Source organism: Streptomyces sp. NBC_01294, from assembly GCF_035917235.1.
GTDB classification, from domain to species: Bacteria; Actinomycetota; Actinomycetes; order Streptomycetales; family Streptomycetaceae; genus Streptomyces; species Streptomyces caledonius.
This window is the reverse complement of the sequence record NZ_CP108424.1, coordinates 1-57671: the sequence shown is the minus strand read 5'-3', so window position 1 is coordinate 57671 and position 57671 is coordinate 1. Positions and strand designations below refer to the sequence as shown.

Below are 57671 nucleotides of genomic sequence, written 5' to 3'. Positions count from 1 at the left end.
GCTACATCGCGAAGTTCACCCGCGGCCTGTGCCTGGACGGCGAGGCGGGCGGTGAGCGCTGGTGGCCACAGGCCGACAAGCCGTGGGTGGGTGCCGTCGATTCCTTCGCGATCGGCGGCGGCATGCAGATCCTGCCCACCCTCGACCGGGTGGTGGCCGCCGACGACTCGTGGTTCAGCCTGCCCGCCATGGAGGAGGGGCTCGTCCCCGGCGTCGCCAATCTGCGACTCACCGCACTGACCGGCAGCCGGCCCGCCCGCCGGATCGTCCTGTGGGGCCACCGGCTGCGCGCCGGTGACCCGGACGCGGCACTGCTCGTCGACGAGACCGCCCCGGCCGACGCCATGGACGCCGCCGTCGAGCGGGCCGCCCAGCACCTCGACAACCCCGCCGTCGCCGCCAACCGCCGCATGATGACCCTCGGCGAGGAGCCGCTGGACCTCTTCCGCCGCTACATGGCCGCCTACGCCCTCGAACAGTCCTACCGGCTGTACAGCCCGGACCTCATGGCCAACCTGGAGCGGACCTGGATCAGCCGCCGCGCCCGCAGCGGGGGTGGCCGGCGGTGACCGTACTCGAAGCACCCACCGCCGCTCCGGCCACGGCCGCCGCCGAGGTGCCGCCCGACCGGCAGCTGCTCATGTACCGGGCCATGGTGGTCGGCCGCGCCTTCAACCGGCAGGCCACCGCCTTCAGCCGGCAGGGGCGGCTCGCCGTCTACCCTTCCTCCCGCGGCCAAGAAGCCTGCCAAGTGGGCTCGGCGCTCGCCGTCCGCCCCACCGACTGGCTGTTCCCCACCTACCGGGAGAGCGTCGCACTGCTCACCCGCGGGATCGACCCGGTGCAGGTGCTCACCCTTTTCCGGGGCGACCAGCACTGCGGATACGACCCGGTGGCCGAGCACACCGCCCCCCAGTGCACCCCGCTGGCGACCCAGTGCCTGCACGCCGCCGGGCTGGCCGACGCCGCCCGAATGGCCGGCGACCCGATCGTGGCGCTCGCCTACATCGGCGACGGCGCCACCAGCGAGGGCGACTTCCACGAGGCGCTCAACTACGCCGCCGTCCGCCGCGCGCCCGTCGTCTTCCTGGTCCAGAACAACCAGTACGCGATCAGCGTCCCGCTCGCCAAGCAGACCGCGGCCCGCACCCTGGCCGACAAGGCCGCCGGCTACGGCATGCCCGGCGTGCGGATCGACGGCAACGACGTTCTCCAGGTGTACCAGGCCGTCCACGACGCCGCCGAACGGGCCCGGGCTGGCCACGGACCGACCCTGATCGAGGCGGTCACCTACCGGATCGACGCGCACACCAACGCCGACGACGACACCCGCTACCGCCCCGCCGGGGAGGCCGACGCCTGGGCCGCCCAGGACCCGGTCGACCGCCTCGAACGGGACCTGCTGGCCGCCGGGGTGCTCGACCGCGTCGCCGCAGACGGGATTGCCGCGGCCGCCGACGCCTTTGCCACCGAACTGAGCGCTCGCTTCTCGGAGCCGCCGACGGGGGACCCGATGCAGATGTTCCGGCACGTTTACCACCACCTCCCGCCCCACCTGCGCGAGCAGTCGGAGCGGCTGGCAGCCGAACTGGCCGCGGACGAACAGGGGGACTGATGTCCGAGATCACCATGGCCAAGGCGCTCAACACCGCCCTGCGCGACGCCCTGCGCGACGACCCCAAGACCATCCTGTTCGGCGAGGACATCGGCGCCCTCGGCGGCGTCTTCCGGATCACCGACGGCCTGGCCGCCGAATTCGGCGACGATCGCTGCTTCGACACCCCGCTCGCCGAATCGGCCATCTTGGGCACCGCCGTCGGCATGGCGATGTACGGCTACCGCCCGATCGTCGAGATGCAGTTCGACGCCTTCGCCTACCCCGCCTTCGAACAGCTCGTCAGCCACGTCGCCAAACTGCGCAACCGCACCCGCGGCGCCATCGGCCTCCCCCTGACCATCCGCATCCCGTACGGCGGCGGCATCGGCGGCGTCGAGCACCACAGCGACTCCTCCGAGATCTACTACATGGCCACCCCCGGACTGACGGTCGTCACCCCGGCGAACGCGGCCGACGCGTACTCGCTGCTGCGTCGTTCCATAGCCTCCCCCGACCCCGTGGTCTTCCTCGAACCCAAGCGGCTGTACTGGCACAAGGAGGCCATCGGACTGCCGGTGGACACCGGCCCGCTCGGCTCGGCGGTCATCAGACGGCACGGCACCCATGCCACCCTCATCGCCTACGGCCCCGCGGTCACCACCGCGCTGGAAGCCGCCGAGGCCGCAGCCGAACACGGCTGGGACCTCGAAGTCATCGACCTGCGGACTCTGATGCCGCTCGACGACGCGACGGTCTGCGCCAGCGTGCGCCGCACCGGACGCGCCGTCGTCGTCCACGAGGCACACGGCTTCGCCGGCCCGGGCGCCGAGATCGCCGCCCGGATCACCGAACGCTGCTTCTACCACCTGGAAGCACCCGTGCGCCGCGTCACCGGATTCGACGTGCCGTACCCGCCGCCGCTGCTGGAGCGCCACTACCTGCCCGGCGTGGACCGGATCCTGGACGCGGTGGCGTCCCTGGAATGGGAGGCGGTCCCGGCATGAGCACCGAGCCCACCGCCACCTGGTTCCGCTGCCTGCGCCCCCGGCCGGCCGCCCGGATCCGGCTGCTGTGCTTCCCGCACGGCGGCGGCTCTTCCGCCGCCTTCCGCCAGTGGCACGCCCTCCTGCCCGACGACGTGGAACTGCACGCGGTCGAGTACCCCGGGCACGCCGACCGCCTCCTCGAACCACTCGCCGACGACCTCGCCCGGCTCGCCGATCGCGCCTGCGAGGCTGCACTGCCCCTGCTGGACCGGCCGTTCGCCCTCTACGGACACAGCCTCGGCGCCCTCGCCGCGTTCGAGACCGCCCGCCGGCTGGAGGCCCGCGGACATACCGCGGTCCGGCTGACCGCCTCCGGGATGCCCGCACCGCACATGGTGCGCCCCGGCACCGTCCACCTCGGCGACGACCGCGCCGTACTGGCAGAACTCGACCGCCTCGGCGGAGTACCGCCCGAAGTACTCGAACACCCGGACCTGCGCGAGCTCGTGCTGCGCACGGCCCGTGCCGACTACCGCTTGGCCGAGACCTACCGGACCGCGCCCGGCGCGGTCCTCCGGGCCCCGGTGACGACCCACCGTGGCCTGGAGGATCCCGAGCTGACCGAGGCCGAAGCGGCGGGCTGGCGGCTCGCGACCACCGCCGGAACCATCCACCGGACCTTTCCCGGCGACCACTTTCACCCTGCCGCCGACCCGTACCCGGTCGTCGCCGACGTCCTGACCTGGCTGACCGGCACCGGTGAGGCCGAGGGCGGCAGGGACGCAGGGAACCGCGCGACCGGCCACAACAGGCCCGCAGGCGACCGCCGGCCCCTGGCGGCACAGTGAAGTCCGGTGCGGTACCGCGCCCTGCAGGGCGCGGTACCGCACCGAACAGCCTCCACCAGCCGGCGGTTCCACAACAGGACAACCAGCGGAGCGCTCACGCACCGCAGCCGTGTCAACGGCGTCAGCGCGCTGACAGCGCCGCACCCGACCCTGTTCGCACGGCCCGGCCGGCCCGGAGCCCGGTCCACCGATCCGTCGACCCATCCGAGGAGCATCATGACCAACCCGTTCGAGGACGCCGAGGCCACCTATCTCGTACTCGTCAACCACGAGGGCCAGTACTCGCTGTGGCCGTCGTTCGCCGAGGTTCCGGCTGGTTGGACGGTCGCCGTCCAGGCCACCGGACGCCAGGACGCGCTCGACCGGATCGCCGGACTCTGGACCGACATGCGGCCCAAGAGCCTGGTCGACGCCATGAACGGCGCCTCCGCGTGAATGCCGCCCCCGGCCCGGCAGCCGGACTCCTCGACCCCCCGCGTCCGTCGGCGCCGGCGTCGGCGCCGGCCGGGGGAGTCATGAGCACCGCCGACCTCCACGAGTCGGTGACCGATCCCGCACTGACCTCGATGACCCTGCTCAACGAGATCACCGGCCGGTACCCGCAGGCGGTGTCGTTCGCGGCGGGCCGCCCCTTCGAGGGCAGCTACCAGGTGGCCGCGCTCCACCGCTACCTGGAGACCTACACCCGCCACCTGGCAGGGCAGGGCCTCGACCCCGACCAGGTGACCCGCGCCCTGTTCCAGTACGGCCACACCAAGGGCATCATCAACGACCTGATCGCCCGCCACCTCGCGGTCGACGAGCAGCTGACGGTGGATCCGGCCTCGATCGTGGTCACCACCGGCTGCCAAGAGGCGATGGTCCTGGTGCTGCGCGCGCTGCGGCGCGACCCGCAGGACGTCGTGTTCGCCGCCGCCCCGACGTACGTCGGCTTCACCGGTGCCGCCCGGCTGGTCGAGATGCCGGTGCGGCAGGTCCGGGAGGGCTCAGGCGGCCTCGACCCCGACGACCTGGAGGACCAGATCCGCCGGGCTCGCGCCGCCGGCCTCAAGCCGCGCGCCTGCTACGTGATCCCCGACTTCGCCAACCCCGGCGGCGCCGCCATGCCGGTCGCCGACCGGGAGCGCCTGCTGCGGATCGCCGAGCGCGAGGACATCCTCCTGCTGGAGGACAACCCGTACTCGATGTTCCACGACGGAGTACCGCGCCGACCCACCCTCAAGTCGCTGGACCGTGGCGCCCGGGTCGTCTACTTCGGCTCGTTCGCCAAGACCGCCTTCCCCGGCGCCCGGATCGGCTACGTCATCGCCGACCAGCCCGTCCGGGAGGGCGGCGTCCTCGCCGACCAGCTGGCCAAACTCAAGAGCATGCTGACGCTCAACACCTCCTCCGTCGCGCAGGCCGCCATCGGCGGATTGCTGCTGGAACACGGGTGCAGCATGGAACGGGCCAGCGCACCCGCGGCGAACGTCTACCGGCGCAACCGGCACGCCCTGCTCGACGGCCTCGCACGGCGGTTCGGCGACCCGGCGCACGGCGTCCGCTGGAACACCCCGGCCGGCGGGTTGTTCGCCGTGGTCACCGTCCCCTTCCGTGCGGACGACGCAGCCCTCGACGACTCCGCGCGCCGCTTCGGCGTGCTGTGGACGCCGATGCACCACTTCTACGCCGGCACCGGTGGCACCGAGCAGCTGCGGCTGTCGTTCAGCGTGTTGACACCGGCCGAGATCGACAGCGGCCTCGACCGGCTCGCCGCGTTCATCGCCGACCGGACCCACTGATCCATCCCCTAGGGCCCGCCCCGCACCCCCGTCGGGGCGGGCCCTTCTCCACGCCCTCGCCGATGCACTCCGCCGCCTCCGTGCCGCGCCGGCCCCTGTCAGCACTGTCAGCGCCGTGAGGACGGCCCCCGGCAGACTCGTGACCGCACGTCACAGCGGTGACCCGGCAAGCCCGGAGTACGACGCTGCCCCCGAGGAAGCGGCAGCCGCGCTGCGGAGGTGTGCGTACAGCCGGTGGAGGCGAACCGCCCGCCGTCCCACGCCCCTGATTTCGATCCAGGAGAGACCTCAGATGACCCATGACCCCTCCGCAGGCGTGCTGACCGGGACGCGGGCGGCGGACGGCACCCGCCGGACCTCCCTGACCGAGGAGCAACTCGGCCTGCTGCTCCAGCACCGCGCCGATCCCGCCGCATCCCCGTACAACGTGCCGCTGGCACTCGACCTGCGCGGCCCCCTTGACTCCGCCGCACTGGAACGGGCACTCGGCACCCTGACGACCCGCCATCCCATGCTCTCCGCCCGCGTCGTGGACGACGCCGACGGCCTGCCCGAGCTGGAGACCCTGCCCGGCCGCACTCCGCGTCTGGAGCGCAGCACCGTCGCCCCCACCTCCGACGGTGCCGAAGCCGCCGCGCTGCTGGCCATCGCACGCCACGAACTGGACCTGGAACGGGACGGCGTCCTGCGGGCCCTGCTGCTGCGCCACGGCGCCGAGCACCACACCCTGCTGCTCGTCGTCCACCACCTCGTCGTGGACGGCGAGTCCACCGCGATCCTGCTCGCCGACCTCCTCACCGCCTACAGGGAGGGCGAGGTCCCCGGCGAAGCCCCGGCCGACTTCGCGGACTACGTCGCCGACCGCGCCCGGCGCGCCGACACGGACACCACCGCCCTGGAGGAGTACTGGCGCCACCGCCTGGACGGCGCCGACGTTGACGTCGACTTCCCGCTGGACGTCCCCGGCCGCGGCGACACGCCCACCGGCCGCAGCGTGCCCGTCGAGCTGAACGCCGACCTGTCCGCCGAGATCGGCCGCTTCTCCCGCACCCACCGGGCCGGCCCGGCCGCCGTGCTGCTCGCCGCCTACCTCAAGGCGCTCGGGACGTATGCGCGCCAGTCCGCCCCGACCGTGGCCGTCCCGCTGGGCGTCCGCAACGACCTGCGGTTCGAGCGCACCGTCGGCTACTTCGTCCGGACCCTGCTCGTCCGTTCCCCCGAGCAGGCCGGCCTGACCGCGGCCGGCTTCGTGGCCCGCGTGCAGACCGAACTCGCCCGCGCCGTCGACCACTCCCAGCTGCCGTTCCCCAAGATCGCCCGCCTCATTCCCGGCACCGACCCGGCCGACCCGCAGGTCTTCAACTGCACTTTTGTCCTGCACAGCTGGGCCGACTCCTCCGCAGCCGCCACTGAGGGCGTCGAACTGCCCGGCGGCCTGCGCGCCCGCTGGCGCCAGGACGTCCCCTCGCCCGGCCTCGGCCTGCTCACCCTCGAACTGTACGAGGGCGAGGGCCGGGTCCGCGGTCGCCTCAAGTACGACGCCTCCCGCATCGAGGCCGGCACCGCCGAGGCCTTCGCCGAGCATGTCACCACCCTCGCCCGGGAGATCGTCCGCGAGCCCGAGCGCCCGGTCACCGACCTGGAAGGCATCGGCCCGGCCGCCCGCGCCACCCTCGAACTGCTCAACGCCACCGACCACCCCATCCCTGACACCGACATCGACACCCTGCTGCGCCGCCGCACCGAGGAGCAGCCCGACCACGTCGCCGTCGAGTCCGGCGACCGCGCCTGGACCTACCGCGAGCTCGACGACCGCATCAACGCCTACGCGCAGGCCCTCACCGGCCGCGGGGTCGGCGCCGGCGACCGGGTCGGCACCATGCTGCCGCGCACCGACGAGGCCGTCGCCGCCATGCTCGCCGTACTCCGGATCGGCGCCGCGTACGTCCCGGTCGACCCGACCCACCCCGAGGCCCGCCGGCGCCACATCGTGGACAGCAGCGGTATGCGGACGGTACTGGTCACCGCCGACACCGAGCCGGCCTGCCCGCCCGGCCCCGTACCGGTCCGCCTGGACACGCTCACCACCAGCCCGTCCTCCGTGCCGCAAGGCGCCCCCACCGCCGACAGCGCCCTGCACGTCCTCTACACCTCCGGGTCCACCGGCCTACCCAAGGGTGTGCAGCTCAGCCACCGGGCGCTGGCCACCGACGTCCTCGCCGCGATCCGCCACTTCGGCATCGGCCCCGACGATGCCATGCTGCTGAAGGCGCCGTTCACCTTCGACGTAAGCGCCCACGAGATGCTGGTCGCGCTGGTCGCCGGCGCCCGGCTGGTCATCGCCCCACCGGACGCCGAACGCGACCCCGACCTGCTCGCCCAGACCCTCGACCGGCACCGGGTCACCCTGCTCCACCTGGTCCCCTCCCAGCTGCGGCTGCTGCTGGAGGCCGAGGACTTCCCCGCCAACCGGAGCCTGCGCACCGTGGTCAGCACCGGCGAGTCGCTGCCCAACGAACTGCGCCGCGCCTTCGAGGCGGTCCACCCCGCCCGCCTGCACAACGCGTACGGCCCGACCGAGACCTCGTACTCGACCGTCTTCTCCTGGCCGCGCGGCGACGCGGGCTCGTGGACCAGCCGCGGCGAGGTGCCGATCGGCGTGCCGTTCGACAACATCCGCTGCCACGTCCTCGACGACGGGCAGCGGCTGCTGCCGCCCGGCGCGCCGGGCGAGCTGTGGATCGGCGGGGGGACGGTGTCCGACGGCTACCTCGGCGATCCCGACCGGACCGCCGACCGCTACCGCACCCTCGACCTCGGCGACGGCCGCCCCGGACGGGTCTACCGCACCGGCGACCTCGTCAGGCTGCTCCCGGACGGATCCCTCACCCACCTCGGGCGGTTCGACGACCAGGTGAAGATCAACGGCAACCGGGTCGAACTTGGCGAGGTACGCGCCGCGCTGATGGCCGTCGACGGCGTCGAGGACGCTACCGTCCAGGTCGCCCGGCACGCCGCGGGCAGCCTGCAGATCACCGCGTACGTGGTGCCGCAGGGCCTGGACGCCGCAGCGGTGCGCCGGGACGTGAGCCGGGCACTGCCCTCGCACATGGTGCCGGTGCGGATCACGCCCGTGGCCCGGATCCCTCTGCTGGCCAACGGGAAGACCGACCGCCAGGAGCTGGCCCGGCTCGCCGCCACGGCCGAGCCGTCCGAAGCACAGGGCGCCGAAGCACAGGGCGCCGAAGCACAGACCGCCGAAGCACCGGCCGCCACCGCGTCGACCGCCTCCGTCGCTGCTGCGTCGACCTCCCCCACCGGTGCCGTTCCGACGGCATCCACCGGCGCCCTTACGGCATCCGCCCCCGCCGCGGTGGCGCGGCAGGCCGTCCTGCCCAAGCTCCGCGCCGTCTGGGCCGACCTGCTGGGAGCCACCGAGGACAGCAGCCAGTTCTTCGAGGACGGCGGTGACTCCATCCTCGCCATGCAGCTGGTCTCCCGGATGCGGCGCGAGGGCTACACCCTGACGATGCGCGAGATCTACAAGCACCCGGTGCTCGCCGATCTCGCCGCCCATCTCGACTCCGGCGTGCCGCAGGGCCCCACCGCGGCAGCCGCCGCGCCTGCGGCCGCCGGCCCGGCCGGCGGACGGCCGCTCGCCCCCGTCCAGTCGTGGTTCTTCCGCCACATCAGGACCGACCTCCACCAGTGGAACCAGTCCGTCCTGCTGGAGCTCAACCGCCCCCTCGACGCCTCCGTGCTGCGCCTCGCCCTGCAGGCCGTAGTGGCCGCCCACCCCGCGCTCAGCGCCCGCTTCGAGCACGACGGCGCCACCGGCGACGGCCGGATGGCCGACGCGGCCCCGTTCGCCGCCTACCTGCCCCGCGAGGTTTTGTGGGAGCGGGAGTTCGGCGGCGAGGACGAGCTCGATCGGGTACTCGAAGAAGCCGAGGAGAGTCTTCGCCCACTGGACGGCATCCACGTGCGGGCCGTCCTCGCCCGCGACCGGCGCGACGGCACCGATCTGCTGCTGATCGCCGTCCACCACCTGGTCGTCGACGGGGTGTCCTGGCGCATCCTCCTGGAGGACCTGGAGCACGCCCTCGACGCCCTCGCCGACGGCGCCCTGCCCGCTCTGCCCGCCGAGGCCTGGTCCTACGGCCAGTGGGTCGACGACCTGCCCGCCGTCGCCACCCGCCCGGGCGAGGCCGACCACTGGCTCGCCCTGGCCGAGCAGCGCAAGGCCGCCCGTACCCTGCTGCTGACCACCCCGGCCCCCGACGAGCAGCAGATCCGCCGCATCGAGTTCTCCCTCGACGCCGACTCCACCCAGCAGCTGATCGGCCCGCTGCCGCGCCGCCTCGGCCTGTCCGTGCACGAGACGATGACGGGCGCCTTCGCCCAAGCCCTCGCCCGGTGGCGCGGCACCTCCACGGTCACCTTCGACGTCGAGACCCACGGCCGTCACGGCCGCGACGACCTGTTCCGCACCGTCGGCTGGTTCACGGCCATCCACCCAGTGGTGATCAGTGCCGAACGCGCCCGGGATCCCGAGGAGTTCGTCACTGAGGCCGGCCGTGAGCTGGCCACCGTACCGCAGGGCGGCGTCGGCTTCGGCGCCTGCCGCGAGTACGAGCCCCGGCAGGCCGTGCGCGAAGCCCTGCGCACCATGCCGCCCGCCCTGGTCTGCTTCAACTACTACGGCCAGGCCGACCAGCTCAGCCCCGCCGGCCGGTTCCGGATGTCGGGCCGCCCGATCCCCCGGGAGCACTCGGCGCGCTGCGAGCGCGTCTACGGCATCGAGGTCTACGGCATCGTCCACGACGGCCGCCTGCGGATGGGACTGACCTGGGTCCCCAGCCCCGCCGACGGCGTCGACGAGGACGCCGTCGAGGCACTGGTCGCCCAGATGCGCTGGGTGCTCGCCACCCTCGCCGGCACCGATCCCGACGCCGTCCTCGCCGGCGAGATCACGGCCCCCGGCCACGCCGCCCGGCCCGCCCGCACCCGCCGCACGACCCCGGCCGGACCGCAGCGCGAGAGCGTCCCGGTCACCGCCCAACAGCACGGCCTGCTCCTCGACGCCCTGGCCCACCAGGGCACCGGCCGCTACGTCGAACAGCTCCACTGGCGCTGGCACGGGACCCTGGACACCGACCGCTTCACTGCGGCCTGGGAGGCGGTCTTCGCGCGCGAGGCCGTCCTGCGCACCGCCTTCGACTGGCAGGCCGAACCACGGCTCGTCCTGCACGACGAGGCCCGCCCCGAGGTCGTCCGCCTCGCGCACGGCAGTGACGACTGGGACGACCTGCTCGAACGCGACCGGCTGCGCGGCTTCGACCTACGCCGCCCCGGCCTGCTGCGCGCCACCCTGTTCGACGAAGCCGCCCCCGGCGACACGGAAACGGCATCCACCCGAGTCCTACTGACCTTCCACCACGTCCTGCTGGACGGCTGGAGCGTCTCCCTGCTGATCCAGCAGTTCTACCGCGCCTACCTGGCGGGCGGCACCCTGTCCGAAACCGGCACGCGCCGTCCCGACATCCGGGACTACTCGCGCTGGCTGCACGCCCAGGACACCGACCCGGCCCGCGACTACTGGTCCGCAGCCGTCCCCGCGGGACCGCTCGCGGTACGCCCCGCCCTGCCGGGCGAACCGACCGGGCAGCAGGGCTCCGGCCGCGCCCAGACCCGGCTGACGCCGGCCGAGGCCGACCGCCTGCGCCGCTGGGCGGCATCCCACGCCGCCACCGAGAGCAGCGCGCTCAACACCGCCTGGGCCCTGCTGCTCAGCCGCGCCTGCGGCAGCACCGGACCCGTCCGGGTCGGCTTCGGAGTGACCGTCTCCGGACGCGGCATCCCGCTCGACGGCGTCGAACGCCTCCCCGGCCTGCTGATGAACTCCCTGCCCATGACCATCGAGGTCGACCCCGCGGCGACCGTCCCCGGCCTCCTCGCCGGCCTGCGCGACCAGGCCCTGGACATGGCCTCGTACGAGTGGGTGTCCACCGGCCAGATCCACGAGTGGAGCGGCCGCGGAGCCGGCGAGAAACTCGTCGAGAGCCTCCTCGTCCTGGAGAACTACCCGCGCTCCCAGGACGGCCTGGAGGACGACCTCGCCGCCCAGGGCATCCGGGTCGAACTCCCCGACGCCGCCGGTTCGGAGACCGCCTTCCCCGTCGCCCTGCTCGCCTACCGCGACACGGACGGCAGCCTCGTGCTGGCCGCCGTCCACGACCGGTCCCGCCTGGCCGACGCCGAAGCCGCCACTCTGGTCGAGCTGTGCGCCCGGCTGCTGCGCGACCTCCCCGTGATCGGCGACGACCTCACCACCGTCGCCGATCTCTTGGAGACCCTCCCCGACGACGCCCTGCCCACGATGGCCGACCGACCCGAACGCGACCGCGCCGACGACGACGGCGCCTCCTGGCCCGAGGGCCCCGACACCCAACTCCTGCGCGACGCCTGGCAGGCCGTCCTCGGCGCCGGGGACGTCGCCCCCGGCGACCACTTCTTCGAGGCCGGCGGCCACTCGCTGCTCGCCATGAAACTGCTGCGCGAGATCGCCGAACGCACCGGCCGCACCCTGCGCCTGGACGACCTGCTCGCACACCCCACCGCCGGGGCCCTGGCCCGGCTGCTGGCCGACGGCCCGGGCACCGGCGATCGGGGCGTACTCGTACCGCTGCGCGAGGCCGCCGACCCGGACGCCGGAACCCTCTACCTGGTCCACCCCCCGGGCGGGCAGGTCGCCTGCTACGCCCAGCTCGCCCAGAGCTACCCGGGCCCCGAAGCGCTCATCGGCATCCGCGACCCGCGCGTCGACCAGGCCGAGCCGGAGCACCTGACGACCGAGCAACTCGCCGAAATCTACCTGGAGGCGCTGCTCCCGGTCCTGGAGAGCGGCCGGCGGGTCGTGCTCGGCGGCTTCTCCGGAGGCGGAGTCATCGCCTATGAGATCGCCCAGCGGATCACCGCCGACGGCTGGCAGCCGCCCCTCGTGGTGATGATCGACGCAGGCGCCCCCGACGGCGAGTTCACCGACACCGAGGCCGAGGGCTCGTTCGCCTCCCGACTGCGCGCAGTCGCCGAGAACCGCGCGGACACCGGGGCAGGCACCGACGCAGGCACCGAGACCGACACCGGGCCGCAACCCGCCGACGACCCGGCGCAGGGCAGCACCGACGAGCCCGCCGACGCCGACGCCTACCTCGCCGAACTCGCCCAGATCGCCGAATGGGTCCGCGGCGACGGCGGCGGCGACCCGGTCGCCCTGATGACCGACAGCGTCGAAGCCGTCCAGCGGTACCGACCCCTGCCGTACCAGGGGCCCGTCGCGGTCCTGCGGGCCGGCGACACCGGCTTCGGCCGCGGCACCGACTACGACGAGTCGGACCGCTTTCACGGCCGCCCGGGCCTCGGCTGGGAAGACCACTGCGAGGACCTCGCCATCCGGATCGTGCCCGGCAACCACGTGACCATGCTGACCGGCGACAACGTGCGCACCCTCGCCCGCATCCTGGCGTCCGCCGCCAGGACCTGACCGACCCCGGCCCCCAAGGAGCCCCTTCCCATGTCACGACCCCGCAGGCGAATCACCCTCGCCGGCATCATCGACGGCCCCGGCGGCCACGTTGCCGCCTGGCGCCACCCCGCCACCCAGGCCGACGCCCAACTCGACCTCGACTTCCACGTCCGCAACGCGCGAACCCTGGAACGCGGCCTGTTCGACGCCGTGTTCATCGCGGACATCGTCGCCGTGTGGGGTACCCACCTGGATTCCCTGTGCCACACCTCGCGCGCCGAGCACTTCGAGCCACTGACGCTGCTCGCCGCCTACGCGGCCGCCACCGAGCACATCGGCCTGGCCGCCACTGCCACCACCACCTACAACGAGCCGCACCACATCGCCCGCCGCTACGCCTCGCTCGACCACCTGAGCAGCGGCCGCGCTGCCTGGAACGTCGTGACCTCCGCGGCGCCGTGGGAATCCGTGAACTTCGGCCGCGCGGATCACCTGGAGCACGGCCGGCGCTACGAACGCGCCGAGGAGTTCATAGACGTCGTCAAGCAGCTGTGGGACGCGGGCGCCGACCTCCGCGAAGGCCTGCCGGGCACCCCCGTCCACCACCGCGGCGAACACTTCGACGTCATCGGGCCGCTCGACGTGGCCCGCCCCCCGCAGGGCCGGCCCGTCATCATCCAGGCAGGGTCCTCCCCGGTCGGCCGGGAGTTCGCGGCCCGCCACGCCGAAGTCATCTTCACCCGCCACAACCGGCTCGCCGACGCCCAGGACTTCTACACCGACCTCAAGGCCCGAGTCGCCGGCCACGGCCGCGACCCGCAGAAGGTCCTGGTCTGGCCGACCCTCGCCCCGATCATCGCCGGAACCGAGGCCGAGGCCCGCGCCATCCTCGCCGAACTCCAGGACTTGGTGCCCGACCACGTCGCCCTGCGCACCCTGCAGGACTTCCTCGGCTTCGACCTGACCGGCCACCCCGTTGACGGACCCGTCCCCGACATCCCGTACACCAACCAGTCCCAGAGCACCACCGAGCGTCTGATCGGCCTCGCCCGCCGCGAGAACCTGTCGATCCGCGGCCTCGCGCTGCGCCTGATGGGCGACGTGATCGCCGGTACGCCCGAGCAGATCGCCGACCACATGGAGTCGTGGTTCACGCAGGGCGGCGCGGACGGCTTCAACATCGACTTCCCGTACCTCCCCGGCTCGGCCGACGCCTTCGTCGACCACGTCGTCCCCGAACTCCAGCGCCGCGGCCTGTACCGGACCGCCTACGAGGGCACCACCCTGCGCGAAAACCTCGGTCTGGACCTCCCCGTACGCTCCCAGAAGGCAGGTGCCGCGTGACCCCCGCCCAGAACACCGCCCCCGCCCCGCTGCTTATCGCGTCCGTCGCCCCCCGCACCAGAGGCCCGCTGGACCTGCGCGCTCTCAAGGCCCTCGCGTACGCCGCCGAGCGCGTCGGGTTCGACGCCCTGCTGCTCGGCGACGGCACCGCCGAGGCACCGGCCGCCTACGAAGGCACCACCGCCGCCGCGGCCCTGGCCGCCGTCACCGAGCACATCGGCCTGCTGCCGGCCACTCCGCCCGGCGGCCTCGCGCCCTACCATCTGGCCCGGATCACCGCGTCCCTGGACCACCTCAGCCACGGCCGGGCCGGCTGGTGCGCGACCGGCACCGGCCCGGGCACCGCCGCCGCGGCCGAGTACCTCCACGTCGTCAAGGGCCTGTGGGAGAGCTTCGACGCCGACGCCTTCGTCCACGACCGCGCCGGGGGCGTCTACTGGAGGCTCGACGGCCTCCAGCGGCTCGACCACAACGGCGAGCACTACACGGTCGCCGGCCCGCTGAACGTCGCTCGCCCGCCCCAGGGCCACCCGGTGATCGCTGTGACCGACCCCGCACTCGCCGCCGGCGCGGACCTCGTCCTGCTGGAGACCGACGACCCGGCCGAGGCCGGCCGGATCCGCGCCCGAGTCCGGCAGGACGTCCTCGACGCCGGCCGCGACGCGGACGCCGTCAAGGTCGCCTTCACCCTGCCCGCAGGCGCCGGCGCCGACGAGATCGCCGAGTGGTGCACCGTGCAGCTCGCCGACGGGTTCATCGTCCCGCTCACCGCGCCCGACGACCCGTTCTTCACCACCACCGCCGAAGAGCTGCGCCGCTGCGGCCTGCTCCGCGCCTCCTCCACTCCCGGCACGACACTGCGCGACCGCCTCGGCCTGGCTCACCCGGCCGGCCGCCTCGCCGCCGCGGCGTCCTGACGGAGCGACCCCCATGGAGACGCTCATCCTGACCGGCAGCACGGCGGCCGCGTCCAGCACCGCCCGCCTGGCCGGACTCATCCGCCACCGGATCCAACTGCGCGACCTCGACGCCGTCGTATCCGACCTGGACCGGAGCCTGCTGCGGCTCCCTGGTCTGGACGCCGACGCCTACACCGGCGGCGCCCTCGCCCAGGACCCTGGCGTCCGCCACCTGGCCGACCGCCTCGCGGACGCCCGGGCCGTCGTCCTGGTCACACCGGTCCAGCACGGCAGCTACTCCGGCGCCCTGAAGAACCTGCTCGACCACGCACCGCGCGCAGCGCTGCGCGACAAGCCGGTGCTGGTGGCTGCCACCGGCGGCACCCTCCACCCAGGCTCTGCCGCTTGCGACCACCTGCGCGCCGTCGCCCGTTCCCTGGGGGGCTGGGCCGTGCCCACCCAGGTCATCGCACAGCGCTCGGAACTGGCCGCCGCTGAGCCGCCGCCGCAGTTGACCGCCCGCATCGACCGCGCCGTCGGCGAACTCCTGCTCGGCGCCCGCATGCTGGCCCCGGCCGCCCTCTGACGGCCGCCCTCCGACCCTGCCAACCCGCACCCTGGAGAAACATGTCCCGCCGCCTGTTCACCTCGGAGTCAGTCACCGAGGGGCACCCTGACAAGATCGCTGACCAGATCAGCGACACGATCCTCGACGCACTTCTCACCGAGGACCCGACCTCGCGAGTGGCCGTGGAGACCCTCATCACCACGGGTCTCGTGCACATCGCGGGAGAGGTGACGACGAAGGCCTACGCGCCGATCGCGCAGCTCGTCCGGGACAAGATCCTCGAGATCGGCTACGACTCCTCGAAGAAGGGCTTCGACGGCGCCTCCTGTGGCGTGTCGGTGTCCATCGGCGCCCAGTCCCCGGACATCGCGCAGGGTGTCGACACCGCCTACGAGAAGCGGGTCGAGGGCGACGAGGACGAGCTCGACAAGCAGGGCGCCGGCGACCAGGGCCTGATGTTCGGGTACGCCTGCGACGAGACCCCCGAGCTCATGCCCCTGCCGATCCACATCGCGCACCGGCTCTCCCGCCGGCTGTCCGAGGTCCGCAAGAACGGGACCATCCCGTACCTGCGCCCCGACGGCAAGACCCAGGTCACCATCGAGTACGACGGTGACAAGGCCGTGCGCCTGGACACCGTCGTCGTCTCCTCGCAGCACGCCTCCGACATCGACCTCGAAGGCCTGCTCGCTCCCGACATCCGTGAGCACGTCGTCGAGTACGTCCTGGCCCGGCTGGCCGAGGACGGCATCAAGCTGGACATCGAGGGCTATCGCCTGCTGGTGAACCCGACCGGCCGCTTCGAGATCGGCGGCCCGATGGGCGACGCCGGCCTGACCGGTCGCAAGATCATCATCGACACCTACGGAGGCATGGCCCGCCACGGTGGCGGCGCCTTCTCCGGCAAGGACCCGTCGAAGGTCGACCGCTCCGCCGCGTACGCGATGCGCTGGGTCGCCAAGAACGTCGTCGCCGCCGGCCTCGCCTCGCGCTGCGAGGTCCAGGTCGCCTACGCCATCGGCAAGGCCGAGCCCGTCGGTCTCTTCGTCGAGACCTTCGGCACCGAGACGACCTCCCGCGACCGCATCAGCCAGGCCATCACCGAGGTGTTCGACCTGCGCCCGGCCGCGATCATCCGCGACCTCGACCTGCTGCGCCCGATCTACGCCCGGACCGCCGCCTACGGCCACTTCGGCCGCGAGCTGCCGGACTTCACCTGGGAGCGCACCGACCGCGCCGAGCAGCTCAAGGCCGCCGTCACCCGCTGACCTCCGTACCTCCGTACGACCGCCCCCCCACGCCGCCCCCGCCGACCACGGGACCCGGCCCACACCGTCCCGATCAGGAGACCACGTGCGTATCGCGGTGACCGGATCCATTGCCACGGATCACCTCATGGCCTTCCCGGGCCGGTTTGTCGACCAGCTGCTCCCGGACCAGCTGGAACACGTCTCGCTGTCCTTCCTCGTGGACTCGCTCGAAGTGCGGCGGGGCGGGGTGGCGGCCAACATCGCCTACGGGCTCGGCGGACTGGGCCTGGCCCCCGTCCTCGCCGGGGCGGTGGGCGCGGACTTCCACGAGTACGAGGTCTGGCTCAAGGACCACGGGGTCGACACCAGCGCGGTGTACGTCTCCGACACCCGCCAGACCGCGCGATTCATGTGCATGACCGACGAGGACGCCAACCAGATCGCGTCCTTCTACGCGGGCGCCATGGCGGAGGCGGTCGAGATCGACCTGAGCAGGCTCACCGGCCCGGGCGACTCTCCCGTCGACCTGGTGCTGGTGTCGCCCAACGACCCGGCCGCGATGGTCCGCCACACCCGCCAGTGCCGGGCACTGGGCATCGAGTTCGCCGCCGATCCCTCCCAGCAGCTCGCCCGCCTCGACGGCGACGAGGTGCGGGAGCTGGTGACGGGCGCGCGCTGGCTGTTCACCAACGCCTACGAGTCCGCGCTGCTGCGCGAGCGCACGGGCTGGGACGAGCCGGACATCCTCGACCGGGTCGGCACCTGGGTGACCACCCTGGGCGCCGACGGCGTCCGGATCGAGCGCAAGGGCGAGCCCGCACTCACCGTGCCGGCCGTCCCCGGAGTCCGCACCGAGGACCCGACGGGCGTCGGCGACGCCTTCCGGTCCGGCTTCCTCGCCGCCGTCAGCTGGCAGCTCCCGCTGGAGACCGCCGCTCAGCTGGGCTGCGCGGTGGCGGCCCTCGCCCTCCGGACGGTGGGCCCCCAGGACTACGAGGTCGACGGCGCCGGGCTGCTGGAGACGGTCGCCGAGGTGTACGGGCCCGAACCGGCCCGGCTGTTGGGCCCGGCGCTGGAGAAGCTGACATGAGCCAAATCCGGGCCGATGCCCTCCGGGAGGCGTTCGCGACCCGTGTGGTCGTCGCGGACGGTGCCATGGGAACGATGCTCCAGGCGCAGGACCCGACCATGGAGGACTTCCAGCAGCTCGAGGGCTGCAACGAGGTCCTCAACGTCACCCGCCCCGACATCGTGCGTTCCGTGCACGAGGCGTACTTCTCGGTGGGCGTGGACTGCGTCGAGACGAACACCTTCGGCACGAACTACGCGGCCCTCGCCGAGTACGACATCGCCGACCGCAACTTCGAACTGTCCGAGGCCGGTGCGCGTATCGCCCGTGAGGTCGCCGACGAGTTCACCGCCTCCACCGGGCAGCAGCGCTGGGTCCTCGGCTCGATGGGCCCCGGCACCAAGCTGCCCACGCTCGGCCACATCACCTACGCGCAGATCCGGGACGCCTACCAGGTCAACGCCGAGGGCCTGCTCTCCGGCGGTGCCGACGCGTTGCTCGTGGAGACGACGCAGGACCTGTTGCAGACGAAGTCCTCGATCATCGGTGCCCGGCGGGCGATGGAGGTGCTGGGCGTCACCGTTCCGCTGATCTGCTCCGTCACGGTGGAGACGACGGGCACGATGCTCCTCGGTTCGGAGATCGGTGCGGCGTTGACCGCGTTGGAGCCGCTGGGCATCGACATGATCGGCCTGAACTGTGCGACCGGGCCCGCCGAGATGAGCGAGCACCTGCGCTACCTGGCGCGCAACGCCCGCATCCCGCTCTCCTGCATGCCCAACGCCGGCCTGCCCGTCCTGACCAAGGAGGGCGCGCACTACCCGCTGAGCGCCTCCGAGCTGGCCGACGCCCAGGAGACCTTCGTCCGCGAGTACGGGCTGTCCCTGGTCGGCGGCTGCTGCGGTACGACCCCCGAGCACCTGCGCCAGGTCGTGGAGCGGGTCCGCGGCACCGAGATCACCCCGCGCAGCCCCCAGCCCGAGCCCGGCGCCGCCTCGCTCTACCAGACCGTGCCCTTCCGCCAGGACACCTCGTACATGGCGATCGGCGAGCGCACCAACGCCAACGGCTCCAAGAAGTTCCGCGAGGCCATGCTGGAGGCCCGCTGGGACGACTGCGTGGAGATGGCGCGCGACCAGATCCGCGAGGGCGCGCACATGCTCGACCTCTGCGTGGACTACGTCGGCCGCGACGGCGTCGCCGACATGGAGGAGCTGGCCGGCCGCTTCGCGACCGCTTCCACGCTGCCGATCGTCCTGGACTCCACCGAGGTTCCCGTCATCCGGGCGGGCCTGGAGAAGCTCGGCGGCCGCGCCGTCATCAACTCGGTGAACTACGAGGACGGCGACGGTCCCGAGTCCCGCTTCGCCAAGGTCACCCGGCTGGCGCAGGAGCACGGCGCCGCGCTGATCGCGTTGACGATCGACGAGGAGGGTCAGGCCCGCACCGTCGAGCACAAGGTCGCCATCGCTGAACGTCTGATCGAGGACCTCACGGGGAACTGGGGGATCCACGAGTCGGACATCCTCATCGACACCCTGACCTTCACGATCTGCACCGGGCAGGAGGAGTCCCGCAAGGACGGCATCGCGACGATCGAGGCCATCCGCGAGCTCAAGCGCCGCCACCCGGACGTCCAGACCACCCTCGGCCTGTCGAACATCTCCTTCGGCCTCAACCCGGCCGCCCGCGTGCTGCTGAACTCGGTGTTCCTCGACGAGTGCGTCAAGGCGGGCCTGGACTCGGCCATCGTCCATGCCTCCAAGATCCTGCCGATCGCCCGGTTCGACGAGGAGCAGGTGACCACCGCCCTCGACCTGATCTACGACCGGCGGGCCGAGGGCTACGACCCGCTGCAGAAGCTGATGGCCCTCTTCGAGGGCGTCAACACCAAGTCACTGAAGGCCGGCCGCGCCGAGGAGCTCCTCGCCCTGCCGCTGGACGAGCGCCTGCAGCGCCGCATCATCGACGGCGAGAAGAACGGCCTGGAGACCGACCTCGACGAGGCCCTCCAGACCCGCCCCGCCCTCGACATCGTCAACGACACCCTCCTGGAGGGCATGAAGGTCGTCGGCGAGCTCTTCGGCTCCGGCCAGATGCAGCTCCCCTTCGTCCTGCAGTCCGCCGAGGTCATGAAGACGGCCGTCGCCTACCTCGAACCGCACATGGAGAAGACGGACGACGAGGGCAAGGGCACGATCGTGCTCGCCACCGTCCGCGGCGACGTCCACGACATCGGCAAGAACCTCGTCGACATCATCCTGACGAACAACGGCTACAACGTCGTCAACATCGGCATCAAGCAGCCCGTCTCCGCGATCCTCGAAGCCGCGCAGGAGCACAAGGCCGACGTCATCGGCATGTCCGGCCTGCTCGTGAAGTCGACCGTGATCATGAAGGAGAACCTGGAGGAGCTGAACCAGCGCAAGCTGGCCGCCGACTACCCGGTGATCCTCGGCGGCGCCGCCCTCACCCGCGCCTACGTCGAGCAGGACCTCCACGAGATCTACGAGGGCGAGGTCCGCTACGCCCGCGACGCCTTCGAGGGCCTGCGCCTCATGGACGCCCTCATGGGAGTGAAGCGGGGAGTCCCCGGAGCCGAGCTCCCGCCCTTGAAGAAGCGCCGCGTGCCTCGGCGCGCCGACGCATCGGGGGCCGGCGCCGCAGCATCCCTCCCGGTGGAGGAACGCGAGGAGCCAGGTGGACGCTCGGACGTCTCCGTCGACAACCCGATCCCCACCCCGCCCTTCTGGGGCACCCGGGTCGTCAAGGGCATCCCGCTCAAGGACTACGCCTCCTGGCTCGACGAGACCGCCCTCTTCAAGGGCCAGTGGGGCCTGAAGGACGCCGACACCATCGAAACGGAGGGTCGGCCCCGGCTGCGCGGCTGGCTCGATCGGCTGCACACCGACGGGCTCCTCGAAGCGGCCGTCGTGCACGGTTACTTCCCCTGCGTCTCCAAGGGCGAGGACCTGATCATCCTCGACGAGCTCGGCGGAGAGCTGACCCGCTTCACCTTCCCGCGCCAGCGCCGCGGCCGGCGCCTCTGCCTCGCCGACTTCTTCCGCCCCGAGGAGTCCGGCGAGACCGACGTCATCGGCCTCCAGGTCGTCACCGTCGGCAGCCGCATCGGGGAGGAGACGGCCCAGCTCTTTGCCGCCGACGCCTACCGCGAGTACCTGGAACTGCACGGCCTCTCCGTCCAGCTCGCCGAGGCCCTCGCCGAGTACTGGCACGCCCGCGTCCGCGCCGAACTGGGCATCGCCGGGTCCGACCCGGCCTCCATGCACGGCATGTTCCGCACCGAATACCAAGGCTGCCGTTACTCCCTCGGCTACCCCGCCTGCCCCGACCTGGAGGACCGCGCCAAGATCGCCGACCTCCTCCGGCCTGAACGGATCGGCGTCCACCTGTCGGAGGAGTTCCAGCTCCACCCGGAGCAGTCCACCGACGCGCTCGTCATCCACCACCCCGCGGCCACGTACTTCAACGCACGCTGACACCGGAAAGGTTCGATCCCATGGCAGCCGTCGTTGCAGAACGGCCGACCCTCGTCCGTCTCAAGCCCGCCGCGCGCCCGGGCGTACGCGAACTACTGGCCACGGGCCGGCGCTCGTACTCCGTCGAGTTCTTCCCGCCCAAGACCGAGGCGGGCGAGCGGACCCTGTGGAACGCGATCCGCCGGATCGAGGCCTTCGCGCCCTCGTTCGTATCCGTCACCTACGGAGCCGGCGGCTCCTCCCGGGACCGTACCGTCGAGCTCACCAAGCGGATCGCGGCCGAGACGACCCTGCGCCCGGTCGCGCACCTGACGGCGGTCGGCCACTCCCGGGCCGAGTTGCGCCAGATCATCGGCCAGTACGCCGACGCCGGCATCCGGGACGTCCTCGCCCTGCGCGGGGACCCGCCGGGCGACCCGAAAGGCGTGTGGACCCCGCATCCGCAGGGCTTCACGCACGCACACGAGCTGGTCGGCATGATCCGGCAGCTGGGCGACTTCAGCGTGGGCGTGGCCGCGTTCCCCGAGCGGCACCCGCGCTCTCCCGGATGGACCGACGACATCCGCCACTTCGCCGCCAAGTGCAGGGCGGGCGCCGACTACGCGATCACGCAGATGTTCTTCCACGTCGAGGACTACCTACGGCTGCGTGACCGACTGGCATCGGTGGGCTGCCTGACACCGGTCATCCCCGAGATCATGCCGGCGACCGACTTCCGCCAGATCCAGCGGTTCGCCGCACTGAGCAACGCCCGCTTCCCGTCCGCTCTGGCCCGCCGGCTGGAGGCCGTGCAGGACAACCCGGCCGACGGACACCGGGTGGGCGTCGAGTACGCGACCGCGATGGCCGAGCGCCTTCTGGCCGAGGGTGCTCCGGGCCTCCACTACATCACCCTGAACCGCTCCACCGCGACCCTCGAGATCCACCAGAACCTGGGCATCTAGTGCTGTGACGCACTGGCCCTCCATCCACCACCGGAGTCACCATGACCAGCACGTCCCCTGCCGATTTCACCGACTACAAGGTCGCAGACATCGGCCTCGCGGAGTTCGGCCGCAAGGAGATCACCCTGGCCGAGCACGAGATGCCGGGTCTGATGTCGATCCGCGCCGAGTACGCGGAGGCGCAGCCGCTGGCCGGCGCCCGCATCACCGGCTCGCTGCACATGACCGTGCAGACGGCCATCCTGATCGAGACCCTCGTCGCTCTCGGCGCCGACGTCCGCTGGGTCTCCTGCAACATCTTCTCCACCCAGGACCACGCGGCCGCCGCGATCGCCGCCGCGGGGATCCCCGTCTTCGCCTGGAAGGGCGAGACGCTGGAGGAGTACTGGTGGTGCACGGAGCAGGCGCTGACCTGGCCCGGCGCCGACGGCCCCAACATGATCCTCGACGACGGTGGCGACGCCACCCTCCTCGTCCACAAGGGCGTCGAGTTCCAGAAGGCCGGCTCCGTCCCTGACCCGTCCACCGCCGACAACGAGGAACTCGCCGTCGTCCTCGGCCTGCTGCAGCGCAGCGGCATCGACTGGGTGAAGCTCGCGTCCGAGATCCGCGGTGTGACGGAGGAGACCACCACCGGTGTCCACCGCCTCTACGAGATGATGTCCGAGGGCACCCTGCTGTTCCCGGCGATCAACGTGAACGACGCCGTCACCAAGTCGAAGTTCGACAACAAGTACGGCTGCCGCCACTCCCTGATCGACGGCATCAACCGCGCCACCGACGTCCTCATCGGCGGCAAGGTCGCGGTCGTCTTCGGCTACGGCGACGTCGGCAAGGGCTGCGCCGAGTCGCTGCGCGGCCAGGGCGCCCGCGTCATCGTCACCGAGATCGACCCGATCTGCGCCCTGCAGGCGGCGATGGACGGCTACCAGGTCGCCACCCTCGACGACGTCGTCGAGACGGCCGACATCTTCATCACCACCACGGGCAACAAGGACATCATCATGGCCGCCGACATGGCCAAGATGAAGCACCAGGCCATCGTGGGCAACATCGGCCACTTCGACAACGAGATCGACATGGCCGGCCTGGCCAAGATCGAGGGCATCGTCAAGGACGAGGTCAAGCCCCAGGTCCACACCTGGAAGTTCCCCGACGGCAAGGTCCTGATCGTCCTTTCCGAGGGCCGCCTGCTGAACCTCGGCAACGCGACCGGCCACCCGTCCTTCGTGATGTCGAACTCCTTCGCGGACCAGACCCTGGCCCAGATCGAGCTCTTCACCAAGCCGCAGGAGTACCCGACCGAGGTCTACGTGCTCCCCAAGCACCTCGACGAGAAGGTCGCCCGCCTCCACCTCGACGCCCTCGGCGTCCGCCTCACCACGCTCCGCCCGGAGCAGGCCGCCTACATCGGCGTCCAGGTCGAGGGCCCGTACAAGCCGGACCACTACCGCTACTGATCAATCCTCTCGGCGGACACCCGCATTCGAGTCGGGCTTGAGGGCCCGGTTCGATGCTGGGCTGTCTGAGAAGAACCCTCTGAGAACGTCGAGGAGAGTCAGTTGGAGAGTCCGGGCCGGCTCACTGGCCGGCCCGGGCCCCCGCTTCCCGTCACCTCTCGCCCCACACTCCGGCGCCGGCGGTCGCCCCTCACTCCGCTCCTACCTGCCTCGAAGGCGCCTCAGGAAGCACCGGAGGCGCCGGCCGCCGACCACCCCGTCCTCGAACACACCTGCCCTTCGCGAATGGCTAATTCCATTCGCCGGTATCGGAAATGCAGGGTCGCCATTCTTGGATTTCCGTGCCAGACTTTTTTCGTCGATTGATTTCAGGAGGTACGTATGACTGACAAGTCGTTCGACGGTGGCGATGCTCAGGATGCCAAGGAGAGGTTCCGCGAGATCTTGGAACGTAAGGCCCAGGTCACGCGCGCCCGAACGGCCCACGAAGAGGGCCGCCTTCGTGTGAAGAACATGAGCGGTTCGGCCGGACAGAAGCGGTACACCCGCAGGAAGACCGGCTGATCTCCACCCCCTGTGCCGCCGCGGCTCATTCCATGCGAATGAGCCGCGGCGGCTTTTCTGTTCGCAGAGTGAATGCGGCGAAGGCATGCGCTGGAATTTCACTGGAGTCTCGCTTGAAGACTGTTCGAGCCTCGCTGAATGAAAACCCGGGCAGGCGGTGTATTCCAGCCACAAAGGCAGCCCCGCGCGAGTCGCCCGTCGGTATCCCCTGCAAAACCCGAGCCGCGCTGTAGCGCCGCGATCGAACCTGGAGTGTGCGGCACAGGCTGTTCCCGGGCCCCGAATGAGCATCGTTGAGGAACGACCGCTGGTGGCAGACCCCGTCCCGCGCGCCCCCGTGGTCCGTGTGTCCCCCGTACGGGAACGCCCGGCGCAGGCGCCCGCGCGTACCGACGCCCCGCCGACCCCCACCACCGCAGAACCCTCGCTCGCCCTGGCCATGGCCTCGATCCGGATCTCCCGCGGCGGCAACCCCACCGTGGAGGAGACGATCGCACTGGCGGCCCTCCTGACGGCCCGTCTGTGTCTGCTGCACCATGCCCGCGAGTCCGAGCCCCCCCACCGTCCGCCCCCGCAAACTCCCACGCCACCCCTGCCCCCCATTCCGCGCGCCGGGCGCCTGGGCCTCGTAAGAAGCCATCTCATTTGGATGGTTGGGTAGGCTGGTCGTGGCGGGGATTGTTGAGCGGCTGGTGCCGGATGAGTTGTGGGAGCTGTTCCAGCGGGTGGTGCCGGAGGCGCCATCGCGGCCTCAAGGCGGTGGCCGACGTCGGCATGGTGACCGTGAAGTACTGGCCGCGATCGTCTTCGTTGCCACCTCGGGTTGTACATGGCAGCAGCTGCCCGCGGCATCGTTCGGGCCGTCGGGGGCGACAGCCCACCGGCGCTTCTCCGAGTGGACGAAGGCCAGGGTGTGGGCCAAGCTCCACCGCCTGGTACTCGACGAGCTCGGCGCCCGCGGCGAGCTGGACTGGTCACGCTGCGCGATCGACTCGGTGAACATGCGGGCCCTGAAAAAGGGGGACCTGACAGGCCCGAATCCTGTCGACAGGGGCAAGTTCGGATCAAAGATCCATTTGATCACCGAGCGGACCGGTCTGCCCCTGTCCGTCGGCATCTCGGGCGGGCGCGAACCTGCACGACAGCCAGGCTCTCGAGCCCCTCGTCCGCGGCATACCGCCCATCCGCTCGCGCCGCGGACGCCGACGGCGCAGGCCCGGGAAGCTCCACGCAGACAAGGGCTACGACTACGCCCACCTGCGCCGATGGTTACGCGGACGTGGCATCAAGCACTGCATAACCCGCCGTGGCATCGAGTCCTCGCAGCGACTGGGCCGCCACCGCTGGACCATCGAACGCACCATGGCCTGGCTTGCCGGCTGCCGCCGCCTCCACCGCCGCTACGAACGCAAAGCCGAGCACTTCCTGGCCTTCAGCAGCATCGCCTGCACCCTCATCTGCTACCGCAGACTCGCCAAATGAGATGACGTCTAAGCCCACCCGTCGTGGTTCAGCGGGACGGTTCCCACGCTTCGGGGCCGGCGCCCCGCCACTCCACGAAATCGGGATCGGTGAGATCCACGTCCTCGGCGTCCTCGAGGCCGGCCGCGGCGAGAAAGACGCGGATGTCGGCCGGGCAGCAGCCGCGTGCTGCCCGGCATCCCGCAAACCGTCTGCTGTATGAAGTTCTCGCGCGCCCGGCTGCCCGGGACGCTTAAATCCTGTTTCTGTTCCCCAAAAGACTAGGTCAGTGAGGGGATCCCCCGATGCCAGGGTTCCGGGGTCGTGGGGACGTCGGCGATTGGGCGATGAGGGGGCGATCTTGGTCTAACTCCTCCCTCGCGTAGCCTCATCCTGACTTGATCATCTGGAAGTTATGGCTGTAGCACCGCTGTGGTGTGGGCTGTGGCTCACGAGGGACCTAAGTGGACGTTAAGTCCGTTTCTGGTAGCGGCCTCGTCCGGGTTGGGTGAGGAAGCCTTGGCGGGTGAGTCGTCCGAGGCGGCTGCGGGTGATGTTGACGGATGCTTCGTCGGTGGGCATGTCGAGGAGTTCGTGCAGGTCGCGGGCCCGGAACGCCTGGTCGGGGTGCTGGTTGAAGGCGTCGACGATGGTCTGGTAGGCGGTGCTCGACTCGGGCGGATCGGGTTCGGTGCCGGTAGGTGCGAGTTCGGTGATGACCTTGCGGGTGGTGGCGAGGTCCGCGAGGCGAGCTTCGGTCTCGGTGAGGGCGGCGGTGAAGTGCGCGATCTGATGGCGGAGTTCGTCTGCCCGGGCCGTGGCCTCGTTCTCCCGGAGGTGAAGGTCCACCAGGAGTTCGGTGATGTTCACGCGGCCAGCCCGATGGTGTCGCGCCAGGTCGGCGTGGGTGTGGTGAGGCGGCGGGCCATGTTGGCGGTGGAGGCCCAGTAGACGCGTGAGGCGGAGGTGTCGGGCCGGTGGTCGTACTCACGGGTCAGGCGCCGGTGGAGCATCAGCGTGCCGTTCGTCTGCTCGACCACCCACCGCTTGGGCTGCGGGACGAACCCTTTGCCCTGGTCAGCGGGGTTGCGGCGGACGACCTCGACGCCGATGTCCAGCAGTGCGCCGTGAACGATGACCGCTTCCTTGAAGCCCTGGTCGACCAGGGCTTTCTCCAGGCGCATTCCGCACCGCTCGGCGGCCTGGTCGAGCAGGGCGATGCCGGCGGCGTTGTCGTGCGCCGAGGCGGCCATGACGACGACGCCGATGATCAGCCCCAGCACGTCGACGGCCAGTCCCCGCTTGCGTCCCGAGACCTTCTTGTTCGCGTCCAGCCCGGTCGTGGTCCGGGGGACACCCGCCGCAGCGCGGACGGACTGGGTGTCGATGATCACGAGGGACGGGTCCTCTAATCGGCGGGCTTTCTCCCTGACCTGGCAGCGAAGGAGTTCCTGAATCCGCTGGTCGAGCCCGTCCTCGCGCCACAACCTGAAGTAGTAGAACACCGCCGACCAGGCCGGCAGGTCATGCGGCAGCATGCGCCACTGACAGCCCGTCCGGTTCTGGTAGAAGATCGCGTTCACGACCTCCCTCAGGTCACAGGACCCGGGATCCCCGGTCGCCGACCGCGCCACCCGGCCCTGTTTCCAGGCCGTGATCATCGGCTCGATCAACGCCCACTGCCCATCCGACAAATCGCTGAGATACGGCTCTCTCATCACGCCCCGCATCTCAACATGGACATGCCCATCGAGCAGCCCGGACCGCGATCAGTACCACGATCGAGCGATCACGAACGAAGAGAAGTCGGACTTAACGACCACTAAGAGGCATCAATTGACGAAGCACAGGATTTCCGCCCGACTCGCCAGCGTGGCCGCTGCCGGCGCTGTGGCGTTTGGTGGCACCGTAGCGCTGGCGCCGGCTGCATCCGCGGTTGGCTCCAGTGCCTGCACGAAGAATGTCGCTGACTACGACTCCCAGACGGACACCACGGTGAACTTCCGCACGGGTCCCGGGACCGACTACACGGCGAAGGGCACGGTGAGCTCCAACACCTCGGTGCGCGTCTACTGCACCGCCAAGGGCGGCGCGTGGGCCTATCTGAAGGTCACCGAGGGCGCGCACAAGGGGACGACCGGCTGGATCGCCTGCAAGTGGCTTGCTGTTCCCATGCAGTTGAGCTGACGAACACGGCTGAACGGCCAGACTCTGCAGGGGACCGGTGAAGCTCTGCCGGCCATGAGATCACCGAACAGGATGACGGCTGGCTCCTGATGACCCGCCTCCTCCCGGACGCCGCGTAGGCCGGCGGGTTCTGGTGACATGGCCGACGGGGCCGGGGTGCGGCATTACGCCTCGGCCCCGTCGGTCTCCCTGCCTCGGGGGTTCACACCCCGCCTTCACACCCGTTCCAGGCCCGGAGGGTGCGAAAGGCCGGTGTTCACCCCAACGAGGCCGGCAGGGGGTCAGACCTCGCCGCGCCAGGAGCCGGTTTTGCGGCCGCGGTCCTCGATGTACTCCTTGAACTGCTTCAGGTCGCCGGTGACCTGCCGCTTAACGAGGCCGAGCTTGTCGCCGACGTTCTCCGCGAAGCCCTCCGGGTCGTAGTCCAGCTGCAGCTTCACCTTGGTCTTGCTGTCGTCCAGGCGGTGGAAGGTGACCACGCCGGCCTGCTTGACCTCGCCGCCCAGCGTCGTCCACGCGACCCGCTCGTCGGGGATCTGCTCGGTAATCTCCGCCTCGAACTCCTTGGTCACTCCGCCGATCTTCGCCACCCAGTGCGTCATGGTGTCGGTGCGCTGGTCGATGCGCTCCACACCGTCCATGAAGTGCGGGAACGACTCGAACTGCGTCCACTGGTTGTAGGCGGTGCGCACAGGGACATCGACTTCCACGGACTCTTCGACCTCAACGGACCCGTGGGCCGGGCTGTGCGCTAGAACGCCCGCGGGTGGTTGCAGGCTCACTGGTGCCGGGTGGGTGGTTCACGTGATTCGCCGGCATCCGGGTCCGGCAGGCACAAGGGTGGGGTCGGGTCCGCAGCGAGGTGGAGCCGGCGCAGGGTGGATTCGGTTTCCCGCTCGAAGTGCTCCACGGAGATCAGGCGCTGCCAGATGGGATCGGGCATACCGGGCACCGCGGCGCCGCGGGCAGTCCACTCCGCTGCGAGCCGCGCATACAGGGGCGCGGATTGGTCTGCGATGTTTTCGGGGCCGCCGCGGCGGGCATGCCGACCCGATCCGGCAGCGTACGGCCGACTCTGCGTGGGAATGAGGGAACCGGGCATGAGCCGGGCCTGCCCCAGTACATGAGGCAAAAACTTTCGCTGATCAGCGGTCACGATCATCAAAACGATTCTTGCGCCCGCCCGACACCGCTGCCCCGAACGCTACGGATCCTGGTGCGCTGGAGACGCCGGCCGGATGACCTTTGGTGGCTTGGTTCGGCGGGGTGGTCCGAGGCCGGGGCACGCGCCGTGCCTACCGGAGCCGTCAGCTGGGGAAAACCTCAGAGCGGGCCGCTCCGCTGGTGGGGCGGCCCGTTTCGAACGAGCGCTGTGTCATAGAGCTCTTTCAAACGTGTTCAGGTACCTGGCTGAACGGAAATCCCGTCTCTCCCAGGCCCGGGGGAAGCCCGTCGGCACGGTGCGGTCGCTGCCCTGCCGAGCCCCTGGATCTTGGCTTGAGGGCAGATGGCATGGCACAGAGGGAGCGCTCGCCTCTGGGGTGTGCGGCGTGCGCCGGGTGTAGGCGGCAGAGGCCTGGGGAGGGTTGAGACATGAACGTGAACGACGGCCAAGGCGATGGTGATGAGTTCGACGTCCTTGGCGTGTACCTGGAAACCCTGCGGGCTCAGATGTCTCCGCAGCAGTTCCGGGCCCTGGTGAGAGCTGTGCAGGCGACGTGCGGGCTGCTGTCAGAGGGGCGGTCCGCTCCTCTGACGGTGCCGGGCGACGGCTTGCTGTCCAGTGATCTGCGGCGGGAGTACCTGACCGTGTTGGCGGTCATGATCACGGGACGTATGGATCACCGGCTCGTGGAGGTCCCGGGGCCCGATGGCAAATCGGGGTGGGCGGTGCTGGAGGGCGGCGCCGAGCACGACACTGCCGCGTCGATGGCTGCCCGTGACGCGGTGGCCTGCCGGCACAACGAGCAAATGTCCATCACCGCCGAACTGGATGGCATCGCCCGCGCGAGCGGCCTCAGCCCCGGCTGAGAAGGCCCCAGTGCCCTGCCGATTCACCGTTGATACTGCAGAGCCGCGCCACCTGCGGCGATGATTTCGGCGAGCCGGTTGGCGAAGGCCGCGTTGCATCCCCCGAGCCGGACGAAGCCGTGGCCGGCCACCGGCCCGCCGTTGCTCAGGGAGGGAAGGGTCAGGTCTGCGAGCGCGAGCGCCGCCTGGAGGTTGGTGACAGCCTCTTCGCCGGCCTGGTAGGCGGCCTCCTGGCGCCGCTTGTATGCATTCGTTCAGCGTGGGATAACTCGTACACCATGTTGCTGACCTCTCGTGGTAAGCGCGGGGGATGAGTGGCTTTATTCACGGGTTGTGAAGCCGGTTGTTCACGGGTCACCGGGGTTCTTGCCAGGGCAGCATCGAGGTGCTCCTGGTGAAAGGGCCTGGTCATGCCGCAGATGTCGAAGGTCGAGCTGTACGCGGCGATCCGTCGGGACCACCGCGGCGGCATGAAGATCCGGGAGATCGAGCGCAAGTACAACGTGTCCTGGCGGACGGTCCGCAAGGCCGTGGACTCGGTCTGGCCGGAGCCGCGGAAGCAGCTGCCGCCGAGGCCGACCGCGTTGGACCCCTACAAGCCGGTGATCGACGGGATGCTTCAGGCGGACCTGGACGCGCCGCGCAAACAGCGGCACACGATCACGCGGATCTTCCACCGCCTGGTCGAGGAACACGCCGCGGACGTCTCCTACCAAATGGTCCGGCGCTACGTCTCGGACCGGAAGCCACAGATCCTCGTCGAGTCGGGGAAGGCCCCGGTCGAAGCGTTCATCCCGCAGACCCACCAGCCCGGTATGGAGGCCGAGGTCGACTTCGGCGACGTCACGATCCGGCTCGCCGGCGAGCTTGTGACCTGCTACTTGTTCTCCTTCCGCCTGTCCTACTCAGGCAAGGCCGTCCACCGCGTCTTCGCGTCCTGCGGCCAGGAAGCCTTCTTCGAAGGGCACGTTCACGCTCTTCGGACCCTGGGCGGGGTCCCGCGAAGCAAGGTCCGTTACGACAACCTGAAGGCCGCCGTCGCCCAAGTGCTGGGGCTGAGCCGGGCCAGGGTGGAGGCCGACCGGTGGATCGCCTTCAGGTCGCACTTCGGGATCGAGAGCTTCTACTGCCGACCCGGCATCGAAGGCGCCCACGAGAAGGGCGGAGTGGAGGGACAGATCGGCTACTTCCGCCGCAACCACTTCACCCCGGTGCCCGAGGTCGACTCGCTGGCCGAGCTGAACGAACTCGTCGATCAGTGGGATCTTCACGACGGACGGCGCCGGATCGGTTCGCGGCCGCGGACCATCGACGAGTACTTCCAGGTCGAGGGGCCGCTGCTGATGCCGCTGCCGGAAGAGTCCTTCGAGACGGGACGGCTCTTCACTCCGAGGGTCGACCGCTACAGCCAGATCGCGGTTCGCACGAACCGCTACTCGGTGCCGGTCCGGCTGATCGGCAAACGGGTCCGGGTCGTGCTGCACGCCTCTCACCTGGTGGTCTACGACCGGAACGTGGAAGTGGCCCGGCACGAGCGGCTGATCGCGAAGGGCGGCTGCCGCCTGGATCTGGACCACTACCTGGAGGCCCTGATCCGCAAGCCAGGTGCCTTCCCCGGCGCCACCGCGCTCGAACAGGCCCGCTCGGCGGGCAAGTTCACCCCGGTCCATGACGCCTGGTGGGCCGCGGCGGTCAAGGCCCACGGAGACACAGCCGGGACGAGAGCGCTGATCGAGGTGCTGCTGCTGGCCCGCCACCTCCCGCACGAGCACCTGGTCGCCGGACTCGCGATGGCCCTGCGGGCCGGAGCCCTGACCGCGGACGCGGTCGCGCTGGAAGCCCGCAAAATCGCCCAGGCCGAGGACGAGCCGGCCGGAACCCCGGGCGCGGCCACCGTGACGTTTCTGCACGAGTGGCGGCTCGCGCATCTTCCCCCGGACACCAGGCCTCTGCCCTCGGTGACCCACTACGACCAACTGCTCCGACGCCGTCGCGCCAGCGCCGGCGAACAACGCGAGGGAGAAGCACAGTGACCCTGCCCCGCCAGCGAGGACTGACCGAGCAGGCCGCCACCACGGCCATCGACACCGCCTGCCGCCTGCTGCGGCTCCCCTCGATCAGAAACGAGTTTGCCGACATCGCCGACCGGGCGCTGAAGGACCAGATGACCTACCGCGGGTTCCTCGCCGAACTGCTGATGGCCGAGTGCGACGACCGGTCCCGGCGCCGTTCGGAACGGCGGATCAAGGCAGCCGGCTTCCCCCGGGACAAGTCCCTGCGGACTTTCGACTTCGACGCGAACCCGAACATCGACGCCGCCACCATCCACACCCTCGCCAGCTGCGAATGGATCAAGAAGAGCCAGCCCCTCTGTCTGATCGGCGACTCCGGAACCGGCAAGTCGCACATGCTGATCGCGCTGGGAACCGAGGCGGCGATGGCCGGCTACCGGGTCAAGTACGTGCTTGCGACGAAGCTGGTCAACGAGCTCGTCGAGGCCGCCGACGAGAAGCAACTCTCCAAGACGATCGCCCGCTACGGCCGGGTTGATCTTTTGTGCATCGATGAACTCGGCTACATGGAACTCGACCGCCGCGGCGCCGAACTCCTCTTCCAGGTCCTGACCGAACGCGAGGAAAAGAACAGCGTCGCCATCGCCTCCAACGAGTCGTTCGGCGGCTGGACCAAGACGTTCACCGACCCCCGCCTCTGCGCTGCCATCGTCGACCGCCTCACCTTCAACGGCACCATCATCGAGACCGGAACCGACTCCTACCGCCTCGCCAGCACCCGCGCTCGAGCCGAAGCCGCGGCCAGCTAGGTTCCGCTGGGAGCGTCGGCCACTTCTCCAGTCTCAGGGGGAGCTGGCCGACGACCCATCGGAGCGAAGCAGGGCCCGCAACTCGTCGGGAGTGACCGGCCCCGGGTCACGAACGGGCTGGCCGACGTCGGCAGGCCAACTGGGACGGAAGCGTTCGACGAAGTCTGTGAAGTCGCTCCGCAGATACCGGGAGTCGGACGGCTTCAGCCGGATCTGCTGGCGGCTGTCTGCCCACCAGATCTCGAAATCGGCAACCGTGCCCTCCGCTGGCCAGTCTTCGCCCTCGCTCGGCAGCAGCAGAACGTCGACAAAACCTCCGACGCTCAGGCCGATGTCCACGAAGATCCCGATCGCACCGGGTCGGGGAACCTTCACCACGGTGCCCTCGAAGACCTGCCCGAAGCGCAGGTCCCTCCGAATCCGAGCCCACTCGACATCTGTCACCACGAACAGATCATCGCACCATCGTCCGTCTGCCTCAGCGGCACGTCACCGCCGTCATTTCTCGTGAGCATCCGTGAGCCGGCTGATGACCAACCGCTGCCGGAACTCATCGACAAACGCTGCTGCTTAGAAGTCATCTCATTTGGGTGGTTGGGTAGGCTGTCGGTCGTGGCGGGGATTGTTGAGCGGCTTGTGCCGGATGAGTTGTGGGTGTTGTTCCAGCGGGTGGTGCCGGAGGCGCCGTCGCGGCCTCAGGGCGGTGGCCGGCGTCGGCATGGCGACCGGGAGGTGCTGGCCGCGATCGTCTTCGTTGCCACCTCAGGTTGCACCTGGCAGCAGTTGCCGACGGCGTCGTTCGGGCCGTCGGGGGCGACAGCCCACCGGCGGTTCACCGAGTGGAGCAAGGCGCGGGTGTGGGCCAAGCTGCACCGCCTGGTCCTCGACGAGCTCGGCGCTCGCGGTGAGCTGGATTGGTCCCGCTGCGCGATCGACTCGGTGAACATGCGGGCCCTTAAAAGGGGGAGCTGACAGGTCCGAATCCTGTTGACAGGGGCAAGTTCGGGTCGAAGATCCACTTGATCACGGAGCGAACCGGTCTGCCCCTGTCCGTCGGAATCTCGGGCGCGAACCTCCACGACAGCCAGGCCCTCGAGCCGCTCATCCGCGGCATACCGCCCATCCGATCCCGCCGCGGACGCCGACGACGCAAACCCGGCAAGCTCCACGCAGACAAGGGCTACGACTACGCCCACCTGCGACGATGGTTACGCGGACGCGGCATCAAGCACCGCATCGCCCGCAGGGGCATCGAGTCCTCGCAGCGACTGGGCCGCCACCGCTGGACCATCGAACGCACCATGGCCTGGCTCGCCGGCTGCCGCCGCCTCCACCGACGCTACGAACGCAAAGCCGAACACTTCCTCGCCTTCACCAGCATCGCCTGCACCCTCATCTGCTACCGCAGACTCGCCAAATGAGATGACGTCTTAACGCGAACAAAGCCAGATGAGGCGCCGGAGCGCGTTGTGTACTCGGTCGCCGAGGGGTGTCTTTGCCCGGTGCGCCGGCCCTGGCCAGCACGCACGCTGCAGATGCCGACGGCAGTGACCCGCCTTGCCCGGGCAGGACCCTTCCCCACGGCACGCCGCTCGGATGTGCCGCAGTGACCGGACGTCTGGGGTGCCGGGGTGCGGTCCGAGGCGCATCGCGGTGGGTAGCCCCAGGCTCGGATGGGGCAGGGGTGGGTAGACCGTCGGGCTGAGTCTGCTCACGGCCCGTGACTATCGGTTTCGATCTTCGTTTCAAAGATGCAGGCGAGCACCCCTTTGACGTGTGGGAAGGACCGGGTTGGCCAGGGAGTTAGCGGCTGCTACCGCCTTTGTGCTTCGCGGTCGCCGCCCATGGGATGCTCGACCCTCTTGCGTCGTCGTCCGACAGTGCCGTTTCCGCTGGGACGCTCGCCCAGGATTCCCACTCCCCGCGCGTGGACGGCGGACCGATCTCGCCGACGGCAAGACTGTCGGCCAGTCAGACTCCGCTGACGGTACGGACTCGAGTAACCCAATCCCATGGCCCGAGCCTGGGACCGTGACATTGACTGGCACGAGTGGCACTGCCCCACGCGTACGACCGTTATGCGTCTTACCCGAATCTGTGACCGTGGGACGGAGAGCGGACAGCTGTGTTGTCTGCCGCGGGGTAGCCGGGAGGGACACTGCCCGGGCTGCGTCTGGCTGCGGCCGTCTTCCCGAGCGGAACGGACGCAGAGGGCGTCGGGTTTCGGTGTCGCGGAGCGGCTTGGCGAGGCGGTCGCGTGAGTGTGATCTGGCGGACCAGCTGCTGGAAGCAGGCCAGCGCCGCGACGGCAGGAAGAGCAGCCCCCGCCACGGCGGCGATCGTTCTGGGTGCCTGGGCTACGCACAGAAGCGTGGCCAGGGTGGAGAACAGCAAAACGATGGACCAGGAATGAAGCGCGCGGCGCTGGTGCAAGGCCGATCTGAGGATGGACAGGGAGGCGACCATCCAGGGGCCGTAGATCAGCAGGGGCCACCAGCTGGCCACCTCGCGGTCCGTGTGGGGTTCGGCGCTGTGGCGCAGGGCGTCGCAGATGGCCAGCCCGCTGACGATGCTCACCACAGCGGCGATGGCACCGACCAGCACGGCGGTGAACACACTGCCCGTTTGCAGCAGGGTCACTGCCGGCGGCCTCGACGGGTTCCGGCGGTGCCCGCTGGAGGCTTGTGTGGGCGGCCGCCCGGTAGGGGTGTGCTTCAGCCCTGCAACGAGGCCGAGGGTGCTGACCGTGTCACCGGTGACCCCGGTGTCGTCGAAGCCGACTCGGGTGAAGGGCTCCGGCTGCCCGGGCGCAGCGCTCTCCTGAAGAAGGATGGCGAGCTCCTCCACCGGATCCCACGACGGATGCGCCTCACCGGGCCCGCCGAGCGGCTGCCCGGTGGAGGGGTGCTGTACGTTCTCTGGCCGGTCCCAGAACGCGGAGGTCTCCTGCTGGGGGTGGACACCGTGGATGTCCGGGTACCCGTACGACTCATACACGGGAGCTGCCACCCGAGCACTCGCCGACAGCCGTTGCGGACGCTGCCGTGTTCTCCATCCGCCTGCCGAACTCGACCTGGATCACGCTCATCGTGTGGAGGAAGTCCTCAAGGATCGGGGAGGAGTACCGAAGATCGATTTCCAGATCTTCGTGTCTCAGGGTGGCGTTCCGGGTCTCGCCCCAGTTGGTGGAGGGCGGAGTGAACATCCACTTCCCGATCCGGGTGGCCCCGGAGTGAAAGCTGCCTCCCTGTCCGTCTTCCTGCGCAGTCCTGCGGAGGAAGAAGGGGAGCTCTACTTTTGCCATATTTCATAAACGCTCTCGGTGTCGGTCTGGGTGCGTGCCATCCGGGTGATGGTGGTCGACGAATAAGCATTGACGCCGGCCTATCGGTTTTCCATACCAACCAGGAGGGCAGTAGCCGCGCCCTTTTTCGCGCCGCCACGCCGCGACTCGGAGGACGATGAGCTGCGGCTGACGCAAGCAGCGCGACGGCCCCTTCACCCCGTCCCGCACCCTGCTGCGTGCCGCGCACCCGCGGCAGCGGCTCTCATGCACGGCGGGATTGTCCACGCATATCGCCGACTCTTGCCGCAGGCCGTCATCCCTGTCTGCCCCCTCAGCGTTGAGCCCCCCATCGCCGGCTCCGTTGACTTCGCTTCCCGCCGAGTGGACGGCCCCGTCGCCCCACGGAAGCGCGCCGATCCTCGGCCTGCGGTCCGCCGGGTCACCTGCCCAACCCTCCTTTGGCCACCACAGCCACCGACTGATCATCGGTAAATAGATCGAGATGCCGACGCCGGTAGATTGCTGCGCATGGCTGCAATCGGAGGACAGGGCACAACTCCACATATGCCTCCGCGTTATGCCGAGGGTCGCCAGGGCCCGGCCTGCGCATCCCCTTGAACCTCAGCCTTTGAAAGGACCAGCTGTGGGAGGCATCCTCCTGTGGATCGTGCTGATTTCTGCCGCAGTAGGCACAAGTTGCACCGCACTGACGTCATCCGGGACCGGCCGACTCTGGCATGTGGACACCCTCGAACTGAGGCGCCACCAACGCTTCAAGCACGTCCTGTCCCTCCATGTAGACGCCGTCCGGTTGTCTCGTCCGGCAGCCGCAGCGCCGGCACGGCCAGGGGAGAAACTCGTCACCGTCGTCTCCCCTCGTTCGGGTGCGGAGCCGTTCCGAGTCGTCCATGAGCCGTGTTGGCCACCCCGCACACCAGACCGTTAGGGCAGAGCACCTCGCCGGCAGCCGACACCGCGCGCTGAACGACTGCACCTCGGAGGTCTCGCCGGCCCCTCCCCGGGACGATGGCGTTGGCGCGGCTTCCGGAATATCCCTGGGCTCCGCGGGAGGCCCGCATCCCGGGTGATGCAGGCTCTGGGTCAAGGGAAGGCCGCGGAGATGGTCGGCCAAGCGCCTTGTCGTCGGCGGTGACATCGCTTCGCGAGCCGTGGCCCGAAGAGCCCGACGCGGCAGGCTGGTGCGCCATCCAATTCCGCACCTCAGTAAGCCGTTCCGCCAGCGCTCCTCGTCAAGCACGCCAGGTCGAAAGGGCAGCTGATATCGCCGAAAAACCCCGGCAATCCGTTCCGTACATTGCCGCGTGCATTAAAACCCCGGCAATCCGGACACCGGTGAAGGCGCACAAAAACCCTGGCAGTCTGCGCATTACCCGTCCGCTTTTCGCCGTCCCGCATCCACAGGCCCGCGGCCGTAGAAGGGAGGTGTCCGCTTCCGGGTGTGCAGTACCCGGCACGCACACCGAAAGGCACGGCCCATGGCACAGACGAAGTTCGACAAGCAGCTGGAAGAGAACGTCGAGTCTCTGGTTTTCGGCATCGGCCGGATCCTGGCCGGCCGGGACACCGACGGCATCCGCCGTACGGACGCCACCTTCTGGCGCTCTGGCACCCGGGTCCTGCCGAAGGTGGAGGGCCGCGTCCCGCGCCGCTCCTACAAACCCGGGTGGCGGCGCCTCACCTTCCGCCTCGCCCTCGGGGCAGGCGCCGTGGAGAGCACCTACCTGCTCGGCCGGGACCCGAAGGCCACCATGCAGACCGCCCAGGACCTGTGGGACAACCAGGACCAGGTCGTCGCCGCGCTGGAGACCGGCGGGACGGCGCGGCCTCCGTACTGACCGTCGGCACCGCGGCGTACATGGTGCTGACCCACGAGCGCCGGGAGCTGATGCGCGAGTGGGTCGGCCCGCTCCACGATGCCCTCCACCAGCCCCTCGGGCTGGCGGAGCAGACCGACCCGCGCCGCTACCTCCACATCCCGAAGAACTTCTCCGACGACGACGCGGAGATACGCATCGACCTGCCTACCCGGCTGGGCTTCTCCCGCGACGTCGTCGCCGACCTCATCACCCAGAAGCTCGCCCTGGAGGGCGTCACGTTCTCCTGGCACCCCGAGGGCCGCAAGCCGTACGTGCTGGTGAAGAAGACCCGCAAGCCCCCGGCGAAGGCCCTCTTCAAGGACCCCAAGACGCGGGAGCTGGTGGCCGCCGCGAAGGAGTCCGCGCCGATCAGCGGGTTCGGTGCCAGCGGGCGGATCGTCTCCGTCGACCTGGACGCCGAGTCCCCGCACATCCTGGTCAACGCCTCCACGGGCGGCGGCAAATCGGTGACCCTGCGCTGCATCGCCTGCCAGATGCTCCACCACGGCTCGCGCGTGTTCGTCCTGGACACCAAGCGGATCTCCCACCCGTGGGCGCGCGGCATCGACGGCGTCACCTACTGCGCCGACGTCGCCGACATCCACGACCAGCTCATCGCGCTCGGCATGGAAGGCCGGCGCCGCACCCGGGTCGCCGACGAACTCGGCATCGACGCCGACCCGAAAGCCATCGGCCCCAGGCTGCTGATCCTCCTCGAAGAGATCAACGCCACGATGAAGCAGCTGGCCCGCTACTGGGAGAAGACCCGCGAGCCCGGCGACCCGAAGGTCTCCCCGGCCATCGACGCGCTCAACGAGATCCTCTACATGGGCCGCCAGCTGCGCATGCACGTGCTCCTGGTCGCCCAGTCCGCCACCGCCCGCGCCCTCGGAGGCCCGGAAGTCCGCGAGCAGTTCTCCACCCGCGTCCTCGCCCGCTACAGCGTCAACGCCTGGCGCATGCTCGCCCCCGAGGTCCACCCGGCGCCGAAGTCCACCAAGCACCCCGGGCGCGCCCAGGTCGTCAGCGGCGGATCCGCGCGGGAGACGCAGGTCCTCTTCTTCACCGAGGCCGAAGCCCGCCAGTGGGCCACCACCGGCAAGGAGGCCGCGGCACTTGGCGCCACCCCGCCTGACCCGGTGCAGCTGCAGAAGTCGCCCGCCGACTCCCTCGCCGAAGTCTGGTCCACCAGCACCCTCGAACTCCCGGCCGCCACCGAGCCGCCCGCGAGCCGTGACCTACTCGCCGACGCCTGGAGCCTCACCCCTGCCGCAGTCCCGGACGAAAGCACGGCCAGCACCACGGCGCCGCTCGCGAAGCCGGCCCCGGCCGACAACGACGACCAGGCGGTGGGGCTGCGCGAAGCCCACGAACACCACCTGCCGGACATCACCATCGCCGCCCTGCGCCACGCCCGCGCCAACGACCGCCTTCCCCGGCCCGGTCGACAAGCGAGGCGCCGAACTCCTCTACCGCGTCCGGGACCTCAAGACGTGGGCCCGCAACCGGCCCCGCGCCGCCACCGGCACCACCGACCTCGACTGACCCGCCAGTCCGCCGACACCGGCAAACCGGCCCTGTCCGGTTCAGCCGACACGATCCCCCTCGTCCCGGAGAACACCAGGTTCACCAGGACCAGCAAAGAAGAGGAACACCGCCCCATGAAGAAGACCGCGCTCCCGAAGATGCTGAGCTTCGCCGCCCCCGACCTGCGCGAGCAGATAGAGGCGCTCCCCGCCGGGACCGCGCTCATCGGCATCAGCGCCACCGGACGGGCCATCGCCGTCGACCTGGACGCCGAATGCCCGCACGTCCTGGTCTGCACCGGATCCGGCGGCGGCAGCACCACGGTCCTGCGCTCGCTCACCGCCCAGTTCCTGCACCAGGGCGCCCACGCCCTGGTCCTCGACCCCAAGCGGATCTACCACCTGTGGGCCAAGGCCCTGCCGACGGTGACCCACCGCGGCAACGTCGCCGGCATCCACGACGCCCTGGTCGCCCTCGCCTCCGAGCTGGGGCGCCGCCTCGACCTCGACGGCGCCCTCGACAACGTGCCGCGCCTGATCGTCGCGATCGACGAGGCCAACACCACCCTGCGGCAGCTCGCCCACTACTGGGAGACGTTCCGGCAGAAGGACGACCCCAAGACGTCCCCGGCCATCACCGCGCTCGAGGAAGCCCTCTGCTCGGGACGCGCGGCCCGGGTCCACGTCATCTTCGACGGGCGGCCCAGCGCCGGTGTCCTCGGAGCGCGGGCCCACGAGCTGTTCGCCACGGTGATCCTTTCGCGGTTCACGGCCGACACCTGGCGGCGCCTCGCCCCGATGGCCGGCCCCGCCCCGAAGCAGAGCACGCACCCGGGCCGTGTCCACGTCGTCCAGCACAACGGCACCCACGAGACGCAGGCGATCCTGATGACCGACGCCGACGTCGTCAACTGGCTCACCGACCCGACGGGCGACGAGAGCTGACCCGAGGCCGGACACGCCACGGGCCCCGGGGACCAGCGAGGATCTCCGGGGCCCGGCTGTTGTGCGGAACCCGTATTCCGCCGGATCAGCAGCTGCTGCACCCGGTCAACGCTGCTGGACCCACCAGATGACCGACCCCATCGCGAAGGTGCCGAAGGCGGTCGCTGCTCCACGGACGATGCCGTGTCCGGCCGTGCGGCTCAGGGACCGCAGCGTCCGGCGGCGCCTGCCGGAGCGACGCGGGGCGCCGGGACGCAGGTCCCGCCCGGTTGGCGCCGGCTGCTCGAACCCCTGAGACGGGATGCTGTCCATCCGCTGCTGGCCCTGCTTCTGGGTAGTGAAGATCTTCATCGTCTTCTCCCTCGTGTGCCTGTTGCCTGACAGGAGCAAGGGAGCCTGAGACAGGCGCGGTTCAGCGAGCGAACATTCCACTGAACGGTGAGTCAGGCCAGGTCAGACCTGGTGAAATGACGGTTCAGCGAAGGTTCAGACTGAACAGGGAGACCCCATGGGGGACACGACGGCTCGTGACCGGCTCGCCGAAGAACTGAGAAATCTGGTAGCTGCGGCGGGCCTGCCCCCGGCACGGATCGAGGAGCAAGGGAAAAGGCAGACCCCGATCGCGAAGCTGGGGAAGTCCAAGCTCAGCGGCTGGCTCTCCGGCGAGTACGTGCCCGAGGCCGATGCGCCGTTCCGATTCCTCATCCGGCTGCTCGAACCCCGGGCCCAGAACCGGAGCGGCGTCCGACCGAGGGGGGAAAGCTGGTGGTTGGGCTTGCGGCAGAAAGCGGCCGACGAGCGGAGCGCGGCCAAGACGCCAAAACCCGCAGGTGGCCGTGCCCAGCCCGCCCCCGCTTCGGTGCCAGCCACTCCCTGTGCCGGTGACACGGACAAGGCCGCGCGACTGCTCCGGCTCCTACCGCAGGACGGGTACTGGTACCGCTGGCTCACGGACGCCGAGACGATGTTCCGTGTCCCGCTCACCGTGAGCGATCCGGTGTGTGACGCCCACCGCCCGCTGGAGACAGACCTGCCCGACTACGTCGACCCCGAGCTCCAGGATGCCGACCGTGACCTTGTCGCGGCCCTGGGAGCACTCTGCTTCGAGTTGAACGGGATGACGGACATCTCCGACGAAGGCCCCGACGTCCTGGAGATCGATCACCCCGGCACCAGCGCGGAGCGCAACGCGCTGAACCGGCAGGCATGCCAGGCCAGGGACCAGTTCATCCCCGCGTACACCAGAATGATCAATCTCCTCAACATCAAGGGGTTGCTCCCTCCCACGCCCAAGGATCCCCTCGACATCACTGTCGCTCTCCTGGCCGCGCGCTGGGTCCCGGGCGGAGCGCTCACCGTACCCCTTGCCCTCGGCGCCAAGCTGCCGAGCACCGACCCCACGGCCCCGTACTACTTCGTCGTGGAAGCAGCCAGCCGCAACGACCAGGCCCCCCAGATCGCCGCCGCCGGCATCGAGGTCATCCAGCCGAACGGTGACGCGGCCATCACGCACCTGCTCCCCGCCCGAGGCCCGGGTCACCGTCTTCAGCTGCCGTTCCAGCTCTCCGCCTACGGCGCAGGCCAAGCCGTACTCAACGCGATGGAAGTCGCCGCCGCCATCCGAGTGCTCGGTGACGCGGCGGCCCAGGCACGGGCCTTCGCCCGAACTGGGAACGGCCGGGTGTTCCACGGACCTTGGGTACCGGTGGAAGACATGCAGCCCTTCCTCGATGTGGTCCTCGCACCTGCCGATTCCTGAGGCGTAGATGTCCGGCATCACCATGTCGTACGGGACCGGGCCCCCATAGGCTGGGCGAATGCCGAAGGAATCTCCCGTGGCGAAGCGGGCTCGGAAGGCTGCGCTCAAGGCCGCTGCGCGCGCTCGCGCCGCCCGGATCGTTGCAGGCGAAATCCCCGACTACTTACGGCAGCCGAGCACGGGCAGACAGGAGCCTCGGCCGCTCACGCCGAAGCACAAGGTGGTCCAGGCCCCGCCCGAGCAGCCCACCAGAGCGTTCACCCCTCCCAGGAGTACCCCGCTAGTGCCTCGGGACCGGGAGCAGTACGCGGATAACGCACCGCCGGTGTGGGTGAGGGGAGGCTCCCGTGCCCAAGATGACTAGTGGCTCGGCGAGGTCGTGGTATCCGGGGATGACCACGGCCTCGAAGGAAGACATCCAGCACATGCGCCCGAAGCAGCGGAACAAGTACCGCCGCCTCGGGTTCACCTGGACAGAGATCAAGAAGATCGATCGCGCCATCGGCCGCGGCGAGACCACCCTCACCCTCAAGACCACCGCTGGCGAGGTGACCCTGATGCTTCCGCCCCGGTGGCGCTGACTGCAAGGAAGGCCCGTCCTGCTGGGACGACGAGGACGAGCCCACCCGGCGGTCGTGGAACATCAGCCCTTGCCGGGGTCGATGTCCGGTGTGCCGTCCTCGCCGTCGGGCTCGTCCTGGTCGCCGTCGAACGACAGCTGCCCGTCGAGATCGTCTTCCTCGTCGTCCACGTCGTTGCTGGCCGCCCCGGTCACCCCCGCGATGCTGGTGAAGTCGATGCGCGGCAACATCCCGGCGATGTCGAGTTTGGGCATGGACGCGGTGAGACTACGCCGCATACCGTCGAAGTCGACATTCGCAAAGAGCTGTTCGGACATGCTCCGGTTCAGGCCGGTGAGGTCGAGCGACTGAGCCAGCTGCTCGCCCAGGCGCCTCTGGAAGGTGGCAATGTCCCGCTGAGGGAGGAGCGCCTCGCTGAAGCTCCGGCGCAGGGAGCCAGCGACGTCGAGCGAATCCAAGAGCTCCTTGGAGAACAGGTTCTCCGCAGCAGAAGTCCCCTGGAGCCACTCGCTCATGGCCCGTCGTGTTACCCCGGCGACCCGTGCCTTGAGGCGCTTGAGGATCTCCATGCTTGCCGGATCGGATGCGTCCGGGGCCTCCGGCTCCTTCGGCGCAAGAAGGGTGGGCATCTCGTCCCCGTCCCGCGCGGAGAACAGCACCTTCGTCTCCCACACGCAGGCGGTGTAGCCGGGATTCGCCTCGTCGCCGTCGAAGGCCAGTCCGTAGAGCAGCCATCGGGCATTGGCCGTGTACCAGACATCCCCCTCGATCTCGTGGCCGGTCACATCCGTGACGGCCAGCAGTTCGACCTCGGGCGACGCGAACCAGCCGCTCCACCGCACAGCGGTGTCGGCAGCCCCCAGGCCGATGAATCCCGACGCCGAGGCGAGCACTTCCACCGCGGTCTGGGCAACCCCAGACCGTACCGGGAGTGACCTCAGCAGTTCGTCCGCGACCGCCTCGGCGTCCTTGCCCGAGACGGTCTTCGTGAATGCGGAGACGACCGCGTCGAAGTCGCTGAGCCGCGTGATGCGGTCCTGCAGACCCTCCACGTCCTCGTTCATCGGGTAGGGGTAGTCGACGCCGTTGCCGAAGTCCTTGGTGTTGTTCGTGACGAAGCAGACCTGCTCGTCCGGGTTCTCCTTGAGGAACTCCAGGATGGAGAACCAGATCGCCACGTCACGAGCGCCCTCCGAGTAGTCCCCGCCCCGCTTGGCCGGCGGAAGAGCCATGGCCTCGCGAGCGAGAGCCCGCCGTGCGACCTCCCCGCTGGTCTCGATCACCTCGAAGATCTCGCTGTAGAGCCCTCGCCAGTGATTCAGCAACCGCTCCACGTCCAGCGGTTCGAGGGTGCTCTTCAGCTCCCAAGGAAGCACCTCGCGCAGCTTGGCCAACGAGTTCATGACTGTGTGGTACTTCGCCGGGTAGTGCTTCGCCTGGTGCGCGACCATCTCCTCCAGCACCATCCACGGCACCGCGACCCGGTGATGACCGGACTGCCGCAGCTTCCGGATGATGTCCGCCCGCGGACCGTCGTGCGGCAGCAGGTTCACCGCGTTCGTATCGAAAATGATCAACTTCGCCTCCGTGCCGAGATACGCAACAGTCTCGCTGGCTCTACGACACCCACTCCAGCCCGAGGCCGGCCAGCGCGGTGAGCTTGTCGGCGGTGAGCTTGGCGCGGCGGGTCTTGGTGTTCGACAGGAACACCCCGAGCCCCACCTCGCTCCCATCCTCCAGGGGTTTCTACGTGGCTCCTGGGGACGGTCAGGGAGCCTGTGCGGGTCTTGTATTGCGGCCCAGGGCCTCAAGGCCCCGCTCGAAGGCTCCGGAGCCGCCCTTGCGGGCTTTTGCGGGGGGCTTCCTGCTCTGGGGGCAGGGGCAGGATGCTCGAGTTGTTCAGGCGTTCGCGCTGTCCGTCCATGAACGAGGCGAACCATGTGACGAATATCCTGCCGGTAGCCTTCGAGTCGAAAGCGGCCCCTCGCCGGGACGTGGCGAGGGGGCCGATGTGCGCTGGTGCTGGCGCTGGGGGAGGTGAACCGCCTCTTCATCAACGCCGACGCCTCCAAGGGCGGCGGCGTGTCACCCAGGTCAGTCCATTAGGTACTTGACCGCGTCGACCACGTGCGGGCCGTACCCGAACGCCGTGCTGAGGCGTTCGAGGCGGCTGTACGTCGCCGGGGACAGCTGCGTGGAGAAGTGGCTGGCGGCGCAGAGCAGGGAGCGGAAGGCCAGTTCGGCGCAGAGCGTCTCGGCGCAGCGCCTCAATGCCGCCTGCGTGGCGTCAAGCGGCGTGTGGCTCTCGCAGTGCTGGTTGAGCAGCCCTACGAGGTCCACCACTTCCGCGGTCAGTCTCCGGTGCTCGGCTGCCGCCGCCGACGTGCCGTCGGGCACGCACACCGGGTACGTCGTGCAGGACTCGACTGAGGCGCCGCGCGCGAGCGCGACTGGGACAGCCCACGCCAGCACGCGGTCGAGCCACTCGCGCTCCTGGCCGCGGATCTCAGGGGAGCCGCCGAGCTGCGGGTCCGTGGCTCGCCACAGCAGGTTGATCTCCTCGCCGTCGAGGCCGGAGTCTCGCAGCCGCAAGAGGTCCTCGATGAGCAGGAGGAGGCGGGTGGGGCCGCCCTCCGGCCCGTACCAATGGGTGATGTGGTCGAGTTCGGTTTCGGCGTAGAGAACCCAGTCGCCGTGGAAGGACGAGCCCAGGTCGGTCGCCCCGAAGCCGAAGGTGAGTTCGTCCCGTTCTGCCACCGGGTTGTGCATGGTTGTCCTCCTTACAGCGGGTAGGCGGTCAGGACGTAGAAGCCGCCGGGCTTGTGGCCCTTCTTGGCGACCAGGGTCACGGTGAAGCGGTTGCTCGTCGTCGGACGGTAGTTGCCCAGGTGGTCCATGCTGTCGCCGAGCGATCCGGTGCCGTACGTGCCGGTGAGCGGGAGCTGCTGCTTCCCATTGGGCTTGCCCGAGTCCGCGACCCACTTCGCGATGCGGGCCTTGTTCTCCTCGACGAGCTGGTTGACCGCCTTCTGAGCGAGGTCCGCGCTCGACCACCGGGAGTTGCGCGTGGGCCTGCCGATCCGGACCGTCTTCTCGGCGGCCAGGTCTTTCATCTCCTGCAGGGTCACGTTGACGTGCTCGTCCAGCGTGTGCGCGACGCCCGGGAACTCCCGTTCCGCGCGCGCCAGGTCGGTGCAGTTGTGGACGAGGACGTCGTCGGTGCCGACCTGCACGTAGTAGCTGTCGATGCCGGTGACATCGAGGTCGTACGTGTCCCGGCGGTCGGCGTACCGGACGGTGGCGCTCACCGTGACCTGCTCGCCTTCGGAGGTCCGCAGGCGGTCGCCCACACGCAGTTCGCCGGCGGGCGCCCAGGTCTGGCGCTCGGGCAGCCAGTACCGGTGGTTCTCGGTGGAGGTGACGGACGCCGTCACGCCGCCATCGCCGGGGACGGTCACGCGTACGAACGTCTTGTCCGTGTACGCGGAGGTGAACGGTACCGACTGGACGGGCCGGGGCTGGGTCAGCTCAGTGTTACCGCCGGGTTCGGTCGCAAGGACCAGGTCGCCCGCCCGTACGTCCTCGATCGGCCTGTGGGAGCCGTTCGCCATCAGCACCGGCGTGCCTGCCGGGAAGCTGTTACACGCGAAGATGTCGGCGGCTTGATCAGGCTGGTCGGGGAAGTTCTTCGCGGCCTTGCGCGCGGTGTTGATGATCTTGCGAAGGTCGTTGTAGGTGTCGCGGGCTTTATTTGCCTTGTCGGCGAATTCGTGTAGGCCCTTCGCCTTATTGAATGTGTTCTTGGATTTTTTGTATGCGCCGACGCCGAGGATGACGCTGCCGGCGTCGAGTAGGACGGTGAGGCAGCGGTTGAGGTCGGTGTCGGCGGCGCACTTGCGGATGTCGTTGATGCTGAAGGTGTCGAGGAGGAAGTCGAGGCTGTTGTCCTTGAGCCAGTCGGTGAGGCTGGTCTCGAGGATCTTTTCGGCGTCGCGGAGTTCCTTCACGCAGTCTCGGCCCGCGGGCTGGCAGTTCTCGCGAAGGAGCCGTTCGTCTTCTTCTCGCTCTGCGGCGTTCTCGGGTCCGCCGATCCGGGTCCAGCCGGCTTTGCCGTCCCATCGGTAGGTGGCGCTGCGGTCGGGGGTGAGGCCGTAGAGCTGGGTGTCGCTGACGGTGAAGGTGGCGCCGGGCCCGCCGATCTCGGTCCACTGGTCGGGTGTGCCGTTGTACTGGTAGATGTGGCCGGTGTCGGGGTTGGTGGCGAAGAGGCCTGCTCCGCCGGCGTAGATGTTCTCCGCGGGGCCGCCGATCCGGGTCCATTCGGTGCCGTTGCCGGTCCATTCGTAGACGGCGGAGTGGTCGGGGGCGATGGCGTAGAGGTGGTCGTGGCCTGAGGTGAAGGTGGCGCCGGGGCCGCCGATCTCGGTCCAGTGGTCGGGGGTGCCGCCGTATTGGTAGATGTGGCCGGTGTCGGGGTTGGTGGCGAAGAGGCCTGCTCCGCCGGCGTAGATGTTCTTCGCCGGGCCGCCGATCCCGGTCCAGTCGTCGCCGTCCCACTGCCCGATGCCGTCGGGGGTGAGGTGGTAGAGGTGGTCACCGGTGACGGCAAAGCTGCCGTTCGCCTCGCCGATCGGCTCCCAGGTCCTGGCCTCGTCGTTGTACTTGCTGATCTGCTTGTTTGTGTCGGGGCGGGTGATGAACACTCCCGCGCGGCCGGCGTACACGGAGCCGGCAGGGCCGCTGATCTGCTCCCACCGGCTGCCGCTGCGGCGCCACAGTGCGCTGCGGTCGGGTGTCAGGGTGTAGAGGTCGTCCTTGGCGGTGACGGCCATGGTGAGCGCCGCATCACCACCCTCGGCCGGCTCGGGGTCCTCGTCTTCCAGCCCGTCCTCATCTGCAGCCGGGCTCTCGTCCGCGGGGTCAGGAGCGGCAGGGGGCTGTGCCTGCTCCGTCGGCTGCGGCGGCGCCGGGGGACTGACGGGCGTTGCAGGTGCGCCGAGGGCGGTCCAGTCGGTGCCCTGGCCGCTCCATCGATGGACGCTGTTGCCGTCGGGTGCAAGACCGTAGAGGTGGCTGCCGCCAGCGGTGAAGGCCTTGCCCGCTTCGCCGACCTGTCCCCATTGTTCGGGCTGTCCGCTGTAGCGGTGGATCTTCCGGTCGGTGCTGGTGGCGAAGAGCCCGGCTCCACCGGCGTGGAGATCTTGGGCAGGTCCCCCGATCTTGGTCCAGTTGGTGCCGTTGCCGGTCCATTCGTAGACGGCGGTGCGGTCGGGGTTCAGGCCGTAGAGGTGGTCGCCGGTGACGGCGAAGTCCGCACCCGCACCGCCGATCTGGGACCAGCTGTCCGGCTGCCCGTTGTACTTGTTCAGCTGTCCGCTGCCGCGGCTGGTGGCGAAGAGCCCGGCTCCACCGGCGTGGAGATCTTGGGCAGGTCCCCCGATCTTGGTCCAGTTGGTGCCGTTGCCGGTCCATTCGTAGACGGCGGTGCGGTCGGGGTTCAGGCCGTAGAGGTGGTCGCCGGTGACGGCGAAGTCCGCACCCGCACCGCCGATCTGGGACCAGCTGTCCGGCTGCCCGTTGTACTTGTTCAGCTGTCCGCTGCCGCGGCTGGTGGCGAAGAGCCCGGCTCCACCGGCGTAGAGATCCTGGGCGGGGCCGCCGATCTTGGCCCACTCCGTGCCGTGCCCGCTCCAGCGGTAGACGGCGCTGTGGTCGGCGGCGAGGGCGAACAGCTGGTCGTCGCCGGTGGCGGCCACCGATGCCAGGGTGACGGGTGCGGCCGGTACGGCAGGGGTGTCGGCCGCCGCCGCGGGAACGGTGGAGATCAGGCCTGCGGTCAGGGTGCCGGCTACCAGGAGGCTGATCCGCTGGACGAGTCGGGGCTGTTTACGTGTACGGGACCGGTTGCGATCGCGGGACAGGAGACGGGCCACAGCATGCTCCTCGAATCGGTGGATGGATGGTTGGCGGGCTTCCCGCCCAGGGGTGAGCGGCGCGCCATGGCGTGCGGAGGGCGGGCCGGATCAGAGCCAGGTCTGGGCGGGTGAGCCGTCGCAGTCGCGCTGGTAGGCCACGGCGCCGTTGCCGGGGGTGTCCGCGCTGATCTCCAGGCACTTGCCGGAGTTGGCGTTGACGAGGTTCCAGCCGCCGCCCTTGGCGGGCTCCTGGCGCCAGGTCTGGGTGGCGGAGCCGTTGCAGTCCCACTGGTTGGCATTGGCGCCGTTGTGGACGGCGTCGGCCCGCACTTCCAGGCACAGCCCGGAGTTGGCGTTGGTGAGGATGCCGGTGGCGCCGGCCTGGGAGCTGGTCCACTGCTGGGTGGCGGAGTTGTTGCAGTCCCACTGGCTGGCGAGGTCGCCGTCGGCGGTGGTGTCGCCCCGGATCTCCAGGCACTTCTTGGACACCGCGTTCACCCACATCCTGGGCACGCTCGGGGTCCAGCCCTTGTCGGGGTCCGGCGTCGTGCCGGCGGGGCCGCGCTTCGCACTGGCGGGACTGGGTACGGCCTTGGCGGTCTTCTCGCCCGAGGGAGCCGGCGCGGCGCTTGGGCTGTCGGTGATGTGCTTGTAGCGCAGGGCGGTGTAGGAGCTGGTGGGGTGTCCGGCGAGGGTGGGGGCGTGGATGCTGCCCTCGGACTTGTTGGTGGGGCGGGAGCGGCTGCTCTGCTGGTAGTAGGTGAAGGTGCCCTTGGCCTGATCGGTCCAGCCGCCGAAGATCACCGCGTGCTGGCTGGAGTTGAGGACGTCGCCGGGCTTGAGATCCGCGACGTCGATCCTGGTGGCGACGGAGGGCAGGGAGCGGGTGCTCAGGCTGGACTTCAGCTGCCAGGCCATCGAGACGAATCCGGAGCAGTCCTGGCGGTAGCGGCCACCGGTGGCGGCGTCGGCCCACCAGCTGAAGGGAGACCCGAGCCCGTTCGAGCTGTAGGGGACCTCGGCGTCGACCCAGGCCTGCGCCCGCTTGGTCACCTGGTCACGGGTGACGGTCTCTCCTGCTGCGGCGCCCGCTCCCAGGGTGCCGGTGGAGGTGACCGGGGCGCTGTCGGACTGAGTGCTCGCGGCGTGGGCGGGGAGTACGGCGATGATGGTGACGGTGAGGGCACCGGCCAGCAGCACGCCGAAGCGCCGCAGCCGCATTGCCGGCTGGCTGACGGGATATGGGGACAGGGCACGGTCCCCCGGGGGAAGTCGGGTCACAGGATGCTCCAGTGAGTTTGTCTGGGAAGTGCTGGAGACCCACGTTGTGACCTGGTCTGATTGTCCGTTGGGGCGTTGAGGGATCAGCGCAGGTCAGCGGGGTGGTGGTCACCGGACAACCGCGAACTTGCGCGAACTTCCCCGAACACGCCGGACGTCGAAGGGGGAGAGATGAACCGACCGGGGCGCCTTCCGGGGCCGTTGAAGGGCCGCACGGCCGAGGCGAATGCCCTCGCGCAGTTCCTGCGGGAGCTGACCGCGGAGGACACGGTGAGCCGGCTGGAGGAGCGGTACCAGCTGAGCAGGAGCGTGTGGAGCGAGTACCGCTCCGGCCTGAAGACCATTCCACTGCCCCGCCTCAACCAGATCATCGAGGACCGCTTCCCCCGCGACGCCCGCACCAGAGGTGCCAAGCTCCAGGAGGCGCGTCGCCTCCACGCCGCCGCCATGGCAGCAACCCCTGCCCCGCCCGCCGCCGCACCGGCTCCGGGCCCCGCCCCCATGTCGGCCCCGGCCCCGGGCGGCCCCGCTCCCGGCCCTGACCAGGCTCCGACGCCGGCGATCGTCCGCGACGACACGGCCGGGTTGTCCGCGGACAACCCGCCGACCTCGGACGACGCCGCACCGAAGCGCCCGAGCGAGACCGCCCCGGACCAACCGCCGGCGGCCCCGGCGGATCCGAGTCTCCGCGGCTACGCGGCGGAAGGTGCCCCACCGGCCCCACCCACTGGCCTTGTCCCGCGCGCGGCCCGGCTGAGGCGCTGGAGGACACCTGCGCAGTGGGCGGCACTCGCGGCCCTGGTCGCGGTCCTCGTCATCGCCAACCAGATCCAGCGCTCGAAGGACCAGCCCGACACCGCGTCCTCGCTGGGCGACCCCGGGCAGGGCCGGCAGAGCGCGGCGCCCGCAGAACCGGGCTCGTTATCCAGCGGTCCGACGGCCCCGGAGGAATCCCGGTCCACGCCCCCGACGTCATCCGCCCAGGCATCGCCAGCGCCGACACGGCCCCCGGGCGACGGGGCCAGCACCGTGGCCGCGACCTCCAGCCGCCTCTACCGCATCACCGCCGACGCACAGGTCGAGGAGTACACCGGCAAGGCCGGCGCCTGGACCGTCATCCGCAAACACGCGACCAACCGGCTCATCACCAGTCCCACGACGCTCTACGCCACCGACAGCGGCACCGGCAACATCGAGGAGTTCGACGGGTCGAAGAAGACCTGGACGGTCATCGGTGGCCCGGGCAGCTTCTTCGCGGCGACCGCCAGCCACCTCTACGGCGTCGGCACCCTGGGCACGATGGAGTACAGCGGCACGCCGGGTGTCTGGCACCTGGTGCGAGGCGCGACCGACCGGATCTTCACCAGTCCCACGACGCTCTACGCCACCGACAGCACCACCGGCAACATCGAGGAGTACGACCGGTCGAAGAAGACCTGGACGGTCATCGGGGGTCCCGGCAGCTCCTTCGCGGCGACCGCCAGCCACCTCTACGGCGTCGGCCCCGACCACCAGGGCACCTTCGAATACAGCGGCACGCCGGGTGTCTGGCACCCCGTGCGCGGCGCGACCGACCGGATCTTCACCAGCTCCACGACCCTCTACACGACCGACGCCACCAGCGGGAAGCTACAGGAGTACGACCGGTCCAAGAAGACCTGGACTGCCATCGGCGATCCCGTCAGTTCCTTCGTCGCGACCAAGGACCGCCTTTACAGCGTCAGTGCAGACCTCTCCAACATCTACGAATACTCCAGCACACCAGGATCCTGGTCTCCCATCGGCAGCCCCTGACAGGAGAGCAACCCGGGCCCGCGCCGATATGCGTGCGCGGGTCAGGCCCGGTGCCCACACGTTGATGCGACTGAGCGTTTGATTTGGCGAGTTGAGTGCGGGCGGGAGGTGGACGGTGAGGCGGCGCATGCGGCCGTCGTCGGTGGTGCCGACGGGTGCGGTGTAGCCGAACCGGGCGCGGGTCTCGACGGTGATGCCGGTGCGGGTGGCGGCTTCCTTGCGGCGGCGGCCGCGCACCACAGGCTGCCAGCGGGCGCGTACGGCCGCGTCGATGCGGTTGGTGATCGCCTTGGGCGGGGTTTTGCGTTCGCCGGTGCGGTAGCGCTCGATGGAGCGCTGGCTGACGCCGAGCTCGGCGGCACGGCGCTGGTGGTCTTCAGCTTGCCCATCAGGAAGTTGATGCGGCCCTTCAGGGTCTTGGGTGGCTCCCGCGTGAACACTTCCTGGGCCGCGCGTTCCAGGGCGTCGTCGATGTCCCCCACGGCTTCTATTCTCCTTCGTCGGTGACGGCGTGCACTATCTGTGTGAGCACGTAGGTGGGGGCTCGCGACGCTTGCGATGGACATGTGTGTTGATCTTGGTGTGGGGTCGGATCCTTTTTCGTGTGCGACGACAGGGTGAACACGAAGAGCTGGTTCACAGAGCGGTTCCGCTTCGGGACGTGCCCATCGTTTGGTGATGTGCGGCTCGGAGTACGGGGCCGGCCATGCTTGGAGCCGGATCTCCTCGGTGCAGGCCAGGGCCCCGCGGCCGCGGCCCCCGGACAGCCGGCCCCGGCCCAAGCCGCCGTCCCCGCCCACCGGCAACAGGCCGCGCCCACCAGGGGCGCGGGACGTGCACGGTGAGCGGCACGGGTCTGACGCCAGAGAAAACACCCGTTTCCGCCTCGTCCATGACGGTGAGGAACTCGCCGTTCACGCCCGCACCACCGATCGGCCAGCCGCTTCAGGGCATGGGCGGGCGAAGCGCCAAGGACGTCCTGAGCCCTCCCACGAGCCCACACCCTCGGTCCAGAGCCGGTGCGGAGGCAACCCGCGGCCCTTGTCACGACACGTCCACTTTTGACTGGCTTGCGCGGAATACGTCGTTACCGTGATCGCATGACGTCTGACTCGGCCTCACCATCCGCAAACCTCTCCTCGATGGACAGGGCGGAGTTTGCCTTCCCTGGCCCACTTCGCGACCAGCTCGTCGCAGCGATCCTCGACGGTTCCAAAACCTCCACGACAACGCTCGTCGCCGACTACGAGCATGAGGGGGAACCCCTGCCGGAAGTCGGGAGCCGTTCGGTGGTCATCGACTCGGACGACCGTCCGGTCGCGATCATCGAGGTGACCGGCGTGCGCGTCGTCCCGCTCGCGCAGGTAGACCTCGCGCACGTCGTGGACGAAGGGGAGGGGGACACCAGCGTGGCCGAATGGCGGGCAGGCCACGAGCGGTTCTGGCACAGCGAAGAGATGCGTGCGGCGTTGGAGGACCCCGACTTCACCGTGAACGACGCGACACTGGCGGTTCTGCAACGCTTCCGCCTGATCACCGACCTTCGCCCCGCCGATTGACCGTTCTCGTATCGCTCACTACGCCGTAAGAGCCGTCAACGACCAGGGGGCACCGGAGAGCGGTCAAAGGCGCATCGACATCGAGACCCAGCTGAAAAGCAAGGTCAGAGGCGACAAGCAGGCCGGTATCGGCCTGAGCGCGTTCCTGCCGCAGATGGACCGCATGACCGCCGCCGTCCATTACCCCGGCGAGGACGGGATGCCGCCCGCGGCTGGGGACGCAGGCCCGCGCCGACCGGGCGGTGACCGCGGAGGAGTCTCCCGGCACCGCATGCGGTTCACACGGCTGCGCCTGGACGTCACACGCAGGACGTGCCGCCGTTCGGGACGGGGCTGGCCGCAGCGTCTGCCGGCTGAGCGTGGCGGTGGCCATCGTTGCCGGCTCAAGTCCGGCGACGATGGGCGACGTCTCACGGATGCCCCTGCCCCAGCGTGGGTTCCCGGAGGCGGCTCGCGCTTCGTGCGTCCGGGCGGGTGGCAGTCCGACCGGGGGATACGTGGCAGCCGGCCGCGTCAGTCGTCGTCCGGCGCCGGGAGGATCCGCACGGTCTCGGTGGTCGTGACAGTCGTCTTGACCACCTTGCCGTGGTGGTTCTTGGTCGTCTTGGTGATGGTCTTGGTCGTGGTGACCTTGACCCTGCCGTCGCGCAGGAAGCGTTTGACGGTCTTCGTCTCGGTCTTGGTCGTCGTCTTGTTGCCGACCGGGTGTGCCTGGTGGTCGGGCGCCATCTGCACGGCTGCGACCTGCGGTGCCGGTGCGGCCAAGGCGCTAGAGGGCAGTAGCGCACCGCCTACGGCGAGGGCTCCGGAGGCGCCGAGGAGGGCGAGACGCTGGGTCAGGGTGGTGGTGCGGATCATGATGGTGCTCCTTGCGGTCAGAGACTGCCCGGGGGCCGAGGAGCGGCCCTCTTCGGGTGGGCCCGTGTCGGGCCCGTGTCTCCATTGGGCCCCGGAGAGCCCTGACGGGTCACCCCCCCTGGAACTCGGGGCTTGACGCGTATCCGCCGACGTGGCAGTGCCCCGGAACGCACGGCCCAGACCGCTGCCGAGCCCCGGGTCTCGGAGGCGGTGCCCCCGGCCGGGCTGGAGCATACCGAGACCGGCGCATCCTCCAGGCGCGTCCAACAGCCCACGCCTTACCCCACCCCTGGGCGCCCTTGCCGCCGAACTGGAGACGGTCCAGGCTGTGCTGCGGGCCCGGTCAGGGCGGGCTGGACGGCGGACCGGCTGACAGAGGCTCCGGCGGTCCCGCTTCCCCAGGGCCGGCCCCGAGTGACCGCCCCGAGTGACCGCCCCGAGGGACCGCCCCGAGGGACCGCCCCGGCGGTCGGCCACCTCGTCAGGGCCGGCCTCCTGGTTGGTCTCGGCAGGGAGGCCGAGTCCCCGAGGTCCACCCGGACCAGATGGCCGCGCCCGGTGCGAAGCCGTGTACCGGCCAGGTGACGCGCACCGCCGACCGTGCATGAGAGAGCACGACCGCACCCCGAACCCGCCCATGCGACTACGACGGGGCTAGCGACTTGGCCGATGCCGGGGCCCGGGGATTGCGGGACGATCACGAGGCAGCCCAGCCCACACCGAGGCCGGCGAGGGCGGCGCGCTGTGTCTGGTCGAGCCGGTCGCGGCGTTGTTTCTGGTTGGCGAGCCAGATCCCGACGCGGTGGATGTCCCCGTCGGGCATTTCCTGTACTCCGGCGCGCCCTGGCAGGGTGCCTTCCCGTGCGATGTACCGGGCGAGGGCCTCAAGGCCTTTCTTGAACGCCTCGCCGCCCGCGCGCGGCCGGGAGGCCGCAGCCGTCTTCGCCGGGGCCCTGCGGGCGCGTGGAGCCTTGGTCACGTCGAGTTCGTCGAGCCGGCGCTGCTGTTCGGCGTTGAGCCGGTTCCAGTCCCGGCGTTGGGTGGTGAGCCAGCGTCCGACGTCCTCGCCGTGCAGGGTGACACCGGGCACCACGTCCGCGAGCCGGGCGCCGCCCGCGAGGAGCTGGGCGAGGTAGGCGTAGTGCCGCTGCCAGTCCACGGTCCATCCCAGCGTCTGCGGGTTCCAGTCGGGGTCGATCGCGGCCAGGGCGGCGGCCCGCCGCTGCACGCGCACCGGGTCCTTCCCGAGTCCGCCGGGACGGCGCACATTGGTGAGCCACTGTCCGATCGCGATGTCGAGGATCGACGCGCCTCGCGGCGCGGCCAGGGTGCCGTGCAGCTGGTGGTAGGCGCGTGCCGCGCCGAGGTTGGCCTCGAAGCCGGCGTCGGCGGTGTCCCACACGATCCCCAGCTGCTCCAGCTCCGCCGCGCGCTCGCCGGTCATGGTCCCGGCCCGGTAGGCCCTGCGCTGATCGGACAGCCACCGCCCCAGCGGGAACTTCCCCTCGGCCTCGATGTGCTCGTAGGGGACGCCCAGGTCGCCTTCGCGCTGCCGGTAGCGGTGGGCGGCTTCTGCGCCTCGGCGCCAGTCCTGCCGTTCGGTGTTGATGACCTGATAGGTGATCCACTTCGCGATCAGCGCCGGATCGCGGGGCGCCGCGAACCGGAGCAGCAGCCGGCTCTCCTCCTCGCCCTCCTCGGGCACCGGACCGACCGGCAGCGATGGCTCGACGACGCGTTTCTGGCTCTCTTGCGGAATGGCAAGCATCTCCACGGCACGAGAGTCGTGAGCCCGCAATCCTTCCAAAACCCGGATAAGAGGGCGGTACGAATTCGAGGAAAGCATGTCCTCAGGCTTTTCATCCGCACCCAAAAAGATGGGCACGATCAGAGTCGCCATCTTCCCCTGCCCGGGGTGCTGGCGCAGGGCCCGGCCGATCGCCTGCACGATGTCCACGGCCGACCCCTTGGGGTCGACCAGGGCCACCGAATCCACACTTCTGATGTCGATGCCCTCGCCCAGGACCTTGCAGTTGGCCAGCACGGCGCGGCCGGCTCGGCGTCCGAAGTCGGCGAGGACCGTCTGCCGGTGGGCGCTTTCGTGGTCTCCGCACAGCCATCCCGACCACACCCTCTCCGGATGCCTGGCCGGGTCCACCTGGTGCAGCCGGGCTGCGACGCGGTGCAGGCCGGCGGCGAAGGCCTCCGCCTCCACCGTCCGGTGGTGGAAGGTGATCGTCGTCTGCAGCCCGTGCGCGGACATGGTCTCCAGCAGGGCGGTCTGCAGCGCGGCGAGCCGCTCACCGCGCAGCTGCTCCTCGTACCGTTCCTCACCCAGCAGCCGGTCCGGGGTCACCACCGGATCAGTCAGCTCCGCCACGACGATCTGGTACTTCGCCAGCAGCCCGCGGGAGATGGCGGAGGCGAGGGACAGCTCGTAGACGACGGGTCCGAACACCTTCTCGTCGTCCATCGAGCATGCGAGCTCCTTCGGGAGCCGGTCCCAGCGCGGCCTGCTGACATAGACCCGCCCCTCGGCCTCCGCCTCCCTGCGCTCTTCCGCCTCGGCGAGCCGCCGCGCCTCCTCCATCTCCCGCTCCTGCGCCCGCGTACGGGCAGGGCGTTCCTTCCAGATCCGCGGCGTCGCGGTCATGTACAGCCGGCGCATCGCAGGGATCACCTCCTGGCGGTGAACGTCCGCCCACGCCTTCCCGGCCGACCCCGACGTCCGGTGCGCCTCGTCGACGACGACCAGGTCAAACATGTCCATGGGCAGCCCGTACGCCCCCTCGTGCGCCTCGGCGATGACCGGCAGCGACGCGTAGGTGGCGTAGACGGTGACGGGGCCGTGCCCGTGCCACAGTCCCAGCTGCGGGGCCGAGGTCGTGGTCCGGACGTCGAGCTGCCACAGCTGCGGGTCGTCGTCCAGTGAGCAGACCGCGACGGCGGGCCCGCTGTGTCCGGCGAGCCGCCAATCCCCCACCGTCTGCGCCAGCAGATCCAGCGTCGGAAGCAGCACCAGGACCCGCCCGTGCCGCGCCAGCCGGAGTGCCGCCGCGGCCGCCATGAAGGTCTTGCCTGTCCCGCACGCCGCCACCACCGCGGCACGCAGACCAGCCTCAGGGATCCGCTTCCCAGGAGGAATATCCAGCCCCCGGACAATAGCCTCCACCGCTTCCTCCTGATGAGGACGCAGCACGATGTCACCAGACTTCTGCATTCGGCACTCCGCTGAACTCGAAGCGGCGGACAGGCCCGCCGGGGAGGGGGTGGCGATGTTCTCGGGATCCTACACAGCTACACACATCACATCCAACATGATGCACACTTACGACTGTACCGCGCCCACACTCCCCAGCGATGTCCGGAACAAGACATCACCGGATCCCGGACTCGGAAACGAACGGTCTCTACCACAGCTATGGGTTACCCGTGGACGATGGATGCGTCGACAC

Annotated in this window: 41 protein-coding genes and 2 pseudogenes (1 of these 43 running past the window's edge); 28 read left to right on the top strand and 15 right to left on the bottom strand. The window is 70.0% G+C overall.

What is annotated here, in order from left to right; all coding sequences use genetic code 11:
- From OG534_RS37645 to OG534_RS37565, 17 genes and pseudogenes are all read left to right on the top strand, one after another.
- A protein-coding gene (locus tag OG534_RS37645; protein ID WP_326594121.1) for an enoyl-CoA hydratase/isomerase family protein crosses the window boundary here: on the top strand, positions 1–569 show its 3' portion. 829 nt of this gene lie to the left of the window's left edge; 569 of the gene's 1398 nt are visible here — the last part of the coding sequence; the start codon falls outside the window, past its left edge; it ends in the stop codon at positions 567–569.
- Complete coding sequence (gene pdhA / locus OG534_RS37640; protein WP_398565007.1) at positions 566–1615, top strand: pyruvate dehydrogenase (acetyl-transferring) E1 component subunit alpha; 1050 nt, start codon at positions 566–568, stop codon at positions 1613–1615. Before OG534_RS37645 ends, pdhA begins: the two co-directional genes overlap by 4 nt.
- On the top strand, positions 1615–2601 hold the full coding sequence (locus OG534_RS37635) for an alpha-ketoacid dehydrogenase subunit beta (protein WP_326594120.1): 987 nt from the start codon (positions 1615–1617) through the stop codon (positions 2599–2601). Before pdhA ends, OG534_RS37635 begins: the two co-directional genes overlap by 1 nt.
- On the top strand, positions 2598–3431 hold the full coding sequence (locus OG534_RS37630) for a thioesterase II family protein (RefSeq protein WP_326594118.1): 834 nt from the start codon (positions 2598–2600) through the stop codon (positions 3429–3431). The genes OG534_RS37635 and OG534_RS37630 overlap by 4 nt, the downstream gene beginning before the upstream one ends.
- 216 nt (positions 3432–3647) lie before the next feature.
- Positions 3648–3866, top strand: coding sequence for an MbtH family protein (locus OG534_RS37625; protein WP_218783205.1), 219 nt, complete (start codon positions 3648–3650; stop codon positions 3864–3866).
- 80 nt (positions 3867–3946) lie between these two features.
- Positions 3947–5212 carry an aminotransferase-like domain-containing protein gene (locus tag OG534_RS37620; protein WP_326594114.1) on the top strand — a complete coding sequence of 422 codons (1266 nt, stop codon included), beginning with the start codon at positions 3947–3949 and terminating at the stop codon, positions 5210–5212.
- A 292-nt stretch (positions 5213–5504) separates the two neighbouring features.
- A complete protein-coding gene (locus OG534_RS37615) occupies positions 5505–12755 on the top strand; it encodes a non-ribosomal peptide synthetase (protein ID WP_326594112.1) in 7251 nt (2416 codons plus the stop codon).
- 30 nt (positions 12756–12785) lie between these two features.
- Positions 12786–14081 carry an LLM class flavin-dependent oxidoreductase gene (locus OG534_RS37610; RefSeq protein WP_326594111.1) on the top strand — a complete coding sequence of 432 codons (1296 nt, stop codon included), beginning with the start codon at positions 12786–12788 and terminating at the stop codon, positions 14079–14081.
- Positions 14078–14998, top strand: coding sequence for an LLM class flavin-dependent oxidoreductase (locus OG534_RS37605; protein ID WP_326594110.1), 921 nt, complete (start codon positions 14078–14080; stop codon positions 14996–14998). The genes OG534_RS37610 and OG534_RS37605 overlap by 4 nt, the downstream gene beginning before the upstream one ends.
- 13 nt (positions 14999–15011) lie before the next feature.
- Positions 15012–15566, top strand: coding sequence for an NADPH-dependent FMN reductase (locus tag OG534_RS37600; RefSeq protein ID WP_326594109.1), 555 nt, complete (start codon positions 15012–15014; stop codon positions 15564–15566).
- A gap of 41 nt (positions 15567–15607) precedes the next feature.
- Positions 15608–16816, top strand: coding sequence for a methionine adenosyltransferase (metK, locus tag OG534_RS37595; protein WP_326594107.1), 1209 nt, complete (start codon positions 15608–15610; stop codon positions 16814–16816).
- Between the two features lie 85 nt (positions 16817–16901).
- A complete protein-coding gene (locus OG534_RS37590) occupies positions 16902–17888 on the top strand; it encodes a carbohydrate kinase family protein (RefSeq protein ID WP_326594105.1) in 987 nt (328 codons plus the stop codon).
- Positions 17885–21367, top strand: coding sequence for a methionine synthase (metH, locus tag OG534_RS37585; RefSeq protein ID WP_326594103.1), 3483 nt, complete (start codon positions 17885–17887; stop codon positions 21365–21367). The genes OG534_RS37590 and metH overlap by 4 nt, the downstream gene beginning before the upstream one ends.
- 20 nt (positions 21368–21387) lie before the next feature.
- Positions 21388–22311, top strand: a complete 924-nt coding sequence (metF, locus tag OG534_RS37580; protein ID WP_326594101.1) for a methylenetetrahydrofolate reductase [NAD(P)H] — start codon at positions 21388–21390, stop codon at positions 22309–22311.
- Between the two features lie 41 nt (positions 22312–22352).
- Positions 22353–23771, top strand: a complete 1419-nt coding sequence (gene ahcY, locus OG534_RS37575; RefSeq protein ID WP_326594100.1) for an adenosylhomocysteinase — start codon at positions 22353–22355, stop codon at positions 23769–23771.
- Positions 23772–24152: 381 nt separating this feature from the next.
- On the top strand, positions 24153–24335 hold the full coding sequence (locus OG534_RS37570) for a DUF5302 domain-containing protein (RefSeq protein WP_326594099.1): 183 nt from the start codon (positions 24153–24155) through the stop codon (positions 24333–24335).
- Positions 24336–25012: 677 nt separating this feature from the next.
- Positions 25013–25817: pseudogene (locus OG534_RS37565) on the top strand (IS5 family transposase).
- 450 nt (positions 25818–26267) lie between these two features.
- Here OG534_RS37565 and OG534_RS37560 read toward each other — a convergent pair.
- Positions 26268–26666, bottom strand: coding sequence for a hypothetical protein (locus OG534_RS37560; RefSeq protein ID WP_326586005.1), 399 nt, complete (start codon positions 26664–26666; stop codon positions 26268–26270).
- Positions 26663–27526, bottom strand: coding sequence for an IS5 family transposase (locus tag OG534_RS37555; protein WP_326586004.1), 864 nt, complete (start codon positions 27524–27526; stop codon positions 26663–26665). Before OG534_RS37555 ends, OG534_RS37560 begins: the two co-directional genes overlap by 4 nt.
- 265 nt (positions 27527–27791) lie before the next feature.
- On the opposite strand from OG534_RS37555, the gene OG534_RS37550 reads away from it, so the two are divergent.
- Entirely contained in the window at positions 27792–27983 is a 192-nt protein-coding gene (locus OG534_RS37550) for an SH3 domain-containing protein (RefSeq protein WP_326594097.1), read from the top strand.
- A gap of 281 nt (positions 27984–28264) precedes the next feature.
- Here OG534_RS37550 and OG534_RS37545 read toward each other — a convergent pair whose 3' ends face one another.
- Together OG534_RS37545 and OG534_RS37540 are read right to left on the bottom strand one after the other, a co-directional pair.
- Complete coding sequence (locus tag OG534_RS37545; protein WP_326594345.1) at positions 28265–28759, bottom strand: SRPBCC family protein; 495 nt, start codon at positions 28757–28759, stop codon at positions 28265–28267.
- A 2-nt stretch (positions 28760–28761) separates the two neighbouring features.
- Complete coding sequence (locus tag OG534_RS37540) at positions 28762–29145, bottom strand: hypothetical protein (RefSeq protein WP_326594095.1); 384 nt, start codon at positions 29143–29145, stop codon at positions 28762–28764.
- A gap of 431 nt (positions 29146–29576) precedes the next feature.
- Between OG534_RS37540 and OG534_RS37535 the strand changes: the two genes are divergently transcribed.
- The 3 genes from OG534_RS37535 (at position 29577) to istB (ending at position 32835) form a co-directional block, all read left to right on the top strand.
- Positions 29577–30014 (top strand): hypothetical protein, encoded by a 438-nt coding sequence (locus OG534_RS37535; RefSeq protein ID WP_326594093.1) that lies wholly within the window; start codon positions 29577–29579, stop codon positions 30012–30014.
- Positions 30015–30433: 419 nt separating this feature from the next.
- On the top strand, positions 30434–32047 hold the full coding sequence (istA, locus tag OG534_RS37530; RefSeq protein ID WP_326594344.1) for an IS21 family transposase: 1614 nt from the start codon (positions 30434–30436) through the stop codon (positions 32045–32047).
- Positions 32044–32835 carry an IS21-like element helper ATPase IstB gene (istB, locus tag OG534_RS37525; protein WP_326594092.1) on the top strand — a complete coding sequence of 264 codons (792 nt, stop codon included), beginning with the start codon at positions 32044–32046 and terminating at the stop codon, positions 32833–32835. Before istA ends, istB begins: the two co-directional genes overlap by 4 nt.
- A gap of 33 nt (positions 32836–32868) precedes the next feature.
- Here the strand turns inward: istB and OG534_RS37520 are convergent, their stop codons facing one another.
- Complete coding sequence (locus OG534_RS37520) at positions 32869–33282, bottom strand: hypothetical protein (RefSeq protein WP_030902951.1); 414 nt, start codon at positions 33280–33282, stop codon at positions 32869–32871.
- Positions 33283–33456: 174 nt separating this feature from the next.
- On the opposite strand from OG534_RS37520, the gene OG534_RS37515 reads away from it, so the two are divergent.
- Positions 33457–34256 (top strand): IS5 family transposase gene (locus tag OG534_RS37515; RefSeq protein ID WP_442807278.1). Its coding sequence is split into 2 segments (ribosomal slippage): positions 33457–33805 and positions 33805–34256, totalling 801 coding nucleotides; the frame shifts between segments, so codons are not numbered across the junction.
- A 664-nt stretch (positions 34257–34920) separates the two neighbouring features.
- On the opposite strand, the gene OG534_RS37510 is transcribed toward OG534_RS37515, so the two are convergent.
- Both OG534_RS37510 and OG534_RS37505 read right to left on the bottom strand, forming a co-directional pair.
- On the bottom strand, positions 34921–35832 hold the full coding sequence (locus OG534_RS37510; RefSeq protein WP_326594091.1) for a DUF2637 domain-containing protein: 912 nt from the start codon (positions 35830–35832) through the stop codon (positions 34921–34923).
- Positions 35825–36139 carry a hypothetical protein gene (locus OG534_RS37505; protein WP_326594090.1) on the bottom strand — a complete coding sequence of 105 codons (315 nt, stop codon included), beginning with the start codon at positions 36137–36139 and terminating at the stop codon, positions 35825–35827. Before OG534_RS37505 ends, OG534_RS37510 begins: the two co-directional genes overlap by 8 nt.
- A gap of 1478 nt (positions 36140–37617) precedes the next feature.
- Here OG534_RS37505 and OG534_RS37500 point away from each other — a divergent pair.
- Positions 37618–37977 carry a hypothetical protein gene (locus OG534_RS37500; protein WP_326594089.1) on the top strand — a complete coding sequence of 120 codons (360 nt, stop codon included), beginning with the start codon at positions 37618–37620 and terminating at the stop codon, positions 37975–37977.
- Between the two features lie 20 nt (positions 37978–37997).
- Positions 37998–40469 (top strand): helicase HerA domain-containing protein, encoded by a 2472-nt coding sequence (locus OG534_RS37495; RefSeq protein ID WP_326594088.1) that lies wholly within the window; start codon positions 37998–38000, stop codon positions 40467–40469.
- A gap of 105 nt (positions 40470–40574) precedes the next feature.
- Here OG534_RS37495 and OG534_RS37490 read toward each other — a convergent pair whose 3' ends face one another.
- Positions 40575–40820: a hypothetical protein gene (locus OG534_RS37490; protein ID WP_326594087.1), complete on the bottom strand. Its 246-nt coding sequence runs from the start codon at positions 40818–40820 to the stop codon at positions 40575–40577.
- 508 nt (positions 40821–41328) lie between these two features.
- Here OG534_RS37490 and OG534_RS37485 point away from each other — a divergent pair.
- Positions 41329–42228, top strand: coding sequence for a hypothetical protein (locus OG534_RS37485; RefSeq protein WP_326594086.1), 900 nt, complete (start codon positions 41329–41331; stop codon positions 42226–42228).
- A gap of 392 nt (positions 42229–42620) precedes the next feature.
- Positions 42621–42809, top strand: a complete 189-nt coding sequence (locus tag OG534_RS37480) for a hypothetical protein (RefSeq protein ID WP_326594085.1) — start codon at positions 42621–42623, stop codon at positions 42807–42809.
- A gap of 62 nt (positions 42810–42871) precedes the next feature.
- Here OG534_RS37480 and OG534_RS37475 read toward each other — a convergent pair whose 3' ends face one another.
- The 4 genes from OG534_RS37475 to OG534_RS37455 all read right to left on the bottom strand — a co-directional run bounded on the left by OG534_RS37475 (position 42872) and on the right by OG534_RS37455 (position 50005).
- A complete protein-coding gene (locus OG534_RS37475) occupies positions 42872–44386 on the bottom strand; it encodes a PIN domain-containing protein (protein ID WP_326594083.1) in 1515 nt (504 codons plus the stop codon).
- Positions 44387–44903: 517 nt separating this feature from the next.
- On the bottom strand, positions 44904–45578 hold the full coding sequence (locus OG534_RS37465; protein WP_326594080.1) for a hypothetical protein: 675 nt from the start codon (positions 45576–45578) through the stop codon (positions 44904–44906).
- 11 nt (positions 45579–45589) lie between these two features.
- Positions 45590–48742 (bottom strand): RNase A-like domain-containing protein, encoded by a 3153-nt coding sequence (locus tag OG534_RS37460; RefSeq protein ID WP_326594078.1) that lies wholly within the window; start codon positions 48740–48742, stop codon positions 45590–45592.
- Positions 48743–48832: 90 nt separating this feature from the next.
- A complete protein-coding gene (locus tag OG534_RS37455; RefSeq protein WP_326594076.1) occupies positions 48833–50005 on the bottom strand; it encodes an RICIN domain-containing protein in 1173 nt (390 codons plus the stop codon).
- A gap of 171 nt (positions 50006–50176) precedes the next feature.
- Between OG534_RS37455 and OG534_RS37450 the strand changes: the two genes are divergently transcribed.
- Complete coding sequence (locus tag OG534_RS37450; RefSeq protein ID WP_326594074.1) at positions 50177–51799, top strand: hypothetical protein; 1623 nt, start codon at positions 50177–50179, stop codon at positions 51797–51799.
- Between the two features lie 99 nt (positions 51800–51898).
- Here OG534_RS37450 and tpg read toward each other — a convergent pair.
- A pseudogene (tpg, locus tag OG534_RS37445) lies at positions 51899–52281 on the bottom strand (telomere-protecting terminal protein Tpg); the annotation flags it as partial.
- A 618-nt stretch (positions 52282–52899) separates the two neighbouring features.
- Between tpg and OG534_RS37440 the strand changes: the two are divergent.
- Complete coding sequence (locus OG534_RS37440; protein WP_326594072.1) at positions 52900–53358, top strand: ASCH domain-containing protein; 459 nt, start codon at positions 52900–52902, stop codon at positions 53356–53358.
- Between the two features lie 513 nt (positions 53359–53871).
- On the opposite strand, the gene OG534_RS37435 is transcribed toward OG534_RS37440, so the two are convergent.
- Both OG534_RS37435 and OG534_RS37430 read right to left on the bottom strand, forming a co-directional pair.
- A complete protein-coding gene (locus tag OG534_RS37435) occupies positions 53872–54216 on the bottom strand; it encodes a hypothetical protein (protein ID WP_326594070.1) in 345 nt (114 codons plus the stop codon).
- 697 nt (positions 54217–54913) lie between these two features.
- Positions 54914–57436 (bottom strand): DEAD/DEAH box helicase, encoded by a 2523-nt coding sequence (locus OG534_RS37430; RefSeq protein WP_326594068.1) that lies wholly within the window; start codon positions 57434–57436, stop codon positions 54914–54916.
- Between the last annotated feature and the right edge of the window lie 235 nt (positions 57437–57671).

Coding starts and splice junctions, on each gene's coding strand:
- OG534_RS37440 (WP_326594072.1), top strand. CDS start 52,900: ATGACGTCTGACTCGGCCTCACCATCCGCAAACCTCTCCTCGATGGAC.
- ahcY (WP_326594100.1), top strand. CDS start 22,353: ATGACCAGCACGTCCCCTGCCGATTTCACCGACTACAAGGTCGCAGAC.
- OG534_RS37635 (WP_326594120.1), top strand. CDS start 1,615: ATGTCCGAGATCACCATGGCCAAGGCGCTCAACACCGCCCTGCGCGAC.
- OG534_RS37505 (WP_326594090.1), bottom strand. CDS start 36,139: ATGGCAAAAGTAGAGCTCCCCTTCTTCCTCCGCAGGACTGCGCAGGAA.
- OG534_RS37430 (WP_326594068.1), bottom strand. CDS start 57,436: ATGCAGAAGTCTGGTGACATCGTGCTGCGTCCTCATCAGGAGGAAGCG.
- OG534_RS37450 (WP_326594074.1), top strand. CDS start 50,177: ATGAACCGACCGGGGCGCCTTCCGGGGCCGTTGAAGGGCCGCACGGCC.
- metH (WP_326594103.1), top strand. CDS start 17,885: ATGAGCCAAATCCGGGCCGATGCCCTCCGGGAGGCGTTCGCGACCCGT.
- OG534_RS37480 (WP_326594085.1), top strand. CDS start 42,621: ATGACCACGGCCTCGAAGGAAGACATCCAGCACATGCGCCCGAAGCAG.
- OG534_RS37615 (WP_326594112.1), top strand. CDS start 5,505: ATGACCCATGACCCCTCCGCAGGCGTGCTGACCGGGACGCGGGCGGCG.
- OG534_RS37555 (WP_326586004.1), bottom strand. CDS start 27,526: ATGCGGGGCGTGATGAGAGAGCCGTATCTCAGCGATTTGTCGGATGGG.
- metF (WP_326594101.1), top strand. CDS start 21,388: ATGGCAGCCGTCGTTGCAGAACGGCCGACCCTCGTCCGTCTCAAGCCC.
- OG534_RS37610 (WP_326594111.1), top strand. CDS start 12,786: ATGTCACGACCCCGCAGGCGAATCACCCTCGCCGGCATCATCGACGGC.
- OG534_RS37540 (WP_326594095.1), bottom strand. CDS start 29,145: ATGATCGTGACCGCTGATCAGCGAAAGTTTTTGCCTCATGTACTGGGG.
- OG534_RS37435 (WP_326594070.1), bottom strand. CDS start 54,216: ATGATCCGCACCACCACCCTGACCCAGCGTCTCGCCCTCCTCGGCGCC.
- istA (WP_326594344.1), top strand. CDS start 30,434: ATGTCGAAGGTCGAGCTGTACGCGGCGATCCGTCGGGACCACCGCGGC.
- OG534_RS37465 (WP_326594080.1), bottom strand. CDS start 45,578: ATGCACAACCCGGTGGCAGAACGGGACGAACTCACCTTCGGCTTCGGG.
- OG534_RS37630 (WP_326594118.1), top strand. CDS start 2,598: ATGAGCACCGAGCCCACCGCCACCTGGTTCCGCTGCCTGCGCCCCCGG.
- OG534_RS37625 (WP_218783205.1), top strand. CDS start 3,648: ATGACCAACCCGTTCGAGGACGCCGAGGCCACCTATCTCGTACTCGTC.
- OG534_RS37490 (WP_326594087.1), bottom strand. CDS start 40,820: ATGAAGATCTTCACTACCCAGAAGCAGGGCCAGCAGCGGATGGACAGC.
- OG534_RS37535 (WP_326594093.1), top strand. CDS start 29,577: ATGAACGTGAACGACGGCCAAGGCGATGGTGATGAGTTCGACGTCCTT.
- OG534_RS37620 (WP_326594114.1), top strand. CDS start 3,947: ATGAGCACCGCCGACCTCCACGAGTCGGTGACCGATCCCGCACTGACC.
- OG534_RS37495 (WP_326594088.1), top strand. CDS start 37,998: ATGGTGCTGACCCACGAGCGCCGGGAGCTGATGCGCGAGTGGGTCGGC.
- metK (WP_326594107.1), top strand. CDS start 15,608: ATGTCCCGCCGCCTGTTCACCTCGGAGTCAGTCACCGAGGGGCACCCT.
- OG534_RS37500 (WP_326594089.1), top strand. CDS start 37,618: ATGGCACAGACGAAGTTCGACAAGCAGCTGGAAGAGAACGTCGAGTCT.
- OG534_RS37600 (WP_326594109.1), top strand. CDS start 15,012: ATGGAGACGCTCATCCTGACCGGCAGCACGGCGGCCGCGTCCAGCACC.
- OG534_RS37570 (WP_326594099.1), top strand. CDS start 24,153: ATGACTGACAAGTCGTTCGACGGTGGCGATGCTCAGGATGCCAAGGAG.